This window comes from Psychrobacter sp. Cmf 22.2 (assembly GCF_001921745.1).
Lineage (GTDB): Bacteria > Pseudomonadota > Gammaproteobacteria > Pseudomonadales > Moraxellaceae > Psychrobacter.
On record NZ_MRYA01000002.1, the window covers coordinates 115,343 to 173,013 of the forward strand.

The 57,671-nt window shown below is 42.6% G+C and carries 45 protein-coding genes (2 of these 45 running past the window's edge); 24 read left to right on the forward strand and 21 right to left on the reverse strand.

What is annotated here, in order from left to right:
- The 6 genes from BTV98_RS04705 to BTV98_RS04730 all read right to left on the reverse strand — a co-directional run.
- Positions 1 to 41 carry the 5' portion of an ATP-binding cassette domain-containing protein gene (locus BTV98_RS04705; protein WP_058368797.1) on the reverse strand. The gene continues 610 nt to the left of window position 1, outside the view, so only the first 41 of its 651 coding nucleotides appear in the window; the start codon lies at positions 39 to 41; its stop codon lies off the left edge, out of view.
- A gap of 186 nt (positions 42 to 227) precedes the next feature.
- Entirely contained in the window at positions 228 to 2,000 is a 1,773-nt protein-coding gene (locus BTV98_RS04710; protein WP_075103047.1) for an ABC transporter permease, read from the reverse strand.
- Positions 1,997 to 3,316 (reverse strand): ABC transporter substrate-binding protein, encoded by a 1,320-nt coding sequence (locus BTV98_RS04715; protein WP_058368798.1) that lies wholly within the window; start codon positions 3,314 to 3,316, stop codon positions 1,997 to 1,999. Before BTV98_RS04715 ends, BTV98_RS04710 begins: the two co-directional genes overlap by 4 nt.
- A gap of 214 nt (positions 3,317 to 3,530) precedes the next feature.
- Positions 3,531 to 5,684: an FAD-dependent oxidoreductase gene (locus BTV98_RS04720; protein WP_058369015.1), complete on the reverse strand. Its 2,154-nt coding sequence runs from the start codon at positions 5,682 to 5,684 to the stop codon at positions 3,531 to 3,533.
- 228 nt (positions 5,685 to 5,912) lie between these two features.
- A complete protein-coding gene (locus tag BTV98_RS04725; RefSeq protein ID WP_058369014.1) occupies positions 5,913 to 7,109 on the reverse strand; it encodes an amino acid aminotransferase in 1,197 nt (398 codons plus the stop codon).
- Positions 7,110 to 7,309: 200 nt separating this feature from the next.
- On the reverse strand, positions 7,310 to 8,239 hold the full coding sequence (locus tag BTV98_RS04730) for a LysR family transcriptional regulator (RefSeq protein WP_058369013.1): 930 nt from the start codon (positions 8,237 to 8,239) through the stop codon (positions 7,310 to 7,312).
- Positions 8,240 to 8,386: 147 nt separating this feature from the next.
- Between BTV98_RS04730 and hppD the strand changes: the two genes are divergently transcribed.
- The 4 genes from hppD (at position 8,387) to BTV98_RS04750 (ending at position 12,491) form a co-directional block, all read left to right on the forward strand.
- Positions 8,387 to 9,487 (forward strand): 4-hydroxyphenylpyruvate dioxygenase, encoded by a 1,101-nt coding sequence (gene hppD / locus BTV98_RS04735; protein ID WP_058369012.1) that lies wholly within the window; start codon positions 8,387 to 8,389, stop codon positions 9,485 to 9,487.
- A 167-nt stretch (positions 9,488 to 9,654) separates the two neighbouring features.
- Positions 9,655 to 10,488: a phenylalanine 4-monooxygenase gene (gene phhA, locus BTV98_RS04740; RefSeq protein ID WP_058369011.1), complete on the forward strand. Its 834-nt coding sequence runs from the start codon at positions 9,655 to 9,657 to the stop codon at positions 10,486 to 10,488.
- Positions 10,489 to 10,642: 154 nt separating this feature from the next.
- Complete coding sequence (locus BTV98_RS04745) at positions 10,643 to 10,996, forward strand: 4a-hydroxytetrahydrobiopterin dehydratase (RefSeq protein WP_058369010.1); 354 nt, start codon at positions 10,643 to 10,645, stop codon at positions 10,994 to 10,996.
- 91 nt (positions 10,997 to 11,087) lie between these two features.
- Positions 11,088 to 12,491 (forward strand): Na+/H+ antiporter NhaC family protein, encoded by a 1,404-nt coding sequence (locus BTV98_RS04750; RefSeq protein WP_058369009.1) that lies wholly within the window; start codon positions 11,088 to 11,090, stop codon positions 12,489 to 12,491.
- A 117-nt stretch (positions 12,492 to 12,608) separates the two neighbouring features.
- On the opposite strand, the gene BTV98_RS04755 is transcribed toward BTV98_RS04750, so the two are convergent.
- Positions 12,609 to 13,286: a DUF421 domain-containing protein gene (locus tag BTV98_RS04755; protein WP_058369016.1), complete on the reverse strand. Its 678-nt coding sequence runs from the start codon at positions 13,284 to 13,286 to the stop codon at positions 12,609 to 12,611.
- Between the two features lie 419 nt (positions 13,287 to 13,705).
- Here BTV98_RS04755 and fahA point away from each other — a divergent pair, with 419 nt between their 5' ends.
- The 3 genes from fahA (at position 13,706) to BTV98_RS04770 (ending at position 16,857) form a co-directional block, all read left to right on the forward strand.
- Positions 13,706 to 14,998 (forward strand): fumarylacetoacetase, encoded by a 1,293-nt coding sequence (gene fahA, locus BTV98_RS04760; RefSeq protein ID WP_058369017.1) that lies wholly within the window; start codon positions 13,706 to 13,708, stop codon positions 14,996 to 14,998.
- Positions 14,999 to 15,134: 136 nt separating this feature from the next.
- A complete protein-coding gene (locus tag BTV98_RS04765) occupies positions 15,135 to 15,710 on the forward strand; it encodes a VOC family protein (protein WP_075103048.1) in 576 nt (191 codons plus the stop codon).
- Between the two features lie 79 nt (positions 15,711 to 15,789).
- Positions 15,790 to 16,857, forward strand: a complete 1,068-nt coding sequence (locus BTV98_RS04770) for a TRAP transporter substrate-binding protein (protein ID WP_058369019.1) — start codon at positions 15,790 to 15,792, stop codon at positions 16,855 to 16,857.
- Positions 16,858 to 16,925: 68 nt separating this feature from the next.
- On the opposite strand, the gene BTV98_RS04775 is transcribed toward BTV98_RS04770, so the two are convergent.
- Positions 16,926 to 17,771 carry an IclR family transcriptional regulator gene (locus tag BTV98_RS04775; protein WP_058369020.1) on the reverse strand — a complete coding sequence of 282 codons (846 nt, stop codon included), beginning with the start codon at positions 17,769 to 17,771 and terminating at the stop codon, positions 16,926 to 16,928.
- Between the two features lie 246 nt (positions 17,772 to 18,017).
- Here BTV98_RS04775 and maiA point away from each other — a divergent pair, with 246 nt between their 5' ends.
- The 7 genes from maiA to BTV98_RS04810 all read left to right on the forward strand — a co-directional run bounded on the left by maiA (position 18,018) and on the right by BTV98_RS04810 (position 27,373).
- Positions 18,018 to 18,659, forward strand: coding sequence for a maleylacetoacetate isomerase (gene maiA / locus BTV98_RS04780; protein ID WP_197409084.1), 642 nt, complete (start codon positions 18,018 to 18,020; stop codon positions 18,657 to 18,659).
- Between the two features lie 413 nt (positions 18,660 to 19,072).
- Positions 19,073 to 20,023, forward strand: coding sequence for a LysR substrate-binding domain-containing protein (locus BTV98_RS04785; protein WP_256713839.1), 951 nt, complete (start codon positions 19,073 to 19,075; stop codon positions 20,021 to 20,023).
- 329 nt (positions 20,024 to 20,352) lie between these two features.
- Positions 20,353 to 21,780 (forward strand): VOC family protein, encoded by a 1,428-nt coding sequence (locus BTV98_RS04790; RefSeq protein ID WP_075103049.1) that lies wholly within the window; start codon positions 20,353 to 20,355, stop codon positions 21,778 to 21,780.
- A 177-nt stretch (positions 21,781 to 21,957) separates the two neighbouring features.
- Positions 21,958 to 23,448, forward strand: coding sequence for an aldehyde dehydrogenase family protein (locus BTV98_RS04795; protein ID WP_058369023.1), 1,491 nt, complete (start codon positions 21,958 to 21,960; stop codon positions 23,446 to 23,448).
- A 139-nt stretch (positions 23,449 to 23,587) separates the two neighbouring features.
- A complete protein-coding gene (gene nhaC / locus BTV98_RS04800; RefSeq protein ID WP_058369024.1) occupies positions 23,588 to 25,051 on the forward strand; it encodes a Na+/H+ antiporter NhaC in 1,464 nt (487 codons plus the stop codon).
- Between the two features lie 17 nt (positions 25,052 to 25,068).
- A complete protein-coding gene (locus BTV98_RS04805; protein WP_075103050.1) occupies positions 25,069 to 26,355 on the forward strand; it encodes an FAD-binding oxidoreductase in 1,287 nt (428 codons plus the stop codon).
- A 160-nt stretch (positions 26,356 to 26,515) separates the two neighbouring features.
- A complete protein-coding gene (locus BTV98_RS04810) occupies positions 26,516 to 27,373 on the forward strand; it encodes a CoA ester lyase (RefSeq protein ID WP_256713840.1) in 858 nt (285 codons plus the stop codon).
- Positions 27,374 to 27,441: 68 nt separating this feature from the next.
- Here BTV98_RS04810 and BTV98_RS04815 read toward each other — a convergent pair whose 3' ends face one another.
- From BTV98_RS04815 to BTV98_RS04830, 4 genes are all read right to left on the reverse strand, one after another.
- The gene (locus BTV98_RS04815) at positions 27,442 to 28,026 is read right to left on the reverse strand and encodes a TetR/AcrR family transcriptional regulator (protein ID WP_075103051.1); all 585 of its coding nucleotides are present in this window, start codon (positions 28,024 to 28,026) and stop codon (positions 27,442 to 27,444) included.
- A 17-nt stretch (positions 28,027 to 28,043) separates the two neighbouring features.
- Entirely contained in the window at positions 28,044 to 28,904 is an 861-nt protein-coding gene (yghU, locus tag BTV98_RS04820) for a glutathione-dependent disulfide-bond oxidoreductase (RefSeq protein WP_256713856.1), read from the reverse strand.
- A gap of 172 nt (positions 28,905 to 29,076) precedes the next feature.
- Positions 29,077 to 29,769, reverse strand: a complete 693-nt coding sequence (locus BTV98_RS04825) for a glutathione S-transferase family protein (protein ID WP_058369148.1) — start codon at positions 29,767 to 29,769, stop codon at positions 29,077 to 29,079.
- Positions 29,770 to 29,919: 150 nt separating this feature from the next.
- On the reverse strand, positions 29,920 to 31,179 hold the full coding sequence (locus tag BTV98_RS04830; RefSeq protein ID WP_075103053.1) for a YbfB/YjiJ family MFS transporter: 1,260 nt from the start codon (positions 31,177 to 31,179) through the stop codon (positions 29,920 to 29,922).
- 401 nt (positions 31,180 to 31,580) lie between these two features.
- Between BTV98_RS04830 and BTV98_RS04835 the strand changes: the two genes are divergently transcribed.
- From BTV98_RS04835 to BTV98_RS04850, 4 genes are all read left to right on the forward strand, one after another.
- Complete coding sequence (locus BTV98_RS04835) at positions 31,581 to 32,432, forward strand: hypothetical protein (protein WP_058369150.1); 852 nt, start codon at positions 31,581 to 31,583, stop codon at positions 32,430 to 32,432.
- The gene (locus tag BTV98_RS04840; RefSeq protein ID WP_075103054.1) at positions 32,425 to 35,454 is read left to right on the forward strand and encodes a hypothetical protein; all 3,030 of its coding nucleotides are present in this window, start codon (positions 32,425 to 32,427) and stop codon (positions 35,452 to 35,454) included. The genes BTV98_RS04835 and BTV98_RS04840 overlap by 8 nt, the downstream gene beginning before the upstream one ends.
- A 35-nt stretch (positions 35,455 to 35,489) precedes the next feature.
- Positions 35,490 to 36,818 (forward strand): hypothetical protein, encoded by a 1,329-nt coding sequence (locus BTV98_RS04845; RefSeq protein WP_178379356.1) that lies wholly within the window; start codon positions 35,490 to 35,492, stop codon positions 36,816 to 36,818.
- Between the two features lie 71 nt (positions 36,819 to 36,889).
- The gene (locus tag BTV98_RS04850) at positions 36,890 to 37,450 is read left to right on the forward strand and encodes a hypothetical protein (protein ID WP_058369155.1); all 561 of its coding nucleotides are present in this window, start codon (positions 36,890 to 36,892) and stop codon (positions 37,448 to 37,450) included.
- A 131-nt stretch (positions 37,451 to 37,581) separates the two neighbouring features.
- On the opposite strand, the gene BTV98_RS04855 is transcribed toward BTV98_RS04850, so the two are convergent.
- Positions 37,582 to 38,781, reverse strand: a complete 1,200-nt coding sequence (locus BTV98_RS04855; RefSeq protein WP_075103056.1) for a sugar transporter — start codon at positions 38,779 to 38,781, stop codon at positions 37,582 to 37,584.
- 502 nt (positions 38,782 to 39,283) lie between these two features.
- On the opposite strand from BTV98_RS04855, the gene BTV98_RS04860 reads away from it, so the two are divergent.
- Positions 39,284 to 39,808 carry a hypothetical protein gene (locus tag BTV98_RS04860; RefSeq protein WP_058369157.1) on the forward strand — a complete coding sequence of 175 codons (525 nt, stop codon included), beginning with the start codon at positions 39,284 to 39,286 and terminating at the stop codon, positions 39,806 to 39,808.
- On the opposite strand, the gene BTV98_RS04865 is transcribed toward BTV98_RS04860, so the two are convergent.
- The 6 genes from BTV98_RS04865 to otsB form a co-directional block, all read right to left on the reverse strand.
- On the reverse strand, positions 39,803 to 40,474 hold the full coding sequence (locus tag BTV98_RS04865; RefSeq protein WP_058369168.1) for a glycosyltransferase family 2 protein: 672 nt from the start codon (positions 40,472 to 40,474) through the stop codon (positions 39,803 to 39,805). The genes BTV98_RS04860 and BTV98_RS04865 overlap by 6 nt on opposite strands.
- 63 nt (positions 40,475 to 40,537) lie before the next feature.
- On the reverse strand, positions 40,538 to 41,329 hold the full coding sequence (locus BTV98_RS04870) for a class I SAM-dependent methyltransferase (RefSeq protein ID WP_058369158.1): 792 nt from the start codon (positions 41,327 to 41,329) through the stop codon (positions 40,538 to 40,540).
- Positions 41,313 to 42,131 (reverse strand): PIG-L deacetylase family protein, encoded by an 819-nt coding sequence (locus tag BTV98_RS04875; protein ID WP_058369159.1) that lies wholly within the window; start codon positions 42,129 to 42,131, stop codon positions 41,313 to 41,315. Before BTV98_RS04875 ends, BTV98_RS04870 begins: the two co-directional genes overlap by 17 nt.
- On the reverse strand, positions 42,119 to 43,213 hold the full coding sequence (locus tag BTV98_RS04880; protein ID WP_143505650.1) for an acyl-CoA dehydrogenase family protein: 1,095 nt from the start codon (positions 43,211 to 43,213) through the stop codon (positions 42,119 to 42,121). The genes BTV98_RS04875 and BTV98_RS04880 overlap by 13 nt, the downstream gene beginning before the upstream one ends.
- A gap of 98 nt (positions 43,214 to 43,311) precedes the next feature.
- Positions 43,312 to 44,955, reverse strand: a complete 1,644-nt coding sequence (locus tag BTV98_RS04885) for a trehalose-6-phosphate synthase (RefSeq protein ID WP_058369160.1) — start codon at positions 44,953 to 44,955, stop codon at positions 43,312 to 43,314.
- A complete protein-coding gene (otsB, locus tag BTV98_RS04890) occupies positions 44,952 to 45,893 on the reverse strand; it encodes a trehalose-phosphatase (RefSeq protein ID WP_075103057.1) in 942 nt (313 codons plus the stop codon). The genes BTV98_RS04885 and otsB overlap by 4 nt, the downstream gene beginning before the upstream one ends.
- Positions 45,894 to 46,205: 312 nt before the next feature.
- Here otsB and BTV98_RS04895 point away from each other — a divergent pair, with 312 nt between their 5' ends.
- The 5 genes from BTV98_RS04895 to BTV98_RS04915 all read left to right on the forward strand — a co-directional run bounded on the left by BTV98_RS04895 (position 46,206) and on the right by BTV98_RS04915 (position 49,901).
- Complete coding sequence (locus BTV98_RS04895; protein ID WP_082638040.1) at positions 46,206 to 46,850, forward strand: glutathione S-transferase; 645 nt, start codon at positions 46,206 to 46,208, stop codon at positions 46,848 to 46,850.
- Between the two features lie 114 nt (positions 46,851 to 46,964).
- A complete protein-coding gene (locus BTV98_RS04900) occupies positions 46,965 to 47,675 on the forward strand; it encodes a hypothetical protein (RefSeq protein ID WP_075103058.1) in 711 nt (236 codons plus the stop codon).
- A 263-nt stretch (positions 47,676 to 47,938) separates the two neighbouring features.
- Positions 47,939 to 48,931, forward strand: coding sequence for a 23S rRNA pseudouridine(2604) synthase RluF (gene rluF / locus BTV98_RS04905; RefSeq protein WP_058369163.1), 993 nt, complete (start codon positions 47,939 to 47,941; stop codon positions 48,929 to 48,931).
- Between the two features lie 121 nt (positions 48,932 to 49,052).
- On the forward strand, positions 49,053 to 49,331 hold the full coding sequence (ppiC, locus tag BTV98_RS04910; RefSeq protein WP_058369164.1) for a peptidylprolyl isomerase PpiC: 279 nt from the start codon (positions 49,053 to 49,055) through the stop codon (positions 49,329 to 49,331).
- Between the two features lie 300 nt (positions 49,332 to 49,631).
- Complete coding sequence (locus tag BTV98_RS04915; protein WP_058369165.1) at positions 49,632 to 49,901, forward strand: type II toxin-antitoxin system HicB family antitoxin; 270 nt, start codon at positions 49,632 to 49,634, stop codon at positions 49,899 to 49,901.
- A 474-nt stretch (positions 49,902 to 50,375) separates the two neighbouring features.
- Here the strand turns inward: BTV98_RS04915 and BTV98_RS04920 are convergent, their stop codons facing one another.
- Entirely contained in the window at positions 50,376 to 56,210 is a 5,835-nt protein-coding gene (locus tag BTV98_RS04920; protein WP_075103059.1) for an RHS repeat-associated core domain-containing protein, read from the reverse strand.
- A 3-nt stretch (positions 56,211 to 56,213) separates the two neighbouring features.
- Positions 56,214 to 57,671 carry the 3' portion of a hypothetical protein gene (locus BTV98_RS04925; RefSeq protein WP_058369167.1) on the reverse strand. It continues 996 nt past the right edge of the window, so the window shows 1,458 of its 2,454 coding nt (coding positions 997-2,454); its start codon lies off the right edge, out of view; its stop codon occupies positions 56,214 to 56,216.

The window sequence follows — 57,671 nt, forward strand, 5'->3', positions numbered from 1 at the left end:
CGATATAACTGTAAGTCTTTTATCTGTAACGATGATTGCATCAAGGACCCTTTATGTACGTTTTTAACGACTGATATTTTCACAGCTACCTGACTCTTAATTTAGTATGGACGAACGTAGGCTGTGGCTTTAGCCCAGCATTTTGCTTTTGCAAAGATTTAAGCTGAGCTAAAGCCACAGCCTACGCCAACTGTTTCTTTAAAGTGGAGCGCTTATAGATGTTATTTCTAACGAGTGCCACTTTTAAAGAAATATTTGGGCAATACCCACGCCAATATAAAGCCAATTAACGGTAACGCCATTTGGATGATGGCGTACACCGCACTGGTGCGCCTACTGGCACCATTGGCGAGAGTCACCGCTTCTGTGGTGATGGTGGCTATACGTCCGCCGCCTGCTAACAACGTCGGCAAGTATTGACCAAAGCTAATCGCTAAACCAAGGGCGATAGCAATTAACAGAGGCGCAAACAGTTGTGGTAATTTCACCTGCAAAAATACTTTAGCAGGAGTTGCACCAAGGCTCGCGGCTACATGAGCAAAACGAGGGTCTAGACGCCTGTAGCTACTGGCAAGCGATAAAAACACATAAGGCAGTACAAAAAGCAGATGGGTAAACGCCACATTAAAAAACGCTGTTTGGTTATTCACCAACTGCTGTAGCCACACCAAACCAAATAAAAAGGCAATGCTGGGCACTAACAGTGGCAAATAAATAATAAAACTGGTCAATGTTGAAAGTGGTTTTTGACTTAATTGCTCAGCTTCTAGACATAACAAAGTCAGCACAATGGCAAATACGGTGCTTACGATACCGATAGCAAGAGTATTAAATAATGGCGTACCCATTTGCGTAAAAGCACTTTGAAAATGTAATAACACTAACTGCTCTGGCAATACGGCGGGAAAGCGCCAAAAACCAGCCACTGACCACATGACCAGACCAATGAGCGCCAGCAAAATAAAGCCTATCACCACAGTGGTAAGCGTGGCGGTGATTTTTTGCCAGAGTGCATCTGCATAGTGGCGCTTGCCATTTATCAACGTGCCATTAAAGCAAGCTTTTATCGCTCTCTCGCTACCAAGCCACAAGGCGATTAAACCACCCGTCAACGCCAGCTGTAATAACGCGCCCGCCGAGGCTTTTATACGTAAGTTCAAGTCAACATCGTTAAACCATTGCATGATAGTGACTGCCAGCGTGGGCGGCGTATTTGGACCTAATATCAATGGCATCTCTACGCTGGCACTGGCATAGGCCAGCACGGCTAAGATAGGCAAACGTAAAAAAGGATAGAGGACAGGGAGTACGGCTTTAAAAAAGGCAGTGATGGGATAATAACCGAGATTTAGCGCGACTTTATATTGCTGACGCAGCTTTTTACCCAGCTCTGGTTGTGCCAAAGCGCCTAGTGCCATAAGTAATAAAAACGGCAGCTCTTTTAACGTCAAACCTAAAATAATACTGATGCCGTACGGGTCATGTGGAAACATGCCGCCTGGCGCCAACTCCCAGCCACTTAGCCACGGTGAAATAAGGCGTGAAAACATACCAGAAGGCGCAATTAAAAAACCAACTGCGATGGCTGCCGCTGCATGAGGAATGACCAAGATTGGACTCAGTAAACGCTCAATACGAGTCAGCCAAATGCTATTAAAAAATGCTGCCAAGATCATTAAAGTCATGACAAAGGCGAATAGCGTGCTGATTAATCCAGTGGCGATGCTTAACGCTACCATTTGGGTAAGACCCGGCGTCTGCCAAAGATCGTTAAAACCTTGTAGACTAAGAGTCGTTTTCTCAAGTGCAGGGACCCAGCTAAAGGCAGGTAATAGCACGCTGAGTAAACCACCGAGCACGGGTAATATCAGCAGTAGCAATAAAAATTTTGGACTTAAAGATACAACGCCCGTAAAGATGCGCGTAGATAGGTCTGTCTGGTAAGGCGCTGTCGTTTTCGTATTTGTATCAGCCCTTTTGTTGTTAGAATCGTTACTCATGGGCTGACCCCATAACGCGCCTGCCAGCCTTGCATAATGGCATCAACCCAGCTTGGATGTGGTTCACTTACGGTACGTTTTATCGCATCAACCGGTAGGGCGCTCGGATGCGGTTTGTTAGTCTTGAATAATGCTTGTTGCTCAGGGTCGAGCGTCGATTGGATGAGTACGGTTTTATCACCCCACACAGAAGAGGTCTGCTTTTTAGCCTGTGCTTCTGGGCTTAGCAAGAAGTTTGCGACCAGCTGCGCGGCTTGTGGGTGGCTGGCGTTATAAGGAATGGCCACAAAATGAGTGTTACTTAAGCTGCCATCGCTCATGGCATAGCTACGAATGCTCTTGGGTAAATCATAACGCTGCACGGCCGCAGGAATTTCAGGCGCGGAAAAGCTAAAGGCTAAGCTAAGCTCGGTATCATCAACCAAACGCCGCATGTGCGCGCCCGTTTGCACAAATTGCTCACCCTTACGCCAGAGGGTTGGATGAAAGTTGTCTAAGAACTTCCATAGAGGGGCTAATACCATGTCTATATTTTGCTCTGTGGCTGGCAGGTTGAGCTGTGCTTTGATATTTTCGCCTGTTTTAGCATCTTGCTGCTCAAGTAGCATGACTAAAGCGTATTTTAAAAAGCTCATGCCTAAAAAGTCAGGCGGCTTTGGGTAGCTGAAACGCCCGGGGTTTTGCGCCGTCCAATTGACCAGCTCATTTAGGGTGGTTGGTGGCTTATTCGTCGATAAGCTGTCGTAATAAAAGGTCAGCGAGGCTTGTCCCCATGGCGCTTCCATGCCATTGGTTGGCACACCAAAATCAAAGTTTACGGCAGGATTATTATCTGGATCGGTCAGCGCGAAGTTAGGCAGCTTGTTCGCCCATTGTTTCAGTAATAATGAGTTCTCACTCATGGTGGCAAAGTTTGCGCCATTTATCCAGATGAGATCCACGCTGCCTTCATCATTATTATCGGCTGATTTTTCCGCGAGTACACGGCTGACGGCTTCACTGGTGTCGCTCAATTTGACATGAACCAAATTGATATTATATTTATCATCGACTTGCTCGGCGGCCCACTGTAGATAGGTATTGATCTGAGGGTCACCGCCCCATGCATAGAAGTAAACGTCTTGGTTTTTACCTTGCACCTCTATCTGCTGCCAAGATGATAAATTTTGATTAAGGTCATCGGTAGTGGATGAGGCAGTGCTGGCTGATATGCTGGAAGAAATAACCGTACAAACGCTAAGCGCTACAGCATAGGTGCTATAGCGGCTTAAGTTTTTTAATGTTGCCAAAGCTGGTAAAGATTTAATAACGTACATTTATGTTCTCGTTATAACCTGTGTTAAATGTCATTCAATCATAGATTCTGAAGCGTGTTGTTGGTACAAATTTTCTTCGCTTGCTGTGTGACTTCGTCACTCCAGAGGCTTCAAAAAATTTATCCCAACAGCACTTATTTCTAAAAAAATCGATCGTCTAAAAGACGATGAAATTAATGAATTGCAACAGCATCGAGTTTCACTGGAAGGTTAATTAACCTCGACGCCATGTATGGTATTTCTCAAGTAAGTTTAATACCGTTTCAGGCGCATGATTGCGTTTCCATTCACCAGCCGCGTATTTATTACCCTCCGCCCACGTTGGATACATATGAATGGTGCCGAGTATTTTATTCAGACCTAAACCATGTTTCATCGCCAGTATAAATTCTGGCATGATATCCCCAGCATGCTCAGCGACGATGGTCACGCCGAGTATTTTATCTTTGCCTTTTGGCGTAATGACTTTGATAAAGCCAGCGTTGGCGCTTTCTGTCACCGCACGATCTAAGTCTTTAAAGTCGTAGCGGGTAATTTCAAAATCGATGCCTTTTTCAATAGCCTCTTGCTCATTTAAGCCCACGCGTGCGACTTCTGGATCAATAAAAGTCGTCCACGGAATCACGCGGTAATCGACTTTAAACTTCTTTAGATGTCCAAACAAACCATTAACGGCGGCGTACCATGCCTGATGAGAGGCCACGTGAGTAAACTGATAAGGACCAACGACATCACCAGCCGCGTAAATATTGGGGTAGAGGGTTTCTAGATAGTCATCGGTCTCGATGGTACGTTCAGTTTCTATTTCTAAGCTTTCTAAGCCATAACCTTCTAAGCGCGCACGACGTCCAACGGCACAAATTAATTCGTCATATTCAATCACGATTTCTGTCTCATTGTGTTTCACCACAATATATTTTTTGTCGTCACGTATCTCGCAGCGTATCACTTGATGCGAGGTTAAGACATTCACGCCACTCTCAGTGAGTGCTTTTTGCACAAATTCTGAGACTTCCACGTCTTCTTTTTTCATAAGACGCGCGCCTCTTTCGATTTGGGTCACATTGGAGCCTAAGCGTGCAAAGGCTTGCGCCAGCTCAGAGCCGATAGGCCCGCCGCCAAGTACCACCAGCTTTTTCGGCGCTTCTTCTAATTCGGTAAACTTGTTCCATATAGTATCGCTGGTCACATAGCCAGTTTCTTCCAAACCTGGCAAGTCTGGTACAAATGGACGCGCGCCAGTCGCAATAACGATGGAGCGTGCGGTTAGTCGCTGCGTGCCGCCATCGTTTAGCGCAATCTCTACTGTCCACGGGTCGATGAACTTAGCGTAGCCTTTTAACACTTCGACACCCAAGTCCGTATAGCGCTCGACGCTGTCATTTGGAGCGATATCAGCGATGACTTTATGGATACGGCTCATGACGTTTTTAAATGAAAACGTTGGTGGTGTATTTTTTAAGCCGTAACGCTCAGCATGGCGCATCTGTTCGGCGACTTTCGCGCTTTTGATCAAGGCTTTACTGGGTACGCAGCCATAGTTTAAACAGTCGCCACCCATTTCGCCCGCTTCGATTAATGTCACTTTTGCACGGACGGTCACCGCGATATAGCTGGTGACCAGTCCGCCAGCACCAGCCCCGATCACGATCATATTACGGTCGAATTTTTTAGGTTTGTTATAGTTTTTATAGACGCGGCGTTTTTTTAGCATATTCAATATCCCTTTTGCGATAAGTGGGAAAAAGCCTAACAACGCAAATGAGACAATTAAATTAAACGATAAAATCCCTGACAAGCTGTCAATTTGCGCCAGTTGCGTACCAGCATTAACGAATACAAAAGTACCCGCGAGCATACCAATTTGGCTGACCCAATAATAAGTCCATGCTCTAATAGCAGTGACACCCATGAGTAAATTGATTAAAAAGAACGGAAATATCGGCACAAGGCGCAGGGTAAATAAGTAAAACCCGCCTTCTTTTTCCACGCCAGCATCAATGGCTGCTAAGCGTTCAGGAAAGCGCTGTTTGATGGTATCACGCAGTAAGTAACGTGAAGCCAAAAACGCTAAGGTTGCGCCAATACTAGAGGCAAATGAGGCGACCAATAAACCTTGCCATAAGCCAAATAATGCCCCAGCTGCCAAAGTCAAAATAGCTGCACCCGGTAAGGATAGGGCGGTGACGACGACGTAAAGTAAAAAGAACCCACCGATAATCAGCAGTGGCGATTGCGCTTTGTAGTCGTTAAATTGCGCCATCGACCCTTTTAAGCCGTCAAGCGTTAATAATTGATTTAGATCAAAATAAAAAAAGCTTGCCGCTAATATCAATATTAACAGTATTAAAAATATTCTTTTAATCATGAAAGGTCCGGCTTAGTGGTGGAGCAAAGTTAAATATCGAATTATTGACAGCAAGGTATAATCTAAGTGTTTTTGAGCGATTGCTCAATATCGTATAAGCGTAACATATTACGGCTTTCTAGTTATATAATTTTTTGGACTATCTTTGATTAATGTCAAAAAAAACTAATAAAAAAAGCTGAGCAAGCGCCCAGCTTTTAAATCTATTTATAACATTGGGTTAAAGCATTAATCTTTTAATACTTCTGCCATGGCATTGGCGACATAGTCGATATTATCGACATTTAAACCAGCGACGCACATACGCGAATTGGAAACCATGTAAATACCAAACTCGCTTTGCATGCGTTCCACTTGCTCAGGCGTCAATCCTGTAAAGCTAAACATGCCGTTTTGATTGGTCAGGTAATCAAAGTTACGATCAGAGATTTTGGCCTCTAGTACAGATTTAAGCTTCATACGCATGGCTTTGATACGGTCACGCATGCCATAAACTTCACCGATCCATTGCTCGTGCAAGGCTTCATCATTCATGATGATATCAACCACGCGTCCACCGTGTGATGGCGGGCTTGAGTAGATACGGCGCACCATAGAGGTCAGCTGACCAAAGACGCGCTCGGCTTCATCGGTAGTTGGACAAACCACTGATAGACCACCGACACGCTCGCCATATAGCGATAAGTTTTTGGAAAATGAGTTGCTGACAAACAGCGGTAGACCCATATCGACTGCCTTACGAATAGCATAAGCATCGCTGTCCATATCTTCGCCAAAACCTTGATAAGCGATATCCATGAATGGAATCAGCTCGCGCTCTTGAATGACGTTTAGCACTTGATCCCACTGCTCTTTGGTCAAGTCCACGCCCGTTGGGTTGTGGCAGCAAGGATGAAGTAAAAGAACATCGTCTTTGTTTAACGTCTCAAAGAACGCAATCATCTCATCGAATTTGATGCCGCCAGTGGTTTTATCGTAGTAGGGGTATTTGCCAACTTCAACATCACTGCCCTCAAAGATAGCAATGTGGTTGCCCCATGTTGGGTCGCTCACATAGCATTTAGATTGCGGGAACCATTCATGAATAAATTCAGCACCTACTTTCAATGCGCCAGAGCCACCAATAGTAGCGATGGTAGCGACAAGACCGTCTTTTAATACTTGTGCATCTTTACCGAATAACAGTTCCTGACAACCTTTACGGTGACCTGGCAGTCCTGCCATCGGTAAATAAGGACGCGGAGAGACAGGGTCTGCAATGCGCTGTTCGGCAGTTTTTACACATTCAAGTACCGGCATTTTACCGTCTTCGTCGTAGTACACACCCACGCCCAAGTTTACTTTATCGGGATTGCTGTCTTTTGCAAACTTGTCCATCAGCCCCAAGATTGGATCACCCGCGTAGTAGTCGATACGTTCAAACATTTTTTTTCCTTACAAGAATAAAATAAAGCACAAGAATAGACACGAAGCCGCCAAAAAGCATAAACCAGATTGACAATTAACTCAACGTTAGATTCAACCATATTGATTAATTAACTGATTAGATGAGCTATTTGATCATCTAAATATATTTTTAGCCAATTAAAGGGCTAATATCCATTTAAAAATAGCGTCTACTTACGCTAGCTCCCTTTATAATCGTTAAAATGGCTTGCAAAATAAGTCTGCAAAAACTCTTTAAAGGCGATACTGGCAGGCGATAGCGCTCGCGATGAACGCTGATATATAAAGAACCTACGCACTTTAACGGGCTGTGCAAGTGGGCGCATTTGTAGGCCATTGGCACTTACCCAATCAATGACTTCTGGCATATAAGGCAAGCATAAAGTAATACCAAAGCCCTGACGCGTCATCTCAAGCGCTGTCGACATAAAGTTTACTTTATAGCGCGCTTGCTGAATATGCGTGGCAACCGTCTCATCTAGCTCAGCGGTCACTTGCTCAATAAAAGGCCCTTGTAAGGTAATGAGTGGAGTATCTATTAAATCTTTCCATACCACCTCTTTTTTTTGAGCCAACGCATGATTATCTGGCATCACTATGCAAAATGGCAGCTCATACAACAAATCAGCACTAATATCATCCTCAGTTTCCATCAAACCAAGCTCCGTACCGACACCTAGATCTACCTCAATATCTTGAATGTGTTGCAGGACGTTTTCTGCAGAGCAATCCAATAAAGACACGCTGATATCAGGATAATCTTTGGCGAACTGAGCGATGACCGCAGGCATAGATGAGGCGGCGAACTGCGATACCGCTAGCCTGACTTGACCTTGCGCAAGACTCATCAGACTGCTCGCTTCATTTTCAAATAAATGCATCTCATTAAGTACCCGCCGCGCTTGCGGCAATAAATGTCTGCCTACGACCGACAAAGATAGCTGGCGAGTGGTACGATCAAACAACACGATTCCAAGGCTGGTTTCTAACTCTTTAATCAGTCCGCTGACCGCAGATTGGGTCAAATACATCTGGTCACTGGCACGTGTAAAACTGCCGCTGTCAGCGACTTTGATAAAAGCTGTGAGCTGACGAATACTGATATTCATAAGTAAACCTGATAAATAAATTAAAAAAAACAATTAGTCTTATAAATAAAGCTACTCTAAGATGAGTATATCGTCAATATATTGCATTGATATATACAACTTTTTATGTGAATTTTATACCACCGATTAACGTTAAGGATGATTACAATGGCAGATTTATTTGAAAACCCAGTAGGATTGCAAGGGTTTGATTTTGTCGAATTCGCCTCGCCACAACCTGAAGCGGTAGAAGCACTTTTTGAGCAACTTGGTTTTACCCATGTTGCCAATCACCGATCCAAAGATGTCTCTTTATACCGTCAAGGTGATATCAACCTCATCTTGAACCGCGAGCCAAGAAGCCCGGCCAGCTACTTCGTTGAAGAGCATGGAGCAGGAGCCTGTAGCATGGGCTTTCGTGTTAAAGATTCTGCAAAAGCTTACGAGCTTGCGATTGAAAATGGTGCCCAGCCAGTAGAGGTGCCGACAGGATTTATGGAGCTAAGACTTCCTGCCATCAAAGGTATCGGCGGCTCACTGATTTATCTGATTGACCGTTTTAAAGATGGTGAGTCTATCTACGACGTCGACTTTGAGTTCTTCCCAGATGTTGATAGACGCCCTGTTGGACACGGCTTTAAAGTCATCGACCACCTGACTCATAACGTCTACCGTGGTCGCATGGCTTATTGGGCAAACTTTTATGAGCGCATCTTTAACTTCCGTGAAATCCGCTATTTTGATATTAAGGGCGAATATACAGGGCTGACCAGTAAAGCCATGACCGCGCCCGATGGCAAAATCCGTATTCCATTAAATGAAGAGTCTAAGCAGGGCGGCGGACAAATCGAAGAGTATTTGATGCAGTTTAATGGCGAAGGTATTCAGCATATTGCCTTAGCCAGTGATGACTTATTTGCCAGTATCGATAAACTAAAAGCGGCGGGCATACCGCTTATGACCGCGCCAACGGCTACTTATTATGAAATGCTAAGCGAGCGTTTACCAAATCATGGCGAAAACGTCTCTGAATTGCAAACGCGTGGCATCTTATTAGATGGTACTACTGAAGGCGGCAAACCGCGTCTACTATTACAGATTTTCTCTGAAACTATCTTAGGTAGCCCAGTGTTTTTTGAGTTTATCCAACGTAAAGGCGATTACGATGAAGGCTTTGGCGAAGGTAACTTTAAAGCGCTGTTTGAATCAATAGAGCGCGATCAAGTGCGCCGCGGCGCTATTGGGCAGTCTGAGACAGAAACAGAGTAAATTTAACCATTAAGCAAACATGGTAGGACAAAAAGGAATTTGTCTTGCCACCATTAACGCTATATTACTAAAACACCGTACTAGCAAAGACACTGTATTAGCAAAGACACTGTGTTACCAAAGTACTGGTCTAAATAAAACGGACGAATAGCAAAAGGAATGCTGGCATGGAACGCCAAAACAAACAACCTTATCTCTCGCATCAACCTGATGCTCATGGTCATATTCACTATAGTGATGATGAGCATGCCATGTGGCAAGCGCTCCTTGAGCGTCAAGCCGAGCAAATACCCAATCGTGCTTGCACAGCATATCTAGATGGACTTAAAAAGCTCAATCTACCGTCGGATCGTATTCCACAATTACATGTTATTGATGAAGTGTTGCAAGCGGCCACAGGTTGGCAAACGGCCGCCGTACCAGCTTTAATTAGCTTTGGTAAGTTCTTCACACTCTTAGCCAACAAATCTTTCCCCGTTGCGACCTTTATCCGCCGTTTTGATGACATGGACTATATAGAAGAACCGGATATCTTTCACGAGATTGTCGGGCACTGTCCGCTACTGACTCATCCTGCATTTGCTACTTTTAATGAAACTTATGGCAAGCTTGGGCTTAATGCTAGTAAAGAAGAAAGGCTATTTTTAGCACGCCTTTATTGGTTTACTATTGAGTTTGGCTTGGTCGGGCACACGAGAGATACTCGCCGAATTTATGGTGGTGGCATCTTAAGCTCCCCTTATGAAACTATTTATGCCCTCAATGATGAGACTCAAAATCAATCAGATCATCAATCCCATCATCAGCCTGAGCATCGAGCTTTCGATTTACTAGATGTGTTACGTACCCCTTATCGTATCGATCATATTCAGCCTATCTACTATGTCATTGACGATTTGGATACGCTGTTTGACATCGTAAATAGCGATATTATGGGCGTGGTCAAGCAAGCGATGTCGCTTGGAATGTTTGAGCCAACCTATAAAGTCGAAACCAGTTAATTGCTTAATCAATTGACTGTTTAATCAACTGATCATTAAAGAAAGTGATAGCTTAATTAAGAACACTTAAACATTGTCTGCTTAAATAAACAATCACGTCAACATGGACGTACATTTAACAACAACTCAATAGTTAAAATAAAAGGAATTTACTATGACTGAGCATCTACAAGCCTTATCTCAAGCCAGCTGCGAAGCCTGCCGTGTCGGCGCCCCAAAAGTCGAAGATACTGAAGCACGCGAGCTGTTACAACAACTTCCTGATTGGTCGCTTATCGAAGTCAATGGTATCAATCAATTACAACGCCAATATAAATTCAAAAACTTCATTACTGCAATGGCGTTTGCCAATCAGCTGGCAGATATTGCGGAAGCCGAAGGGCATCATCCTGGCATATTGGTAGAGTGGGGCAAAGCCACGGTTACTTGGTGGTCGCACAGTATCAAAGGTCTGCATCGCAATGATTTTATCATGGCAGCAAAGACAGATAGCCTATACAGTAAGTAATGAGGGTAGCAATAATCAAAGCGACTCAGTAAACTTGCCATACTCAAAGCCAACCCTAAACCAACTTCAACTGGTCATCTAAGGATGTGTGATGCCGCCACAAATACTCACTCAGTTTTCACCTAGACTAGCATTTACTATTGCCACCACTGTCATCGCTATTATGGGTATTACCATGATAGGCTTTGGCTGGGTGCCTCATTTATCTCTAATCCTCGCTATCTGTGTGTTATTGGCTATTGGTCTATTCAAAGGTCTAAGCTTTGATGACATGCAAGGACAAATGGCCTCGGGCGTAATGCGCGGTATTGGTGCGATTTATCTGTTTTTCTTTATTGGTTTGATGGTCGCTGCACTCATGATGTCCGGCGCCATACCGACACTGATGTACTTTGGCTTTGAGCTGATCTCACCAGAGTTTTATTACATATCAGCCTTTGTACTTACCTCAATCATCGGTATTGCATTGGGCAGTAGTTTGACCACTGCGGCGACCTTGGGCGTGGCATTTATTGGAATGAGTAATGCGTTTGATGCCAATGTCGCTATTGCTGCTGGCGCCGTGGTATCAGGGGCGTTTTTTGGTGATAAGATGTCGCCATTATCTGATACTTGTACCATCGCTTCATCAGTGGTGGGGATCGATTTATTTGAGCATATTCGCAATATGATGTATACCACAGTACCTGCGTGGATACTGACGGTCATACTTTTTTGGTTCTTCTCAGGACAGACGGTCAGCGGGGACTTAAGTCAGGTAACGGTGTTACAAGGACAGCTGATCGACAGTGGTTTGGTGCATGGTTATGCAGTATTACCGTTTGTGGTACTTGTTGGATTAGCCGTGTTTCGGGTTAACGCCATTTATACCATTATTTGTACCATTATCGCAGCATTGATTGTCACCTATTTGCACAGTTCACCAAGCATTGGACAATTGGGTGGGTATTTCTTTGCCGGTTATGCGCCCGCTGAAACATTAGATCTTGGAGAAGTTGGCGGTATGCTCTCACGCGGCGGCGTACAAAGCATGTTCTTTACTCAAATGATTGTGATATTGGCTCTTAGTCTTGGTGGATTGCTGAGCGCTTTAGGTATCCTGCCAGCGCTGCTATCAGGTATCAAAGACACTTTGACCAGCTCGGGACGCGCAATATTTGCCGCAGCCATGTCAGCACTAAGTATCAACGTCCTCATCGGTGAGCAGTATTTGAGTATTCTGCTATCAGGTACAGCGTTTCGTCCGATATTTGAGCGCTTAAACTTACATCCAAAGAACTTATCTCGCACCATTGAAGATGCAGGGACGGTAATCAATCCACTCGTACCTTGGAGTGTGTGTGGCGTGTTTATCAGTCAAGCATTAGGCGTGCCAGTGCTGGATTATCTGCCTTATGCGTTTTTCTGTTACCTGTCGCTGCTATTGACATTGATATTTGGCTTTACAGGGCTGACGATTAGTCGTAAAGATGGGACCAAAGTTTCCACTCGTTAGTTAATTTAGGTTTTAGTGACGATTTTACATTTTTATAAATCTCGCATAAAGTAAAGCCGTTACGATTCATTCGTGACGGCTTTATTCATTTTGAGTCAATTAAAGATTAATTGTAGGCTATCTTACAATCTCGCTATCCAAGGCCTTCGCCCAACTTTCACATTCGCAGCGTACGCACTGCTGATCTGGTTCAGTAATATAATCGACATAACCGCAGTGCATACAAGCATAGCAATGCTTTGGATCTATCTCGTCAGCTACTTGATATTGCTTGGGAAAAAGAGGCAAACCATAACGTGTTTCAGCAGGCGGAAATAGCAATAAACTAAATGAGCCATCAGTTTCCAACAAGCCGACACGCACCTGACCTAAGTGCTCAACCCCTTGCTGGCGCATCTCAGCAAAAAACTCATCATGTGACATTTTGCCTCTTTTAATCTTATCCAGTACCAAAGCACCATCTTCGACGATATAAAGCGACTTTCCTTCCAAAAGATCTTCAAAAGGCTGATATTTCATCATCACCCAAGTACAGAGCCGGTACATGATAATCACAATACTCATGATGAGCAGTGCTTGAATGATGGGTAAGTCCTCGGTGAACATTGGATCACCAGCGATAGAACCTAGTGACAAAATAATGGTCAACTCAAAAATAGACAGCTGCCGGACACCGCGTTTACCAGTGAAACGTAAAAATACAATAATCATGCTAAACATTACTACTACGCGTATGACGATTTCGGCAGCAAACGCCCAAGTGGTGTCATGAATAAAGATGCTTGCCAGATCCATGTATGTTTATCCTTTCTTAGTGCGTAGTTATTGTTATTAGACCACGCTATCGTTATTACTATTGATCTTTGCTCAAAGTATGTACATTGCCTAAGTAGCTTAACGTCAAAAATAAAGCTTATAACAAGCCGCTACAGCATGTTTGAATAACTGCTGCATTATAAATCAATATGCTTATGGTCTTATAAAGTAAATCCAAATAAAGACTAAAAAAGAAAACATTCGGACATACATGAGTTTTTTACATCTGATTCAAAAATCAAGGAATAACTTGCAATGTTGATAAATTTAAATTACCTTATACGTAAAGTATTAACCTATACGTAATATCACGTTTGTTATGCATTAATATTTATTTTCTATCATAGAAATCTCTACAAAAATAGTTTCTAAACCAATTAGCTAGCAAGGAGCCAACCATGTCAACGATTGACAAAAACCTCTCTTCATTTCTCGATATCGCAAGCGACTCTGACTTTTCTATCCACAATTTACCTTATGGTATCTTTAGTGAAACTGCCGATGGCAAGCGCCGAGCTGGTGTCGCCATTGGTGAGCACGTTTTAGACTTAGCGGTACTTGAAGCCGAAGGTCTACTTAAATTAGAAGGTGGTAGCTATTTTGATCAGCCGACATTGAATGCTTTCATTGATTCTGGTCGAGATAATTGGACTAGCGCGCGTCGCACTATTCAGACACTGCTATCTGCCGATAGCGACACTCTACGTGATAATCAAGACTTGCAAGGTAAGGCGTTATTTAAGCAAGCCGATGTCACGATGCATCTGCCTGTTCACGTCCCTGGCTATACTGACTTTTATTCGTCTAAAGAGCATGCCACCAACGTTGGTACGCTATTTCGTGATCCTGCCAATGCGCTATTGCCGAACTGGACAGAGATGCCGGTCGGTTATAACGGACGTGCTAGTACGGTCTTTGTGACAGGTGCTACAGACATCATTCGTCCGTCAGGTCAGCTCAAGCCCAATCCAGATGAGCGTCCTATTTTTGCGCCTTGTAAGCGTCTTGACTTTGAGCTTGAAACCGCCTTTATCGTGGGGCAACCCAACAAAATCGGTGAGCCAATTTCTATCAAAAACGCATGGGATCATATTTTTGGTATGGTGCTGTTTAACGATTGGTCAGCCCGTGATATCCAAAAATGGGAGTACGTGCCTTTAGGCCCTTTTAACGCCAAGACTTTTGCTTCAGAGATATCTCCTTGGATTGTCACCTTAGATGCGCTAGAACCTTTTAAAACGTCAATTCCAACTCAGAATCCTGAGCCATTGACTTATCTACGTGAGACAAAATCCGATAACAGCTTTGACATTAATTTGTCAGTAGAGTTGCTTCCAGAAAATGCGGAGAGCGCTACCGTCATCTCTGAAACCAATTTTAAATACATGTACTGGTCGATGGCTCAGCAATTGACGCATCACACGATTACCGGCTGTAAAGTAGAAGTCGGCGATATGATGGGCTCAGGCACCATTTCAGGGCCAACGCCAGACTCTTATGGTTCAATGCTTGAGATTGCTTGGAACGCGACCAAACCTGTTGAGCTCAAAGGCGGGGGTACGCGCACCTTTATCGATGATGGCGATACCGTCATTATGAAAGGCTATAGCGAAAAAGATGGCATTCGTGTTGGGTTTGGTGAAGTGCGCGGTAAAGTATTGCCTGCTTTAAACTTTGATTTTGACGCGTAATTTTTACACAGAACAAGCGTAAAACAGTCGATTGGCATTATTAATATTGACAGCTATTCGACTTGGGTTAGATCCACACACAAACCCTACTGAGTTACTAAATTCAGGTTTTACGCATTATCAAAAGGATATTGATATGAGCTTTAAAATAGAAAAAATTCACCACGTGGCTTATCGCTGCAAAGATGCTAAAGAAACCGTAGAGTGGTACAAAAAACACTTAAACATGGACTTCATTTTAGCGTTTGCCGAAGACCATGTGCCTTCTACCAAAGCCTTTGATCCCTACATGCATGTCTTTTTAGATGCAGGTAACGGCAATGTATTGGCGTTTTTTGAATTACCGAATCAACCTGAAATGGGATCTGATCCTAATACGCCAGACTGGGTACAGCATCTAGCAATGAAAGTAAAAGACCGCGATGCTTTAATGGCTGCAAAAAAGCATTTAGAGGATGGTGGGATTGACGTCATTGGTGTGACCAACCATGGTATTTTCCATTCTATCTACTTCTTTGATCCTAATGGCCATCGTATGGAGCTGACTTATGATGATATTACTTCAGAAGAGAAAGTCTCAATGATTACCGAAGAGATCAAGCAAGATATGCTGGACGAATGGACGCGGACCAAACGCGCACCAGCTCATACGCATTTTTTGCATGCTGAAGAGTTAAAGGAAGCCAAAGAGCAGGTGCCTGTAGGGGAATAGGTATCGCTTCATGCTAAGCTTTAATAGGTTTTAATAAGCTTTAATAGTGAGAACTCAATCATCAAGAAAGGACTCTATGATGAAAACAAAACTATCTACTGGAATAGCGCTAGCTACTGTAATGGCAGTCTCTGGGCTGGGGCTATCTGCTTGTTCTAATAATGACCGAGCAGCAACAACTGACGGTGGCTCAGATGAAGTGACAACCCTCCGGTTTTCGCATTTTATGACTGCTAATGACAATATCAATACTGAAGGCTTTGAGCCATGGGCGCAAAAAATAGAAGAAGACTCGAATGGACGCCTAAAGATTGAGATTTATCCTTCCGCTACTCTAAGCAAACCAGGCGCCACTTATGATGCTGCGGTAAAAGGGACAGTGGATATTGGTATGCAAGTGCAAGGCTACACTGCTGGGCGCTTTCCTCTAACTCAAGTGGTAGAGCTACCGGGTATATCCAATACCGCAGAGCAACAGACCTGCATACTATATAAGCTCTATGACGATGGGGTTATTGCAGATGAATATGAGGACACCCATCTGCTCGCTTTAATGGGTTCAGGACAGGGGGCGCTGCATACTATTGATAAGCCCATTCGTACGCCAGCAGATATGAAGGGTATGCGAATTCGTCAACCATCTGTAGTTGCCAGCCACATTATTGAAGCTACTGGTGCAGCGCCCGTTGGGATGCCTGCCAGTGATACCTACACTTCGCTACAGCGCAGCGTCATTGATGGTCTGGCTTTTACTTGGCAACCTATACAAGCTTTTCGTCTCGATGAGCTACTGAGCGCGCACACCAATATACCTTTTTATAACTCTACCTTTGTAGTCACTATGAATAAGGATAAATACAATAGTCTGTCTGATGATCTCAAAAGAGTGATTGATGATAATTCAGGGCTAGTCATGTCAGATCGTATCGCTAAAATATTTGATAGAAGCAATGATGAAGCAATGGCTGCCGCTCGTGCCAAAGGTGATACGATGATCGATATTCCAGATCCTTTAAATGATCCTGACTGGCAAGGTCCGTTACTTGAGGGTACGCAGAGATATCTAGATGAATTAGCGGCCAAAGGCTTGGATGGTCAAACCGTCTATGAAAAAACCAAAGTAGCCAGCGCGGCCTGTAAGGTTTAAATTGTTTAATAGGTTAGATGAGTGTTTTGTGCAAAATGAACTAGTTAATAAGACAGCTAATAAAATAGCTAGGCAATTTGATAACGCTTAGCTATTGCTAATATTCTATCCTTGACTTGCTGATTATCTAATGGAAGTTGTTCAGCAGTACCGATAATAGTGAGCGCATATTCTAATAGCACATCGTTAGCAGACGGGTCGATATCGTTAATATCTTTAGGCTGCGGTAAAATGACGGGTATGCTAATGGCATTAATCCCCATTAGCATATCTCCAGCAACCGTGGCATAACCTTGCATACGGATATCGATTTGCAGTTCAGTAAACGCTTGCCATTTAGCAGATAAGTCAGCGTTGTCAGGCTTGGTAGTGGGAACGGTGGCCAAAATATCAATATCTCCTTGCCACTCTGCAAGTACTAAAGGTTTGATGATAGTCTCGGGCTGATAGCTGGCAAACAGTCTACCTGTCGCAGAAGACGCCAGCGGCATACGTGAGCCTATACGAGTAATGATACTGATCGGACTGTCCGGCTCAAAAGAATGAATGACGATGGGCCCTTCACTAAACCACTTGGCAATTTGCACCCCGCAATTAATGGCATTTTTAATTTCAGTAGCAGCATTAGTAAGTCGCTGCAAAATATTGTTTTGATCGAAACTGGTATGACCTAGTGCATTGACTCGGGCGCCTAATCCGTAGCGTCCATCGCTCAGCTTGCGCGCATAGTCTTTACGAATGAGACTAACCAAATAACGATGTACTTTTGCAGGGTGCATTTGCATCGCTTGAGCGATGTCTTTTAGCATCATAGGTTTATGGTAATCTATAAGTACATCTAGTACAGAGAGACCAATCTCAAGTGACTGTATGCCACCTTGGTTTTTATTTGCTGTTGTTTCTGTTGATGACATTGATAGTCCGGTTGAATAAAAAGAACAATTTGACGGTTATGTTTGATAGTTTGAATTTAGCAGGTTTATCACTGTGACTAATTATATAGATAATAATGAGTGTTTGATATATATAGAAAACCTCTCTTTAACTGTTAATATAATTATAAGTTTGGCCTAATTTTTTGAATGGAAACACGTATCGCTCAATATCTACAGCATCTATAGCTCAGCACTTACAATGACATAGGCAGGAGAATAACTATGATGACACTTTATGGCTACTTTCGTAGTGGCACGTCACACCGTACACGTATCGCGTTGAACCTAAAGGGTTTAGATTACGATGCGATCTCTATTAATTTGGCAAAGGATGAGCAGTCTGAGCCGTTATTTAAGGCCATCAATCCCCAAGGTTTAGTCCCTGCCTTGCAGACGGACGACTTACTGCTTTATCAAAGCCCCGCTATTTTAGAGTGGTTAGAAGAGGTTTATCCGCACAATCCGTTATTGCCCAAAGATGCTGCTGGCCGTATGCAAGTGCGAGCGCTAAGCGCGATGATTGGCTGTGACATTCATCCGATTAATAACCGCCGTATCTTGCAATATTTACGCAATGAGTTGTCAGTCGATGAAGATGAAGTGTTGGCATGGTGTCAGCGCTGGATAGAAGAAGGCTTTGCTGCGTTAGAGACGTTATTAGCAAAAGATGAGACGCGCGGCAAATTTTGCTACGGTAACAGTCCAACCTTCGCAGATTGCTATTTAATCCCGCAAGTCTATTCAGCTCGCCGCTTCAAAGTTGATTTGACGCCTTATCCAAATATTATGGCCATTGATGAGCATTGTCGTACGCTTCAAGCGTTTTTTGATGCAGATCCTATGAATCAGCCTGATGCACCGCATTAAAAATAACGCTTAAATGCGTTCACCGCTGATTTAACTATTAATTATTTCATTGTCATTCACTTCAAAAAGCCGATAGCTATTTTGTTATCGGCTTTTTGGCGTCGTTCTATGGTCGTTTTATGACTGGTAAAATGTTTGCAAAATAATCCTTTTTATTAAACCATCAAAGATAAAGGATTGCTTGGTTTAACATTCGTAACTGCTGTCTGGTACTCTAATTTGAGATATAATTCTAATACTTGTTAAACCAGTGTTTTTATTAGAGGCTTTGTAACATTTATCCCGGTCTCTTTGTATCTTTTTTATACTGCTGTGACTATAGTTTGCCAGCTTAGATATGCTAGTTGCAATTAACAGTGTCTATTTGTGAATGTTCCATATGCCCTAGGCTTTATACGAGATAAAAAATATAAATGATGAAAACGGAAACCAGCAAGCCCCTTGCGTTTAGAAGATACCCTTCAACCACCGCTCTGCAGTGTTTTGAGACGGCCGCGCGGCATCTGAGCTTTACCCATGCTGCACAAGAGATGCATATGACGCAAAGCGCCATCAGTAAGCAGGTTGCGCAGCTAGAGGAGATGTTAAACATTTCACTCTTTTATCGTACGCCGCACCGGATTTCATTGACACCAGCCGGCAAGACTTATTACCTTGAAGTGCTGGAGATTCTCAAGCATATTGAGGTGGCGACCACCAGTTTGATGTCACATAGTGACAATACAGAAGTGCTTAAGATTGCCTCACATCCAACGTTTTGTTCACGCTGGCTGATACCAGCGCTAAAAGGGTTCAGCCAGGAGCATCCGTTGATTAATCTAGATATAAAAGAGCAAGCTGGGCCGTTTTTTTCTGAAGATCAAAATGTCGATATTGCTTTTTTATATGGTGATGGTATTTGGGGCGGTATGGAGGCGATTAAGCTATTTGACGAGTATTGTGTGGCGGTCTGCCAGCCTGAATATTTGCGGGATAAAAACCCTTGTACGAGTAACGTAGATAATTGCACCTTGCTACAGTTGAGCTCACGTCCAAGTGCTTGGTATGAGTATTTTAAGCAACAAGGCATCAGTATTGACGGAACGTTTGTAGGCCCGCGCTTCGATACTTTTCATGCTTGTATTGCAGCGGCCTTACTCGGCTATGGTATCGCACTCGTACCACTGCGCTTGGTCGCTCCTGAGCTACAGTCTGGAGCGCTAGTGACAGCATGGAATTATGCGTCAAAAGGGCGAGGATCTTACTATATAACTTATCCTTTATCTTTGGGGAGATCGCACAAGGTAAAAGTCATTTTAGAATGGGTCTCAGCGTATCTTGAAACCTCTAATCAATATGAGGAGGCACTAGATTTTGTATTTTGACCGCTAAAACGGTTTTATATTTATCTTCATCGGCAAGCCTGTGCCGGACTTCATCTAAAGACCCTTCTGTATTCAAAACCTACTCTTTATCTAAAGCACATCTTAAAGCGCATCGCTGAACTTAGAATCAATTTTTAAATATATATTTCTTGGCAAAGAGAAGTAACTTCCTCTTTGCCAAGTCATTCATCAAATCTATCATTCTGTGGGCAATGACAAAAAGGAATGAGCGCACAACTATTATTCGTTTGCTGAGTCAGCAGGGTTTTGCTCAAATCAATGATAAGCGTCAAATAAAATTTCTGGGATTTTAACAAGGATGTCTATCTGTGAATCATACGTTTGTAAGTTGCGATGCTATTCGCCACAAGTTCTCTAAGGCGATGTCAGCCATGTACCAAGCCGAAGTCCCACTATACGGTGACTTGCTCGATTTGGTCGCTGAGGTGAATGCTGAGGTGTTAAGTCTACATCCTGATATTAAGGAGCAATTGGCGCACACCGGAGAGATTGATAGGCTCAGTATGGAGCGCCATGGGGCGATTAGATTGGGCACAGCGGACGAGCTTAGTATGATGCGCCGGCTTTTTGCTGTCATGGGTATGCATCCTGTCGGCTATTATGATTTGGCGCCCGCTGGCGTGCCCGTGCACTCTACGGCTTTTCGAGCGATTGATGCGCAAGCATTAAATCAAAGCCCTTTTCGTGTATTTACCTCTTTATTGCGCCTAGAGTTAATCGATGATGACGCACTAAAGCAAGAAGCGTCAAGCGCATTGGCCAACCGTAATATCTTTACCGATACTGTTGTCAGCCTGATTGAGCGCTTTGAAGCGCAGGGCGGTTTGACGGCTGAGGAAAGTGAGCAGTTTATAAAAGAGGCTTTAGAGACCTTTCGCTGGCATGATAAAACGCCCGTCTCAAAAGAGCTATATCAACGCTTATTAGCGCAGCACGGCCTCATTGCTGATGTCGTCGGTTTTAAAGGGCCGCATATCAATCATTTGACTCCTAGAACGCTGGATATAGATACCGTACAGCAAGGCATGCAGGCAAAAGGCATTCCGCCAAAAGCCATTATCGAGGGGCCACCAAAACGGGATTGTCCGATTTTATTAAGACAGACGAGCTTTAAGGCATTAGAGGAAGCGGTTCGTTTTAAAAACCCAAATGGTGAGTATGACGAAGGTCATCATACTGCACGGTTTGGTGAGATTGAGCAGCGCGGTGTGGCATTAACGCCAAAGGGTAGAGCGCTATATGACGAGCTGCTTGGTCAAGCACGCAATCAATTAGGCGTAACTCCGAACGCAGACAATGCCTCGGAGTATTATCAAATTTTAGAGAAGGCGTTTGACGCGTTCCCTGATGATTATCATGCCATGCATAATGAGGCGCTCGCTTACTTTTATTATCAACCAGGCGATAGTGCTGCAGATATAGACAGTGCTATGCTTCATTTAGAAACCGTTGATGTACAAACGGTTGATTCAAAACAAGCAATTAATACTTTGATTGAGAAAGGCGCTATCCGGATTGAGCCTATCGTCTATGAAGATTTTCTGCCTGTTAGTGCTGCTGGTATTTTTCAGTCAAATCTTCAACAAGACAAGCAGAGCAACTATGATGGTGATTCAAATCAGCATGAGTTTGAGCAAGCGCTTGGCGCTAGTATCTATGATGAGCTGGCTTTATATGAAAGTATACAAGCTCAAAGCTTGGAAAATTGCTTGATGTCTTTAGGCAATTATGTATAGAAAATTAGTTATGTACAAAAAGCTGTTATGTAAAAAACACACACATAGCCATTTTATTTATTCACCATTCCAAAATGGAATGACCATAAGAAATTTATTATTTTGCAAGTTAACGTGTTGCAAGGTAGCTTAAAGGTCTATTAAGGACGTTATAAATGAATATACAAAGGATTGAATATGATTGAGCAATACATGTCTGCCATGGGTGTCAAACAAGAACAATATCAACATGGCGATTTTGAAGTCAATACGCCTATAGACGGTACGGTTATTGGCAAGATAACCCTAGATAGCGTTGATGAAGTTAATAATAAAATCCAAAATGCCAAAAAAGCGTTTAAGGAATGGCGTACCGTGCCTGCACCCAAGCGTGGTGAGTTGATTCGTCTGCTGGGCGAAGTGCTGCGCGAGCATAAAGAAGATTTGGGCATGCTAGTATCGTTTGAAGCTGGCAAGATCAAAGAAGAGGGCCTAGGTGAAGTACAAGAGATGATCGATATCTGCGACTTCGCTGTCGGTGTTTCGCGTCAGCTCTATGGCTTGACGATTGCTTCAGAGCGCCCAGGTCACCACATGCGTGAAACGTGGCATCCGCTTGGTGTTATCGGTGTCATCTCTGCTTTTAACTTCCCTGTGGCAGTGTGGTCTTGGAATACCGCGCTGGCCATCGTCTGCGGTAACCCTGTGATTTGGAAACCATCAGAAAAAGCGCCTCTAGTAGCGTTAGCCTGTCAGGCCATGTTCGAAAAAGCATTGGCTAAGTTTGGTGAGGCACCAGAGCATCTATCACAAGTATTACTGGGTAAGACAGATGTCGGTAATGCCTTAGTTGAAAACAAAGACGTGGCTCTGGTAAGCGCGACTGGAAGCACGCGTATGGGTAGAGCTGTCGGGCCAAAAGTTGCCGATCGTTTCGGTAAATGTTTGCTTGAGCTTGGTGGTAATAACGCGATGATCTTGGCGCCAACAGCCGATTTAGATCTTGCCTTACGTGGCATTATATTCTCCGCAGTTGGGACGGCAGGTCAGCGTTGCACCACATTACGCCGTCTCTTCGTCCACGAATCTATTAAAGACGATATTTTACCACGCGTAAAATCAGCCTATGAGACTGTCAGTATTGGTCATCCATTAGAAGGCAATTTGGTCGGTCCACTGATTGATGAAGACAGCTTTAATAACATGCAAGCCGCGTTAGAAAAGGCTCGAGAAGCGGGCGGTACAGTCACAGGTGGCGAGCGCGTATTAGCAGATAAATACCCTGATGCCTATTATGTCACGCCTGCCATTGTAGAGTTTGATGAGCAAAATGACGTTGCTAGAAGCGAGACCTTTGCGCCGATTTTATATGTCATGACCTATAAAGACTTTGATGATGCCATTGAGATGCAAAACGATGTTCCGCAAGGGCTCTCGTCATGTATCTTTACCAATGACTTACGTGAAGCTGAAACTTTCCTCAGCGATCGTGGTAGTGATTGCGGCATCGCTAACGTCAATATCGGTACTAGCGGCGCTGAGATTGGCGGTGCGTTTGGCGGCGAAAAAGAAACTGGCGGTGGACGTGAGTCAGGATCAGACGCATGGAAAGCCTATATGCGTCGTCAAACCAACACCATCAACTATTCGACAGAGTTACCACTTGCCCAAGGTATTAGCTTTGGTTAATACCAAGCTGTTTGGGCATTTGATGTTTGGACACTAATTGCCAAGCGTACTCTACGTAGGCTTGGCAGACTAAGAATAATAAGCAACTAAGGATTGGTTGCAAGACCTATTGACGACTACTAAGGAAGGTAGATCTATCATGATAGATGACAAACCGCACGACCCCGCTAATGATGGCTATGGTCCATCTTCTAACTTTTTACTTGATATTGCCCCTCTAGTATTGACTGCCATGATTCTTATGGTGCAGTTTTTCGTATTTAAAGACTTTACCCCGCACATACCGCTAGCTTGCGGCATCTTGATCACTGGCTTGTTTATGAAGATGCGTGGCCGTGACTGGCAGGGTATGGAGGAGCGGTTTTTAAAGGTTATTAAGATAGGCTTACCGGCGATGATTATTCTCATGGGTGTCGGTATGCTCATTGGCTCATGGATTATTGCAGGAACCGTACCGACCATTCTTTATTACGGTTTTAGTATTTTTTCTCCTTCCTCTTTTTTATTTTCAGTCTGTATTATTTGTGCCATTATTTCTGTCGCCACCGGTACCTCGTGGGGCACAGTGGGTACGGTTGGTCTCGCGATGATGGGTATCGGTATGGGGCTTGGTATTCCAGCACATTTTACAGGCGGCGCTATCGTCTCCGGTGCTTTTTTTGGGGACAAAATGTCGCCATTGTCAGATACAACCAACTTAACACCAGCCGCGGCAGGTGTTGAGCTTTGGGATCATATTAGAGGTATGCTGCCAACGACCGTGCCAGCGATGGTTACTGCTTTAGCCATCTACGCTTGGATTGGTATGGGTTATGGTGATGACAGTATCGACTTGTCCTCTATTCAGGCTTTGCAAACAAGCTTGGCTGACAACTACAACTTAAGCATTATTACCTTATTGCCTGCCCTTGTAGTTGTTATCGCGGCTGTTATGAAAATGCCAGCGATACCGACGGTGTTAGGCGGTGTCGTCGTAGCATCGCTTATTGCGTTTTTTCTGCAAGGCGTTGGCGTTAGTGAGATTTTTAATGTTTTACAGAATGGCTATGTCAGTGAGACGGGCTTTGATGTAGTAGATCAACTGCTATCAAAAGGCGGGGTGATGTCGATGACATGGGTCATTACCTTGACCATTTTCGCACTCGCTTTTGTCGGCTCACTTGAACATTACGGCACACTCAAAGCCATCATGGCAAAGATTAACCATTTCGTGAAGTCGCGTTTAGGTCTGATTTTTACGACTTATGGTAGTGTTTTGAGCGTAGGGACACTTATCGGAGACGTTTATACCACTTTGGTATTACCAGGACGTTTATTAAAAGAGAAGTATAAAGAGATGGGCTATAAGCGCACGACGCTAACACGCTCTATCGAAGACAGTGGTACGTTATTGTCACCGCTTATCCCTTGGAACATGGGTGGTAGCTTTGTTGCCGCCACACTTGGTATTGCGACATTGACTTATGCGCCTTTTGCGTTTGCATGTTGGTTATCGCCTTTATTTGGCTTGTTATGGGCGTTCCTTAATAAGTTTATACCGCGTGAAGAGCCTACTGTAGAAAAGCTTGACACGACTACTTCAGCCTTAACCAATGAGGTCTGATACAAAGGGAGTATGAGATGTTGCAAGAGCAATGTTTATGGAACATGACTGCGCCCAATATTGACACCTACCGCCAGTTGAGTAGCGATACCCAAGCGACCATTTGTATCATTGGGGGCGGTTATACAGGGTTATCGGCTGCGATTCATTTAGCCGAAAAAGGTGTCAAAGTTATCTTGTTAGAAAGTAAAACAATCGGTAGTGGCGGTTCAGGAAAAAGCGTAGGGCTAGTCAATGCAGGGACTTGGGCGCGCCCTGATGACTTAAATATTGCGCTAGGCGAAGAGGCAGGTGAGCGTCTAACAGAAGCGCTAGGACAAGCGCCAAGCTTAGTATTTGACTTAATCAAACGTTATAGTATCGATGCGCAGGCCACGCAAGCCGGTAATATCCACATGGCTCATAATGCCAAAGGTGAAGTCGATGTCGATATCAGATACGAGCAACTAAGCCGTCGGGGTGCGAATGTTGAGGTGTTGACCGGAAGCAAATGTCATGAATACTGCGGTACCAAGAGTATCAATAAAGCACTACTAGATCATCGTGCTGGTACCATAAACCCGCTGGCTTATGTCAGAGGACTGGCAAAAGTAGCGACCAGTCTTGGTGTCACCATCTACGAGCATTCAGCTGTTGAAGCATTAGAGAAAGTAGATGGTTATTGGTACACAAGGACTGCTAAAGCTCGCGTAAAGTCTGAGCGCGTTATTATTGCGACGAATGCCTATACCGAAGGCGAATGGACAGAAATTACCAAGACGTTTTATCTGGTTTATTACTATCAGATTGCGTCTGAGCCGCTCAGCGGAGAGGCTGCAGATCGTATTTTGCCTTATAAGACAGGTGCATGGGATACACGCTTAGCGTTATCTAGCTTTCGCCGTGACAAGGATGATCGTTTATTATTAGGAACGGTCGGTGGTACCCAGCTTAAGCCAAAATCCTTTTACCAATCATGGGCCAACGCTGTACAAAAGAGCTATTATCCAGATTTGCCAGCATTTAAATGGCAATATGAATGGTGTGGTAGCTTTGGCTTTACGCAAGATCATATTTTTCGAGTAATGGAGCCTGATGAAGGCTTATTGACAGCGACGGCTTATAACGGGCGCGGTATTACTACTGGTACCATGATGGGTAAATGCTTTGCAGATTATATACTGACCGGTAATAGAGACAGTATTCCACTACCATTTAAAAGCTTAGAAGAAGCAAAAATCTCCTTTGTAGGACTCAAGTCTGGATTTACTGAAGTAGGATTGACGCTGTATCATGCAGGACAATGTCTAAAAATTATTAGATAAATAGCTAAGCATCTTTAAAAGTCATACAAATCAGCAAAGATATTGCTTAGTAACGATATTACTATTATGGTTAAAGCCAGACAGCATTTATGTTGTCTGGCTTTTTTCTTCTATTTTCATCATTCATAAGACAATTATATTTAAAAAAATGGACACTAACATGCAAGCACCTAGCAATAAAAATCTCACTCATATGGCTAATGTGGCAAACATCAAGACATGGTTGTTTGTACCCGCGACTCGAATAGATAGAGTAAGCAAAGCCTTTGCTAGTAGTGCAGATGCAGTGATTGTTGATTTAGAAGATGCGGTGGCTTTAGAGGATAAGGCACAAGCGCGCAAAGCATTACAAGGATATTATGATAGTGCAGACTATCAACCAGTTTGGGTGCGCATTAATCAAGCGAGTAGTATTGATTTTGCCAAAGATATAACAGCATGCGAGCAGATGCCAAATCTTGCTGGCATCATACTGCCTAAAGCTGAGCAGGCCACAGATATCGAATATATTCATCATTTAACCGGACTGTCTGTCATTGCATTAATAGAAAACGCCATCGGTTTGCATCGAGTCGATGCTATGGCAAAAGCATCAGGACTGCTCGCGTTTAGCTATGGATTTTTGGATTTGTGCAATGATCTAGGCGCCCAGGTAGGGACGCCTGCGGCAGATATCGTCGCCAATCAGATTCGCTATCAATTAATCCTTACTTCAAAAATCAATCAGCTATTACCGCCTATTGATACGGTATATCCTGATTTTAATGACGCCAAAGGATTAGGCGCGCGCGTGCAGCTGTGGTCGCAGATGGGTATGTCAGGCATGCTGTGTATTCATCCCAAGCAAGTGGCTGTGGTACAAAACGCGCTTAAACCGACAGCTGCTGAAATTGAGTTCGCTAGGCGTGTGGTAGAAGAATATGAGCGCAGTGGACAAGCAGTGTTTAAAGTAGATGGCGAGATGGTCGATGCGCCAGTGATTCAGCGTTGTATGCGGCTGTTAAGTACAAATACATAGGCAAAAAAGTACATAGGTGAAAAAAAGCTGGTTTATAAAAAACAGGCACTTTTATAAAACAGGCATTCTTATAACAGTGTCTCAAAGATACCATCAATGTACTGATCAACCGCAGCAGTATCGTGACTCACTTGCGCGTAAGTTCTTAAGCCTATGAGCTGAATTTGGAAGTAGCGCGCCAGTTCAGCAGGGTCTTTATCAGAGCTAATCTCACCATTATCGATGGCTTGTTCAAAGGCCTTCACAAAAGAGGCTTCCACCCGTTCTAAGATGCTAGTGGCATAGCTTAGCAGTTCTGGACTGTCGCTTTGCGTCAGCTCACCAATGGTTTTGACGACCATGCACATGCCGCTAGGAGCAGTACCTTTACTGCAAATAGTCACCTTACGGATGAACCGCTCTAAGCCTGCGACGACGGTTTCTTCTTGGGCAATACTATTGGCAAGATTTACAGCTCCTTCGTCTGCATAACGATTGAGAGCCTCTTTAAACAAATTGTCTTTATTACCAAAAGCAGCATAAATACTCCCAGGGCGCATATCCACCACATCTTGCAAGTTTCTCATAGAGGTAGCATGATAGCCTTTTTCCCAGTAAAGATTTTTGGCTTTTTCGATGACCTCGTCACGATTAAACTTTGCTTGTGCACTCATCATTTTCACCTTAACAGTCATTTAGGCTTCAATAATAACACTTTATCGATATCTGCTGCACTATGACGATTTTCTAATTGCTCCCAGACTTCACCCGATGTACGGTTAACGATACGGCCACGTTGTACGGCTGGACGTGCTAATATGCCTCTAGCCCAGCGCTGTACATGGGTATAATCATCGACTTGTAAAAAGTCCTTGGCCTCATACTGATTGCCTAAGACTAAGTTACCATACCAAGGCCAAGTGGCAATGTCAGCAATACTATACTCATCACCCGCGATAAATTCATTTTTCGCCAATTGCTTATCGAGCACATCCAACTGGCGCTTAGTCTCCATTGTAAAGCGGTTGATGGCATATTCAAACTTTTCGGGAGCATAAGCATAAAAATGTCCGAACCCGCCACCTAAGTAGGGCGCGGAACCATGTAACCAGAATAACCAATTAAAGACTTGGGTACGTTTGCTGCCTTTTTCAGGCAGTAGTGCCTCAAATTTTTCAGCAAGATAAACTAAAATAGAAGCAGACTCAAATACAATTTCAGGCTCAGCGCTGGAGTAGTCAATGAGGGCGGGAATTTTAGAGTTGGGATTGATATCGACAAAGCCTGATGAGAACTGATCGCCTTCGCCAATATTAATCATATGAGCGTCATACTCTGCGTCTTTACCTAAGGCTAGTAACTCTTCTAGCATGATGGTGACTTTTTGACCATTGGGCGTGCCCATTGAGTACAGCTGCAAAGCATGTTTGCCTACTGGTAATGCTTTTTCATGGGTAGCGCCTGAAACGGGGCGATTCACACTGGCCCATTTACCGCCACTCTCTGTATCATGCGTCCAGACTTTTGGGGGTACGTATTGGTTTTCCATTATTATTCCTATTTTTGTTATGGCTACTTTTATGACTACTATTACGGTCAAGGTTTTATAAAATAAACACAGCGAGACTAGTACATATTTTTTGCGGCATCGAGCGGCTAGGCATAGTAAATAAGAAAAATTTGTACCAGTCTCGCGTATTCTTCCAGTGTATCTATTTTATTTATTAACTATTATATTCAGTGTTTTTCGCAAAGTTTTGTGGATACAGCGCACGAGCAGCGGCGTCATCAAAATCAGATTTGAACTGAACGTCTTTAGCGATATTGCGCGCTTTATCTACCGCAGGACGAGCGTTTATACGAGCAAACCAGCGTTTGAGGTTAGGATAATTGTTTAATCCTTCTTCGCCCAATACAAACGTTGCCTTATCGACCCAGCCCCACGCGGAGATATCGGCAATAGAGTAATCGTTACCAACCAGGTATTCACGGCCTTCCATGTGCTTATCTAACACCTCATAATGACGCTCTGCTTCACGAAGATAGCGATTGATCGCATAAGGAACTTTTTCTGGTGCTTTATGTCTAAAATGCACAGATTGACCAGAAAACGGGCCCAAGCCTGTCGCGATAAACATGAGCCACGACAGCATCTCGCCTTTATCTTCTGGCTGACCTGCAAGCTTGCCTGTTTTTTCAGCCAAGTACATCAAAATAGCCGTCGAATCAAAGACACGGTTTCCATCATCTTCGATAGCTGGGGTTTTACCATTTGGGTTAATGGCGCGGTACTCAGGCGTGTGCTGCTCACCTTTCATCGTATCTATTGGTATTAATTCGTACGCTAAACCTGTCTCCATCAGATAAAGAGCCACTTTCATAGGGTTTGGAGTTTGGTGGAAATAAAACTTAAGCATCGTAATGTCCTAAAAGCGTGAAGGGTTTGGTGAGTCTTAGGTCACTATAAACATAAATGAACGACCGTTCAAGTATGATTTAACAAATATAGTTTGAGCAATCGTTCATGTTATGCATGTTAACTATAAAAAGACCTCTTACAAAATAGGCTAAGCAGATTTTTGCGGACGCAATAACAAAGCAAGTCCAATGGCGACAAAGGCGGCAATGCCAGACACCATATAGCTAATGCTAAAGTCTCCCGTGAGCTCTGCAAGATAACCTGCCGCTACTGGCCCAAGCGCCTGTCCACCCGAAAAGGCAAAAGTCAGCGCCGCAAGTGCACTTGCCGCCGCTGCAGGGCCAAAATAATCGCCAGCAGAGGCTGCCATAATGACAGGAACGCTCCAAACCACTAAGCCAAACAAAATAATGGACAAATACAGTCCTAAATGCCAATCAGTCAACCCCACCAGAAGATAAGCGAGGGCAAGGAAGAAAAACGCCAGCGCAAGCCCAAGGCGTCTGCCGATATGGTCAGAGATCCAGCCAAAAAGCATGCCTGAAAAGACACTTAGTAGACCAATCCATGCCCAAATACCACCCGCAGTCGCTTCACTCAGTTGATATGATCCAACCATGCTGGTCACGATAAAGGTCACGTAAACCATATAAGTGGCGCCATAAATGGCAAAAATAATGCCCAAATGTACCAGCAGTTTGACGTTACTACGCTCTAGCTTTTTCTTATTTTTTACAGGTAAAGTTGGGGTACGTCCAAAAGGGTTTCGATTAACATCGTCTGGATGATTGCGGATCAAAGTAAAGGTAAGCCAAGCCACTATGACATTAATAATGGCAAAAATCAGCCAACCCGTTTGCCAAGACATCAAGCTTGAGAATGGCAAAAGCTTTGGAACGACGAAGCCTGATAAAATAATACCAAATCCAGGGCCAGCCATGACCAGTCCCAAAGCGAGCCCACGATGTGAGGGGAAAAACCAATGCGACATGACGCTCATCATCGGTAACACCACGCCGCCGCTACCAATACCAGTCAATACGTAGAGCGCGCAAAGTAGGGGAAAGCTTGAAGTAAAAGCCATACCGAGCATAGAGGCTGCAATTAAGAGCAGACTGGCAGTACCAGTAACTCGAGTACCAAATCGAGGTATGATTAGCGGACTTAGAAGGACCGCAACGAGATATCCTATCAAGTTAGTGAATCCCAGTATTCCACTTTGAGTGTAGTTGAGTCCCAAAGAAGCCGACATCGATGGCAATAGCATACCAAATGCAAATCGCCCTAAACCGAGTCCACAAAACATCGCCACAGAGCCTGTCGCAGCCACAATCCAAGCGTAATGTAAGCTGCCTAGTCTGAGGGGAGGTGTATGAGCTTTATCTGGTTGAATAATGTCCTCAGGCATCACGAATCTCCAACAAGTTGAAGAATTCGAAAGTTCGTGATGCCCATTATAATTGTATTTAGATCGAAGAAAAATACTTCCCTGATTTGAATCTTATTCATATAGCTTTCGCTCCTTGCTTAGCTATTTGTGTCAGTCTTTAATCAACTGTTGCATAATTATGTCCAATAGAAATGAGTATAACTTTACCTGAACGTTCGTTCAATAGGTGTTTAAGCAAAACTAGTAATTAAGCAAAACTAGTATTTGAGTAAATAGCTGAAATGATTATAAAGTTTGGCTTTGAATGCTAAGTTACAAAAGCATAGAGCAAACATAAGATTATTTTAAACCTTGCATTGATTGGGACTTTTGCATACATTAAGCCTTGGTTCACATCTTAAACAACACAAAAGTATGCCATGAGTGCCAATAGCCTGCGTAATATTCTAGATAATATCCATAACGACAAACCTATTAATCTGATCCGTCTACAAACGCTCATAAAAGGTTTGAATTTGGACTATCGCTTTGAGCTCACAAATATCAAAGCAGATAAAGTAAAAGGGAATAGCTACCGAGTCACTCATATTGAAGATGAATTATTAGTAGAACTGACTAGGTTCATTGATCAAGCAGGTGCTGATCGCGTTAGCGCTGCACAGCAAAATCTCAGTCATCAGCATAAGGTGATGGGCTCTTATTTGATGATGATAAAGCCCAGCTCTCAAGACACAGCAGGCAACACCTCAGCATATCCCATCGTGGTGTTGTTTGACGAGCATGGTCAAGCTAGCTTCCCTCCAAATTCTATTATTAACAGCGCTCAACGGCTACAAGCTACTGATGTGCTATTGATAGAAAACAGACAGTTGTTTCTGCAATGGCAAAAAACAGTGGGTTTTTTGCAGTCTTATTGCCAATTTGACAGTAGAAGCTATGATATCGTTTTTGCTGCTGGTAATGAGATTAGCAATGTACTGCATAAAGATTTTTTGGCAAGCTACCAAAAGCTGTATTTCTGTTTTGATATCGACTTGGGCGGCGTGACTATAGCTAAAAACATCATTAATCTACTACCCAATATAAATTATGAATTTTTAATGCCGAGTGATATTCAAGATAGAGTCGGTCAAGTAGTACGCCGAGTTTCGGCTGATGATGTCGCTAGAGTTAGAAGTCTTACGGCAGACCATCAGGGTTTAACTCAAGTTTGCCAAGTACTTAGCCGAAATTTTAAAGCCATAGAACAGGAAAGCTTTTTGTATGAATGACATGCTTGTAGACGTTGCCCTAAATTTTGTCCTAAAGCGGATTGTATTCGTTAACTCTGCTAGTCATGCTTATTCAGAGATTATGCTTGATGAGCATTTAGCCTTATTTGGTGCTAATAATGCTGGCAAGACAGCAAGCTTGGCTGCTACTAAGCTTATGCTGTATCCGGAAACTGACTTTAGCTCTTGTGATAAAAAATTCCAATTCAAAGGTAAAGCAGGCACTTACTCTAAAGAAGACTCCTACGAGTTTTACTTTCCGTCGGATAAGTCATTTTTGGCGATGGAAATAGAAAACGATTTGGGCACATCTTGCGTAGTGCTGTATCGAGCAGGCAGCTATCGTTATTATCGAGTGTTTTTACCGCTGCCCTATGAGTTAGTGCGGCCGCTATTTTGGAACAGTGATACCCATAACTTCGCTGAAGACATTAGTATCAACAAGCTGTTGGCATTTAATAAAAAGCATAATGGCATCCATGTCAATGATGACAAGCGACTCGTGGAGCTGATGTACCACAACTTTGCCCGTGATGACAGCCGCTATTGTATCGTGCCCTTGTCAGATAATAATAGAAATGCAGTAAAAGCCTTTAGTAACATCTATCAAATGGCGTTTGATGCGGGTACAGGAGATAGTGAGTCACTCGCGGATGCTATCGCCACTTTAGTTGAGATGAAGCGCAGTCGCCCTCAAGAGAAGATGAGTGCCGACCTTGCCAGCATAGAAGCAGACTACTATCAACTCATACAAAAGGGTGAAGAGCTACAAATACTCAATAATAATAAAGAACGTTACGCACACATCAAAAGCAGCTTTGAGCATCTAAACGCAAAAATTATGGAGATTGGTAAACAACACGCCATATTATCTCGTCAATTAACCAAGCAAAAAAGCACGTATACCAGCAGTCATCAACAAGCCAGCCAAGATCTAAGTGAGGCGCAATCAGCCCATCAAGTATTAAGTAATCAGTACAATGATCTCGATAAAAAACAGAATCAGCTGGCAGGTGTTATTACTCAGCTAAAAAACACTCTCGATGCAACCAATCAACAAATAGTGACTGCCCAGCAGGTGATGTCCGAACATGATAGTACAAATGCTGATGAGCTATATAAGTCATTAAATGTTGATCATCAACAGCTTGCGGCGGAACAAGCAGCTCTTAGTGATAGCGAACAAACAGCGCAGATGCTTACGCAAATGGTCAGTCAGCAAAACAATCATCGTCAGCAACTAGATAAAAAGAAAACTCAAGCACAGAATATTCATAGCCTATTATTAAGCCAAGTAGCACCGCACACAGCAGATGTGTTAGTGAGTTTAAATGCTGATTTTGCCGATGTAGCAATGAATCTGACAGATGCTCATCATCGTGTTTTAGATGATTTTGCCAACTTTTTTACCACTGATAGTGATTTACTTGCGTTTGAAGATTTGGTTTTGCCAAATACGCAAACACAAGCTTTCAATGCCGAAGAGCAGGCGACACAACTACGCCAAGACATTGAAGAGCTGGAAAAGAAGATCAAAAATATTGATAAGAAAATTAAAGAAATCAATCTCACTATGGCTGATAGTAGTGGAGAGTCACGGCGTAAGCGTTTAACAGAGATTGCAGGCAAGATTGCCACTTTGGATACACATCTTAATGCTCTAAAACGCTTTGATATTGCTATGGAGGACTTGAGTAAATATAGAGCTGAACTTACAGACAAACAACAGTCTCAGCAAGCCATCAGTGATGAATTAAAAGAATTAGAGCTGCAGAAAAGACAAACAAGCCAACGCTTAAATCAAGCTCAGTCCAAAAAACAACAACTGGAAGAGAATAGTAGCAAGTTTGAGTTTTATGACACTGGCTTAAAGCAGATTTCAAAGGCAACTAATCATCAGTATTATAGTGAAGAAGACATTGAAAATTACGAAGTAGAGTATGTGCAAACACACAATGGTAATCAATTAGAATTAGATGTTGCCCAAATTAATAAACTAATAGCACAAGCAGGAGACTTGGTCACAGAGCAAGCCTATCTTAAATCGGAAGTGATAGATTTTACAAAAGAAGTTCCAAACGAGAGGGTAGATACCTTTAAAGAAATCCAGAATTTGGTACAGATGGGTCAAATAGTTGATGCCTATAACACCAGCTTTACCACCTTGGCGTACCAGCAAAACGTCCAAACACAGCAGATTGCCGAACACAATAATATTATTAGTAATCAGCTCAAAGAGATAAGCGACGCACATCAATTACTAACGGACAGCATCGCTACTATCAACAAAGAGCTTAACACCCACAAGATATCTAACCTTGACCAAGTGCGGCTAAAGCTACACCGCCATGCAGACTTCAATCATGTCTATAAGCTGTATCAAAGCTATGACGTTACCCAAACCAAGCTTATGGGACGAGAATTTTATCAGTCGCTCATTAGCTATGTCGATAAGCATGCTAGTAAGCGTACAGGTCTGCTAAAAATGCGAGACATCATTAGCAAAATCAGCTTTGAATACCAAAAGTCCGATGGCACGATCACTGATAAGTCACAGTCGGGCGGTACAACCAGCACCATAACGGCTTCGATCATTGCCATCTTGCTTGGGCGCATATTCATGCCCAATAGCTCGTTTAAAATGCCCATCATTATTGATGAGATTGGTGATCTTGATGACACCAATACCAAAACCATTATTGAGTGTATTGGTCAACATGGATTTTCTGCATTTTGTGCGACGCCCACACAGCGCACCTCTGTATGTCAGTCGGTCAAACGCTGGATACACGTGGATTATAATGTGCTTGAGCATGTACCGCAGGTGGCGGATTGCGTACTCAATATCATGCCTGAAGCGATTAACTTTTGGGGTACTCAAGAGGATAGTAGCTCTGAGCTTGGTTTGGATGATGAATCAGTCTCCAATCATGACAGTTCAAGCTCTGACAGTTCTAACAAAGAAAGTGACCTAGCCATTCATAGGACTCGGACCTCTATTGATAGCCATGAGGTAAGCTGATATTAATCAATCGCGATGTGCTTATTAGTGCGGTATTGAAGTTCAAAAATGATTTCTTTAAATTTATTGATTACATCAATAGCCAAGGCGGTGCGCTTGAGTTTCCAGAAGCTTTCTATGTGCGATTTTATAATCAGAGAGTACTCGGTCAAGACGACGCTTCTTTAAAGAATATATTAAGCCTACAGAGTTTGCTAGAAGGGGGAATATTTACCCATCGTGATAAGCTAAAAGGCTCGTTGGTACTCTCAAAAGTCGTTTATGATTTGCTAGTGTTTTTGGATGTATCGCGTAATAAAGAGCTAAGCCTTGCTAAGTTTGAGTCGCTACGCACACAAATGCTAGGCGTTACGGAAAAAATCATGAGCAGTGAGATAGGCTCTGATACTTATAATGAAAACTTGCAGCTGTTTTGGGAGTTAATCAGCCAGATTTTGACCACGGTCAAAGAAAATATTCGTGTACTTCATCATAAGGTTGATGAAGTTGCGGAGCAATATAAGTCATTAGATTCGGGTGAGCATCACCACAATGTTAATGAGCTCTACTTATTGGCTCAAAAGCTACAAGACCGTTATGTACAGCCCTGCTTAGAATTTATCAACCCTGACTTGCAACTGGTCAATAGTCAAAACTTTGTACAAACTGTGGATAATTTGATTAATCATTATCGTCAAGACGGTAACGAATCTTTTGCTATTGCCATCCAATACAAATTAACCGCTATTACCTCATATTATAAAGATATTCGAGAGTTGTCAGACCGATTGCTGGCATATCTTTATAATTTTTCAGAGGAGCGGCGTTATTTTATGGCGATTGAGCAGCGCTTCAATGAGCTGATGGAGACATTTGTGGCTTTCCGTCATGGTGGACGTAAGCACATTTATCTAACGCCTGATGTAGAGGATATCGCTGCAATGCGATGCTTCGATGGATTAGGTGCTCATAAACAGAGTTTCTCTGCACGATTTGATAGAAATCCAGATAAAAGTGTTTTGCAGTTTAAACATTATTATGAGCAAATCCAGCAACAGCCATTAAAACCGAAGCTGGATATCATTCATGCGCCAACACCGCCAAATAATGAATTGCAAAAACGTAAAAACCAAATTATGCAGTTGACCATGTATCTGCCTACTGCTGTAAATATTGACGATATCCATGACTTGATAGACGCTCATTTACGTCAGTCATTGGACGACTTTTCTCTACTCGATACTTTATATGGGTTAGAGTTCTTCTTGCCTTTATTGAATAAAAGCTGTGTTCGGCAAAGCAGACAAAGGCAACGGCTGGAGGATGATAACTATTACTTAGATTATATAAGCCTCCAATATAAACCCCCAAAATCTCAAAAATAAACTTCCAAAACCTCACAAAATAAAATTTAAAGATGCTATGTCGCAGATAACAATACAATAAGGTGCAAGCGATGGTTGATATGTATAAAAGTGTTGAGATATATAATCACCTAATGAATGGTCGCATTATCAATCGAGAACGTCTTGGCTCTCATGGTGAGTTTGAAACTGAGGCTTTGTTTTCTGAAATCATGGACAATCTGGGTGATTACAAAAACCAATATGCGATGAGCGGCTTTAGTTTGATTGCCAATGCCGACTATGTCTATATCATCAAAGGTCAGGCGCATGATATGGCTAAGACTGATATCGCGATGAAAGCTTATTGCTTGCTTCTGCTATTAGGTAAATACATCACTTCACACAATTATCGTTTAGAGAAGCTCAGTGTCGCCAATGGTGGCCTTAGCCTAGCAGAGTTTAATAAGATACAAGCAATGCCAGAGACCAAAGAGATCTTGGAACGTGCCAATATGGGTGAGGATTTATTTAAGAGTATTAAGTCTATTTTGGTTGAGCGTCACATTATGTATGTACACCCAATTACACAGAATTACTTGTTATCAAACTCAGGTAAGGCATTTTTTGAAGAGCTAATGGCTGACTTTTCTGCTGAAATTGAGCTGAGTTAAGTGAATGGTGTAAAGTCTCATGTGTGAAAGTGTGACGCTTTTTAATTTAACTATAAAAAATGCCAGCCCATCTAAGTGGCTGGCATTTTGACTGCTGTAATTTAACTTCAGCTACAACTTTGGGCTTTTAGCTAACCGAGTCTTCTACTTAACTCAGGAAAGCATTTTATCATAAATAGCATCAGTAGCAATGCCATAACAGCGATAGCTGCCCCAACATACCCCACGCTTGACAATGATAAATGCGTCACCGCATAACCTCCAAATAGCGCACCTGTACCAATCCCTAAATTGATAATACCTGAGAACATCGACATCAGCATGTCTTGCGCATTGAAATCGACCATGATGACTTTAGCCTGCATGGAGATAATCAGTAGCATAAGTGCAGATCCCCAGAGTAAGGCATTCAGACTGAGTGCCCATATAGACGTTACGACAAACGAAAGGGTAAGCATCGACAGTAGCATCAGTATCGTCGATATCAGCATCAATCTGGTATTGAACCTATCACCCCAACGACTGAATATCACACTGCCTGCAATCCCTGCGACACCGAACAGTAGCAGGACGAAAGTAGCCGAGTTTTCACTGACTGAGCCGACCTGACGCATAAAAGGCTCGATATAAGAGTAGGCGGTATAATGCGCTGTAAAGACCAGTAGGATGAGCAAATACAGGCAGACCAATAATGGGTTTTTCAGCAACTCTGGGATTTTCCTAAATGAGCCTTCAAACATACTCGGCAATGTTGGCAACAGTCTCATTTGCAGCACAAATACGATAAAGGCAATACCGCCAATACCGCCAAACGTCGCGCGCCAGCCAAACCATTGACCGACCAATCGCCCTAAAGGCACACCTAGCACCATTGCTAATGAGGTACCGGTTGCAAGCACGCTAAGTGCCAGCGCCTTTTTGCCTTCTGGTGCCACACGTATGGCAATCGCTGCCGTGATGGACCAGAATATCGCATGCGATAGCGCAATACCTACGCGACTAATGAGCAGTACATCAAAGCTCCACGCAAATACGGATAACACATGACTGGCAATAAATACTGCAAACAATGCTAGGAGTAAGCTTTTACGCTCAAATCGACTGGTCAGTAGCATCAGCGGCAATGACATAGCAGCGACGATCCAAGCATACAGCGTCAGCATCCAGCCCGTCTCAGCTGTGGTGATAGAAAAGTCTTGGGCAATGTCGCTTAAGAGCGCGACGGGTACAAATTCTGTAGTATTCATAATAAAGGCGCTGACGCCCATCAAGAATACTTGAAAATACTGAGTCCGGCGAGCATTTGAGCTCGCCTCAAGGTTGTGTTTCATAAGATCCAATACAAGAAAATGCTAGGGCGCGTCCTCACTCGATAAATAAGAACAATGAGGACACGCTCTAATACAATAAGAAGGTTAGCCAATAGTAGGGTCAAACACCTTTGGCGATATAAGAATGGAGAGGCAAGATACCAAGTCAAAGGCATTAGTGAAAGGGCTTTTTTGCTAATGATTGTTAATAAGTGGTTTAGCGTTATATGTTACGGACTAACAATAATTCTAAAAAAGAAGCACACATATCAGTATTTATTTCTTAGCAGTTGATGTGCTATCATCATTCAACAAATTATCGTGGGTTTAACAGCTTTGTCCTTGCCAATTGCTATTGCAAATTATCATAATTGCAATCAGTGGTGATGTACAAACCTTGCAACTTCCAGCACGATATAAAACAATCCTGGTAAAGCGCATGAGCCTGTACTCCGACATCCTCATTTGTGCCTGATTTTATACTTTTTTGTCGGAGTTATAGGAATCTAAGGTGTTCAATATCATGAGCCATTCAACCAGCCCATCCAAATATACTCGCCGTTATCATCCGCGTCATTCTTTAGCACAATATGCTATCACTCAAATAGACACGCTTGAACTGCGTGCGCAAGACATTGTAAAAACTATGGGTTACCCTCTAAAGCACACCATACCCGCCTGTGAGCGCCTGCGTCATGTCTTATCAAATAAACATCTCGGGCTTGATGGTAGCTATATAGATAAATATTTTACAGCCGATGAGTTTTTAGCCAAGCTATTTACGGTACTTGAGTTGCCTTATGAGCCATTTGCAGAAGATATCGCGCAGATAAAATATGAATTAGCGTATAGCACCAATCATTTACCTAAACATCGCCTACAAGCAGAGGTAGATTTTGCTTGTGATGAGGCAGATTGGATGTCTCATGGTGCAGCCTCACGTTTGGCTCAGTTACGGCTGCCATCAGCGTTTGCCACATTGGATGAGGCAGAGCGTCAAGCAGTTATCAAAGAAAGTATTTGTGAGCATTATCAATCTTTACTATAAATTGCTTTGTTCCAAATCCGATAAAAACGCGGCAAAACCGTCATTTACTCGGCCATCTATACGGCTACTGGTGATGACACGCACGCGATTGCTCCAAGTGATAGCATAACCTTGGGTCTCAAATTTTTTGACCAAATCCACATCTTCATGACATGGTAGGAGACTAAAGCCACCAACGTCAAGATAAGCTTGACTGCTAAAACTCAGATTTGCTCCATGGATATGCTGATGTCCCATCTTGTCTTGATAGTGAGCAATATAATCGCGCCGCGTTTGTGGTGACAAGTTGGTCCAGTCATCGACACTTACCACACCGCAAATCATATCAGTCGACTGTTGGGTTAGGTGAGCGACTTGCTGCACCAGCCAATCTGTAGTCACAACTGTGTCAGCGTCTGTACAAGCAATCCACGTCGCCCCCTGTGCAATCGCATGTCGAATACCCATATCTCGCGCCCGTCCCACACAGCGATACTCACAGCTTATATGATTAACAGCTACCTGTTTGACAAGAGAGAAAGTGCCATCGGTGCAGCTATCAAGCACGACAAGCGGATATGCGGTAATGGTCGAGGGGAGTCGTTCAATGGCAGTTTGCACAGATTCTAGGCAAGCGCTAATAGTCGATGCCTCATTGTGAGCGGGAATCACTATACCGATATTTATATCGTCCATAAATCTCTCATTGTTTGGCGACTGGCCTTACTCCGTCATACTTCATTATATTCGTCATATCAGGTTTTCTTGCATGGCGACCGAGCGTGGAGAGCGCTGCCAAACGTCTAATAAAAAATCACGATCTACAATTTGGCTTTGATGAGTAAACGTTGATTGATGCGTCTCTTTATCATTTATCGTATGAAAGGTTTGGTGCAGACGTTGATGCACCGTCTCACCCGTCATCACAAAGCCATCAATACTATATCGCCAATGGCAGAACAATATAGTACCGCCTATTGCAAGGTTTTGCTGAGACCAAGCGATAACCTTGTCGATATCAGTGGGTGATAAATAATACAAAATCTCACTAATGACAATTAAATCAAAAGGGGGGTTATGCGCGTCCGAAACCTCTGTTTCTGATGAAGGATAGGCTGCTGACAGCGCATCTTGTAAATCTAATAACGTATTAGGAATAATCCCTTGAATCACCTTAGCATGAGCGTGATTCGTCAAGCGTTGTTTGGCAAGTGCTACTGCCTGATGATTGCCATCTACGCATGTCAAAGTCTGACAACGTTGGGCCAATAACTCGCTAAATACGCCATTGCCAGAACCCAACTCAATAGCATTGCTATATTTCTCCTGCGGTAGTAACGCTAGACAGATATCACGTTTTCTTTTTTCATACCAGCGGGTCTGATACTCCCATGGATCAGTGTTGTCGTTATATAAGGCATCAAAATACGTTTCTGAGTAGGCATCAGTACGATTGTCAATATGAGTAAAACTGTCCAAAGTTGTTTTGGCGAAACAATCAGCAACGTCGGCTGATGACATCGATTTAGGTGAGTGGCTCATATAGATAAACTTCCCAAGGTTGGCTAATTCTAGCAATGGTTTGAGCAGATAAAATAGGGGGGTTGCCCGTACTTTCATCAACGGTAATTTGACTGTCAAAACAGGCAATTGCTTGACTTTTAAGCTGTAATTGCTCAGCGTTCAAATCGACTCTAACGGCATGATGCCAAGGAATGCGAGTGTCGGCAGGCTTAGCCCAGTGCCATGCCCAAATCAATACCTGATAACACGCTAGATGCCGCTGCTTAGCAAATGCGGTGACCACACGCCCTGTCGCCTCATGATCTGGGTGGCCGTCGTGCATAAAAGGCGTCACCAAAATATCATCAGGCTGGATAATAGCGGCCAGTTTTTGCTCAAACTGCTCTTGTTCGGCAAACACATCGCCATCCGTCAAATTTAGCGCAACGATGGTCACTTGGTGGGCAATGCCCAATACTTCTAACGCCGCTAGGCTTTCTTTTGGACGGATAATATCAAGCTGCTGCGGAGGATAAATCTGTGAGTCTGGGTGGCTTTGCGTGCCATTGGTCACGTGAATCAGAATAATAGGATTGCCATTAACCGCTACTTGCTGTAGCAAACCACTAGAGCCCAATATTTCATCATCAGGATGCGGGGCAAAAATGCACACCCGCTGCTTTGGTGAAAAACGCTTGGCAATATCTAACCGAGGTAGGTTTTGTAGCCCTTGCCAGTTTTTCCAACTCTCTATACTGGTGCCATCGCCTGCTATCATACGATCGCCAACGATTGGATGATGACTCTCAGACGTAGCCATAGTAGAAATTACAGTTGCCATATATTTACCTGCCCGTCTGTTAAATCACTGGTTGCGCTAGATAGCTCGCCAATTTTTTGTAAATCAAACGCGCCATGACTTTGGCGGATAAACACGCTTAGATCTGCTGTTAATCTTGCAAAATGCGCGTTACCACAAAATGGTGCCGCGCCCAATGCTTGTCCAGCACTCTCTATTACTTGCCGAGCGACTTGCTCGACATGCGCCCTTAACTCGCGAATAGCCAACTCATGGGACAGCGTGGGCTGGGTATCTATAAGTTGAGCGACATGATGAAAATACTGCTGAGTCACACTTAATGCTGTACTGACTTGCCCCAAATACATGGCTTTATAGTCGTTTGGCTTTTTTTGATAAGACTGCATTAAATAAGTGGCTATACATGAGGCTGCGCCATACCAGCAAGCAGCAACTCCTGCCGCTCCATGCCAAAATCCTACGCGCTCTAGGTACGCATCGGCTTCCCCAGCAGTATCGGCCGTTACCTGATCGAACGTTATAGTGGCAGTATCAGTGGCTTGCATACCTACTGCTTGCCATGCACTATTATCAATCGCAATGCCATCTTGCTGCATATCCACGACCAGCAGTTGTGAGCGTCCATGCTTATCTCGATAAGTCATTACGCCATAGTTGACAATATTCGCGCCTGAACACCACGCTTTTGTGCCACTTATTTTGCCTTGCTGATAGTGTATGGGATCAGGGTGACCCTCTGAGGCCCAAACTGCACATAGCCCTTTTATTGCTTTGTCATAACCCAATTCGTGCAAGATACTTAGGGCATCTAAGTGCGACTCAAACCACTTTACAATCGTTAAGTCGATACTGGCAACATACGCCAGCACTTGCCAACGAACTAATGTACGTAAGTTGGTTTCATCATTACTGGTAATACCGCTGGCAGGATGCGGGATTTTGTCATCATAAGTGATTAAGATATTTAATATGTCACGGCGCAATTCGTCCGTTATGATAGGCGAATCAATCGCTTTATCATCAGTACCCGTTAAATCAGTACTCATCACGTCTTTTATAGCGACTTTAATGTCCTGCAATAAAGTAACTTTTGCATCCAGCATAAGGGTTCCCTAATTATTGTTATAAATCAATTACTGAGATTAGGCCCAAAGACTAGCTATGGGTTAAATGTCATTAGTCATAAACTACCGACAAAATATCATCGGTATAAATCCTCTAAGAAGTCTTGCTGCCAAGCTTGTAAATCGTACTGCCAAAGACCTTGCAATAACGTCTGATAACGAGACTTGCGCTCTTTTAGTGGCATCGTTAGAGCAGTTTTTAGACCTTCTATAATGCTCTTTGGATTGTGCGGGTCGATGATGACAGCTGCCTGCATTTGCTCGGCCGCTCCTGCATAATTAGAGAGTAGCAGCACCCCAGGATTATCTGGATTTTGTGCGGCAATATATTCTTTGGCGACTAGGTTCATACCGTCTTTGAGCGAATTTACCCAGCCAATATCACTGTACCAAAACGCTGCCATCAATTCTCCATGACTTAACACGTTTTCACTATAAGTAATCGCCTGCCAACTATTTGTAGAGTCAAAAGTAGCGAGATTACATGCCTTTACATCGTCAATTTTAAAAGCATCTGATTGCACCCCAATCGGTGAAAATTGTTGATTTACCTCATTGACAGTCTGTCTAACATCGTCATAAAGCTGCTGATAAACGGGCAGATCTAAGCGACTAGGACAAGCAATTTGTATCAATTTTAGCTGATTTTGATAGGCGGGATACTGCTGCAAAAACTGGCGATAGGCCGAAAAACGCTCTAACAATCCTTTGGAATAATCAATTCTATCTACCGCGATTATCTGTTGAACGGCTGATTTTATATCAGTCTTCTCTGGCATTTGTCTTTTATATTGCGAAGATAAATATGAAGATGAGTTGATGACTTGCTGTTGTATTTTGGCGACATCTATACCGATTGGATAAGCATCAATCATTATGCGATGCGGGGCATCTAAGTCTAGGTTGAGTACCAACTGCATACCAGCCGATCGATTGGACTTCGTAAGTTTTTGTGCTGTATGTGAAGATTTATTTGAAGGCTTTTTGAGCATATTATCAGTTTTTAATATGCTGCCAGTTTTTGACATACTACCGGTTAAGTGACGGGTGTTTAGATAGCTGTCCTTTAAATAATGGTTAAAAACCGCCAGACAATTGGCTTTATCTTGCTCAGTTTGTGTACCGAATACATCGTAATGAGCAAGGTGCTTAATCAATTCAGGACTTTGATCAAGCTTTTGCCAAAATGTGAGGGGAGCAAACGGGATGTGCAAAAACAAGCCGATACGGTTATTTAAGCCCAGCTGCCTACAATAATATGCCACACTTAAAAAGTGATAATCATGTACCCAAATGACATCATCAGGTTGAATGATCTTTTTTAATTGTTTGGCAAAAAGTTGGTTGACCGCTTGATAGCCTGCATAATCTTCTGGCGCTTGATTAATCAGATGGGCTTGCTCGTGCAACAGCAACCACAATACATTATTAGCAAATCCGCAATAAAAATGCTGATACTGTCTAGACGTTAGGGCAGTGGTCATATAAGTGATGTTCTTATTCGCCACTTGTACATCGGCATCGGTTGCAGCATCTTGTTCGTTACTGCGAAATTCATTGTCAGCGCCGTCGTCACAAGCGTCTACAATATCACCATTCCAGCCCATCCAAATGCCTGAGTTTCCTATTAGCATGTCATGAAGGGCGACAGCAAGTCCGCCTGCCATTGGGTTGTTATCAGGCATCTTAACCCGATTAGATAAGACGATTAAGCGGCTCATATAAGACATCTCGTTGTTTTTTTAGTAATAAAGTCATTAGGAGCGGTTGACTCAGATAAAAGAGTGGCCCTGTTTTGACAAAAAGCCAAAAAGCTACGAAGGAGAGCGGTCACCTCAGTAATGTCATGTATGTAGTAATGAGCACAAGTGGCTTCACTACCTACTTTAATGCCCATACCTTTTATTGGCTGACCAAGCTGGGTCATAGATGTATTGTCGCTTAGGGCATCCTCTTGTTGTATGGCGCTAAATCCTGTCTCATCAGTGATATCATCACCGATAAAGATAGGACAAAGATTATGATCGGTTTGTATTTTCTTTAATAAGGTCAAAATAGCTGCGCCTTTATCCGCCCCTTTTGGTACCGCCTCCCAAACATATTTGCCTTGTTTCAATGTCCAATTGCCATGATTTTTTACCGTTTTTGCCATAATGGCATACGCTGTGTCAGCTAAGTCAGGATTTTGGCGATAGTGCAGAGCGACGGAATAAGGCTTATCTTCTATGGTAAAGTCTTTATAAGGTTTGCAGGATTGGGTAATGGCCAATTTGATAGCGCTAAGTTCAGTGTTATCAAATTGCAAAGTATCTGAATTGTCGTAGTTTGTACTTTGAGCTTCATTACGATCAAATTCTATTTCGAGACCATGAGTGGCTGCAATCGGTACTTGTATAGGAGATAGCATTTGCTTTGCTTCAGCCAAGCTACGTCCCGTCACAACACCTATCTCAACACCGCAGCTTTGTATGTCTTTTATGAGGGACAAGGTTGTATCAGGAATGCTGCTGTCTTTTGGATCCAGCGTAAAATCAGCAAGCGTGCCATCGATATCTAAAAACAAGCAATAATCCTGCTGAATAGTCAGATAATCAGCAAAATCTCTTGGTTCGATATACACCGGTGGTATATTTAAACGAGGGTTTTTTGCTAAAGTCACACTTTTCCCCTTTTAGTTGATAAGTCATCATATTAGATCGTTGTAATTTGACTTTACTTAATTTTGTTACGAGATAGGCTTTTATCTCTAAAAGTGAATATATCTTTAAGTATGTGTTTATAAAATAATAATTGATGAAGTCTGGTGATAAGTCTGCCACAAACCGACTCACACTGCGACACAGCGAATGTGTCATTTAGTATGAATTTTTTTAGTGTAAAACTTTTAATGTATCAAACAATGTGGTTGATGATAAGATAATAGACTTCATCTTTAAGCTCATTCATCCAGATTCAATTGCGAAAAATATTTATGACTTCCTCACTTCATCGCCTGTACTCTTTTCGTCGCTGTCCTTATGCCATGCGTGCTAGGCTTGGTATCTTATTTGCTGAGTTGCAAGTGGAGCTGCGAGAGATAATATTAAAAAATAAACCGCCACAGATGCTAGCGATTAGCCCGAAGGGAACCGTGCCTGTTTTACAGCTTATAGATGGTGAAGTCATTGAAGAGAGTCGAGAGATCATGATATGGGCGCTTAAGCAAAACGATCCGCAAGGGCTACTTGATGCAGAAGTTATTCACCAAGCAAATGCCTTGATTGACGAAAATGACAATGAATTTAAACATTGGCTGGATCGTTATAAATATGCTGATCGTCACCCTGAGATGACCCAAGAGGCATATCGACAACGGGGTGAGGCGTTTTTACAAGTTTTAGAGAAGCAGTTAGCCAAAAACCATTATTTAATGGGAGAGAGTATAAGCATTGCCGATATAGGTATCATGCCTTTTGTCCGTCAATTCGCTCATGTGGATCGCGAGGTTTTTTATAGTCTGCCTTATCCGAACTTACAGCGCTGGCTACAGCATTGGTTGGTGCACCCAGTATTTACACAAGCGATGACGAAGTATCAGCCTTGGCAAGAAGGGGATGATGTAGTGGTCTTTCCATGACCAGTAATACTCCTTTATAAAGGCAAGATAAAGGCAAGCGCTAGCGTTATGAAGGAACATTTATACAAAACTATTGATATAATGCTCATTGTTATGAAATAAAGAAATCAAATTATGGAACAAAGACAAGACGCTGTAGAACACAAACCCGTATTTATGCCTAGAGTCAACAGTGACAATCTGGTAAAAACGGATATGGTTAGGTTTGAGCGGCATGTGGGGTTTGCCAGTCGGCAAAAGAAAAAATCCATCAACGATATGCATCAAGTCATTCGTAAGAAATATGGATTCAACCACGTCTTAGAGCTATCTAGTAAGTCTGGCAATAAGCTCAGTTTTTTGCTCAGTCCACTTAGCTTAAAGCTCACTGACGAGCATAATGGCGCACAGCACAGTGTTGAAAACATCTTTCAGGCGAGCAAGGTGTTTGAACATGGCGGTCCCTATAGTGACTTGCTGACAGTGCCACCAAGACAGGCCAAAAAAGACGAGCGCTTGCAATCCTCTGGTGAGCTCATTGGTTACAATGATTTTGGTATGGAGTGGCATTTAGAGCCATTAACCGCGTTTTATGATTGGCTGTATGTCAATGCGTTAAAGCAAAACACTCAGTTACACGAAGAAGTCATGCAATATCAAGCCTTTACAGATATTGAATTTAATCCCAAGAAGTCTATCCATTGTCCAGCTTATTCGCTAGCAATGTTTGTGGCGCTTAATAAACGCGATTTGCTTAATAATGTTGAAGACCCAGGAACGTTTTATGACTTACATACTGAGTTTAAATTGAGTAATACAGCCCATCTATTAGAGGGGGGGTTTTGAATAGTTTGCCTAGAGATTGGCTTCGTTTGTCCGTCCCACGTCTTTCAATTTGTATAGTTTTTTTGCACTTTTAGCAACCTTAAAAAGCTGTTTTGACACAACTTCGATTTGTACGATTATGCATCTATTTCTAGATTGCCCTCTCCTTTAAAATGGGTACTGAATTTCCTATATAATGTGAGCCATCTCGCTGACGATAATCCATTCAATTTAGTCTTTTTCTTAGCAAAAAAAGGCTTTTTACTAGGTGAAAATGGTACTTTATGTTTAATACTTCCTCGACTCGTTTAAATAAATACATCAGCGAAAGCGGTATTTGCTCCAGGCGAGACGCTGACCGCTTTATTGAACAAGGCAATGTCTACGTCAATGGTAAGCGTGCTCAAGTAGGCGATCAGGTGGTTGCTGGCGATACGGTAAAAGTCAATGGACAGCTCATTGAGCCGCGAGAGGCAGATGATTTTGTTTTTATTGTATTGAATAAGCCAGTGGGCATTGTGAGCACTACTGAAAGCTCCGAGAAAAATAACATTGTCGATTTTGTTAGACACGGGGTGCGTATTTTTCCGATTGGTCGTTTGGATAAAGATTCCCAAGGTTTAATCTTTTTGACCAACAATGGCGACCTAGTGAACAAGGTCTTACGTGCTGGTAATAATCATGAAAAAGAGTATTTGGTGACGGTTAATAAACCGATAACGGATAGTTTTATTGAGGGTTTAGCAAGCGGTGTGCCTATTTTGGGCACGATGACCAAAAAATGCCCAGTGACTAAGGTGGCTCCCACCGTATTTAACATCACGCTAGTACAGGGGTTAAACCGTCAAATTCGCCGGATGTGTGAGCATTTTGGTTATGAAGTCGTGAAGCTTGAGCGTACGCGGATTATGAATGTGACTCTTAAGGGTCTTCCAGTTGGAGATTGGCGAGATTTAACCCCAAAAGAGTTGTCTGTTTTACTTAACTCTATAGAAGATTCTTCTTCGCAAGACAAAAATGCGGCTAAGAAATCTCGTAATACACCAAAAAAAAATGCTCGTACTAATAGCTCGTCAAAATCAAAAGCGTCTTCTAAATCAGCAGGCGCGGCAAAGGGGAGTAGTAAACATCCTAAAGATGGTGCTAGGAAACCAGCAGGTTCTAAAGGTGGGCGTCCTTCTGGTCATAATAAGAAGACTGGTGGCAATGGCAAACCTGCTACAAACGGTAAGCGTCCTGCAAAAGGCCGAGGCTCTAAGCGGTCTTCAAAACGATAGCTCAATGTGTAATGGTCAGATAATGACTTTTGATGAAGTAGAGCGTACAGGTGAGTTTAGCGACCAAGGTAAGTAGTGATATAATACCCCGATAATTAATATTTTATAAAGGCTTTACATTATGGCTCGTACCGCTAGCGCATTGCATATTTTAGTAAAAGATAAAGAGCTGGCGGAGGATATTATCGCTAAGCTTAAAAAAGGTGCCCATTTTGATGTGCTGGCTAAGAAACACTCAACCTGCCCGTCAGCTAAAAAGGGCGGTAACTTAGGTGAGTTTAAAAAAGGTCAAATGGTGCCAGCATTTGATAAAGTCTGCTTCAACGGCGAACTATTTACTCCGCATTTAGTAAAAACTAAATTTGGTTGGCATGTCGTTAAAGTGCTTTATAGGACGTAAGCGTTAGGCTTTTTTCTTTCGTAATACAGATAATAGGTCATACCTAAAAAGCCAGATAACTTGAGCTGTCTGGCTTTTCTTATGGTTAATACTTATCTACCTGCCAAAAACTATGCTCACATATACAGGTACTTCAATCGGACAAGGATAGTTATAGAATATTGGAAAACTTTAGTAAATAATAAGCTTGATCAGCGGTATCTATATTTTATACCGTTCAAATTATTTTAAAACAGCTGGGTTGACCATCTGACTTGCTTATTTTCCAATACATAAACTTAAAATTATTAGGAGTTGAGGATGAAATATCCGATAGCAATCCAAAAAGGCGATAACAATACTGCGTATGGTATTATTATCCCAGATATAGCAGGCTGCTATTCCGCTAGTGATGAGTATGAAAATATTTTGAAAAATGCTAAAGAAGCTATTGTGCTTCATATAAGTGGCATGATAGAAGATGGCGAACCAATTCCTATGCCTACTGATAGTAATAATTATAAAGATGACCCGGGTTTTGAAGGTATGTCTTGGGCAACGGTCGATGTTCAAATAGATGAGCTTTACTGATAAAGTTGAATAATAACCAATGAGTGCAATAGATGAGAATTGAACTCATACTAGTTGATACAGTCATATTGCTATAAGCCATTGCTAAATTGAATAGATCAGTACTCATAATGTAAATAGCATTTAGATAAATTGCTTATTTAAATGCCATTTATGCCAGACAAGTTGTGAAAGAGCATTTATACAAGAGTATTGATATAAGGTACATCGCTATGGAACATGGAATGAGCAGACGCTATTAGAACTAAAAGTAAAAATAGATGTCATAAGCTACGCTGAAGTCCATTTGAGGATGGTCTGTTAACCTTACCAATTATGATAAGTATTAGGTATTTTGACAAAACAGAACTGTTAAAAGATTGATGGACGTGATTTTTCGAATTTATGTTGCTGAATGCTTTGACTATAAGCATGAATAGATATGGATAAAGAGACTAAGCCTTGACTATACTGAGACATCAATGTATCGATCTTTTACCTACCCCGGCGTGGAAGCATAGCTGGTCTAAGTGGCCTTACTGTTCTTCCCTTACGTATCCAAACCGTCGGATTTTCAATATAGTGTGGATTAGGACTTTTAGGCGCAAGTATAGTGTGGCGTGGTACAGGAATAGGAACAAAAGATCGCCCAAATTGACGTGCAAGTCTTCTATATTCTTCAATACTTTCTATTGGTGTATTTATATTTTCTAAAGGACCGCCACTAGTACTTGTGCCACCAAATCGGTAAATATATTCTGTTTCCACTACACTTCTCATCCTTGGTTCAACAAACTCTAGAGCGTAGAACTCATATATATTTCTACTCGGATTCGCGATACCGTATCTACTCCTACCTTTTACATTGTGGTCTTTAATACGGCTAAGAACTGTTTTCGCTGCCCAGTATTCAGGATTCTTTCCAGGCCCTGATACTCCAATATATAATTTATGATTAATCGTATTGTACCGTAGATAGACTAAGGTTCTACCTTGTACAGAAGTGGATTCAATAGCTTGGGCGAAGTTGGTAATATTATAACCAGTTCGAGTAATATTGCTTCCAATGTCTATTGCATTACATTTAGGGGTATCATTATGATTTTTTGTACCTGATTCTACCTCAAATAATGGTTCATATTTCTCATAAAAATAATTATCGTTTATCCAAACTTTATATGTTCCATACATTTGTGACGGGTGAGGAGGTTTGTTTATATTTCGTGTTCTGGATCTAAAATTTAAAGGATCACTTTTTTGTCGTTTTTCCAAATCTCGTTGTGCAATTTGTAAATATTCTTCACTCGCTTCGTTGGTTTGTTCACTGCGATTTTCTGGAGAGTTTTGAAACTCAGGTCTTGAGTCTGTACCATTGGGATCACTAAACATTAGCGGTTTATTAATTGCATAGCTATATAAATTAGTCCCATCAACCATTCCTTCTGGATCACGCTGCACAAATCGACCAACCTTAGGGTTATACTGCCGCGCCCGATAGTCATAAGTTTCAAGCTCAACATCAAACCTTCGTGCCGTGTAACGCCAAGGGTTATAAATGTCATTAACCGGTAATTCAATTAACTCGCCAAAGGCCGTATAGCGATAACCTCCAAATGAATCACCGTTAGCATCAGTTAGCAGACGAATCGACCCTACTAAGTCCGCATGATACCAATGCTCAGCACCTTCAGCTGCAATATGTAGAGGGCTATCTATACCATCATCATAAACATATTGTGCAAAGAGGTTGCCATCTCGATACTCAGTAATAACGTCATCTCCATCAGAAACTAACTGGGTAACATGACCACCGAGTTGCTCAAGAATACGCCGCCCAAGCGCATCGTGCCAGAAGACAGCAATTTCATTGATACATTCTTTATCTGCACATACTTGCACTAGTCTGTTGAGCGAATCGTAAGTAGAGAAACGCTGTTGGTCATCCTTAAGGTTGCCGTTGTCATCATAGGTGTAGCTTGTGTTACCGCGAGACGGGTATTGATCCAATTGATTGGAATTATAATTGATGATATTGCCATCAGACGTTCTTTCAATATCACGATTACCGACTAGATCATAATCATAGGTTTTCGGTACTTGAGGCAGCTCTAACGCACCTATCAAAGTTGTGATAGTGGATTGGCGATTGGGTAGCGGGTTTGCTAGTTCCGTATTTGATATTCCAAAATTAGAGAAGTCAAAGGATTCAGCGGTATCTGGCTTAAATTCATGCGCGAGTCGGTAAATTGAATCATAAGCAAAGCGTTCCGTACGGGGGCCAGCTGTCAGCACATCATTTCGTATACGTACATTATTAGCGGCATCGTAAAGGTATTGGATTATTAAATGCGTTGCATTCGGTCCACTGTGAGCTATCTCAATCAAGCGCCCACCACCATCATGTCGATAGCTTGTGCTGGCACCGTTAGCAAAAATGCATTGATCAGGTTGTAGACCCGCGTAAATCATTTGAGCGATTGGACGACTATCAATCGATGCTGAGTCGCCAGGATAATTAATCCCATTTGCGATGTTTTGTGTGTTTGTCCTTCTGTTTAAGTCATCCCGATCTATGTGTAGACTGCGCCCACTAGGGTAAGTCAAATCTGTAAGAGCACCGACATCATTGAACTTTCTAGTGGTGGTGAAAGGAGTTTTAAGCGGGGCCTCATTTACAATATATGTAATAGTCTCTTGCAATTGCCAGCTCAGTGAATTATATCGGAAAGAACAAATAGCAAAATCATTCTCGGCTATTATTAGGCGATCAAGACCATCATACTTATAGCGTTCAAAAGTTGCTCCAGCAACTACGAGATCAGTAGATAAATTAATTGTATTTACATCTATGCGTATCGTACGGTTTAACGCATCAAGTGTAAAAAAGCGCTGTAAGCCATTATTGTCCTGCGTACGAATGACATTACTATTTTTATCGTAGTCAGTCAGCATCTTACTGTCATTCGGGTAAATGATGGCCCGACGGCGATCGAGCGCATCATACTCATATCTGGTTTTACGACCTAGTGCATCAATTACTGATATCAAGTTATTGTTAAGATCATATTCTTGTTTCGTCATCACTGGTATTGCTGCTGGTGTGACTGGTCCTATGCCAGTATCGGTTAGAAAATTAGTGGATTTAATCAGCCGGTTATAAACGTCAAAAGTTGATTTCGTCTGATTTCCTAGTGGATCAATCAGTCGTACCATATTGTCACGGCTATCGTAAAATAGGCGAGTGGTATTTCCTAGACTGTCTGTTTGATTTGTCATACGATCAAGTTCATTGAATGTTGAACTGCTTGCAAAAAATCGTTTACTAATTTCTGTGTCGTCTTCTGCAAGCACACTGCCAATCTGATCTGTGCGAATGACATTATTATGCTCATCATATTGAGTGAGAGTTTGATTGCCTAGTGAGTCGGTAACAAGAGTAGGGCGATCGAGGTTATCATATGCAAAATGCACTTCACGCCCAAGCGGATCAACAGTTTTTACAACTCTGCTATTAGCGTCATATACTGTTTCAGTTTCGACTAAACCATCTGGATTGGGTGAATCTAACATTATGGTATCAAGCTGACTTAATAAAAATGGGCCTAATGGTTCTTCAAAGCGATCTACGCCATTACGAATGGCACGATTAAGCTCATCGTATTCGGTCTCACTACGAGATAATAAAAAGTAACCGTTGAAACGCTTTTCGAAGAATCTTACGCAGGTAACATTACTGGCTTTGTCGTAGTCAGTTCGTGTGATGTGACCCAAAGCATCTACTGTGGCGATAGCACGGCCAAATACATCAAATTCGAATGTCGTTGGGTTACCAAGAGCATCAAATGAACGATGCACTCGTCCATCGCCGTCATATTCTATCCGTGTTGTGGCTGCATCTTCCGACCCTGCTCCAGTCGTTTGAGAGGCTGGTAATTGTCGTTCGTTATAACAAGTACGGACTTGATTGCCCTTAGGTGAAATGGTCAGGATTCGTTGACCAGCACTGTCATAAACATGTTTGGTGGCTAGATGTGTGTCTAAATCAATACCTCCTGTTGTGGTCTTAACTAAGTTAAACTCTTCATCATAGCAAAAGGTGACAACGCTTGACCCACCTAGCTCTGCTTGCCCAAATTCATCTTTTAAATCTATATCTAATCTTTCTAGCTTACCGGTTCTATCATAAAACTTTTGGGCTCTGAAATTAAATGGGGCTGTGGATATTGTTTCGATAACTTGGTCGAGCTCGTTATATGAAGTGTGAGTCACAAATCGTCCGTCAGATGCAGCTACTGATTTTGGCGCATGAACAGCAGTTATACGACCAAGCTCATCTACCTCATTACGCACCGTAATCTCAAAACCGCCGACATCGACAACAATCTGCCGCAAATGTCCAAAAGACAGATCGTCTTGATCTTCAAAAAAGCTCCATTGTGTAACAACGCCGACTGGATTTATTGAGCGTAGTAATCGGCCTTTTGAATCATAATCGGTAAATAGTTCAACAACGATTGGTTGTGGTTGACCATTGTGCAAGTGCGGCTGAGGGTATTCAACTTTTGAAAGAAGTTTGGTGAGGCCAGTGTAGGAATACTTAGTGAGCGTATCGTCATACGATTGAAATTCGTTTGCATCAGGGTCAGCACTTTCGGTATATCGGGGGTCAGAAATAGTGAGTAGCTGACCAAATTCATCCTCATAAGTCATTTTGACAATGATATCTTGGCTTCGATCTATAGTTGCAGGGAAGTGACCATTAAGGATGTCAGGGAAGTTACCCCATATACCTTGCGGTAGAGTAAAACTATTAAAATTTGCATAGCCGCCACGGCGAGTTTTGGCAAGTATACGACTAAAAGCTTGCCGCTCTTTCCATGTTAATTGCTCTGTTGGAATATCTCCATTTTCCATCAACGGATGATGACGGGTAAAATAATCCCGTCCGAACATATGCTGGGTCAAAACACCTTCAGGACTCAGTGATGAAACGACATTGCCATCTCGATCATAACGGTACTGTTCGATTAGTTTTCGCAGTAGCCCATTCTCAATGACACACTGTTCTCGCTGCAATAAGTTTCCAAACTTATTATATATGTGACATATAGATTGGCCATTTCTTTCAATCAGGGTGGTTTTATTCGTTGGTCGCTGTTCTGCTGGATAATCAGCATCAAAAACTTGATCGATGATTTCATATGTAAATTGATATTGACCGCCGCCTTGACGTTGCCGAGTGACACGGTTGTAATTCTGTAGCTCAGGAGAACTACCGTATTCTGTTTCAAGATATATCTGGCCGGCTGCATCAATTATTCGAGTTAAGTTATGTTGCAAATCTCCAGTTTGGAATGTAGAACTATATTCATAGCAAACTGTTGGGCCGCACTTGTAGCGGTCTGTTAAAGGTGAAGTAACTGCAATTAAGTCGCCGATAGAGTCGTAAGTATAATGCCATTGTCGATTGGTATAATCGCTGATATAGCAAATACGGTTTTGCGTGTCGTAAGCAAATTGAACATATCTTCCCGAATGGTTTATTTCAATATCTTTTAATTGGTCGGTAGCCGGATCATAACTGAGCGTTAAATGATTTCCAAAACGGTCTTCTATTTTTGCCAACCGGTGTAAAAAACTGTGTTTTGGATCAACTTCAAATATTTGCCGCACACCATTTGGCTGACGAAGCACATAGGAGCCATTTTCTGCGAAGAAAACGCCATGGCTTCCATCCGGTGGCATCCAGTAATCAAATTCATTATTCATTGTCTCGCCGAAACGGGGATGTTTTATATACGCTTCTTCACGAAAATCACCTGTAGATAGGAAGATAGAGGATGAGCCTTCCCTTAGCCAAACGTGAAAGTTATGTGTCCAGTTATAACCAAGTGGCCCATTAAATATGGTCTGATTTCGATAGCGGCGGCTAAAAACAAAATCAATACCTGCGCCATTGATACGTATGTCATCTACATTGTGAATGAACTGACCTTTATACATCATGACTGGATCAGCACCGACATCGGCCAAGTTATCCTTATGTTGGTCTGCGCGAACAGGCTGTTTCTTTTCTGTGATTGGAATCAGCTTTTCTAATATTTCAATTTCCAATGCAGGATTGCTCGACTGACTCATCTCACCTGCAATGAAGTTCGCGACATCAACAGGGTCTCTTCCTTCTTTCTGAGCCGCAGCAAGCTCTTCTGCTAAGGCTGGAAAACACTCTAATATTGCATCGATATAGCGAGCTTGATAGTCTTCATTTTCATCTTCATTATTAGTTTGGTCATTAAGATTTTCTAATTTAGAACAGTTAGATGTATTCATAATCTACTGCTCCTTGCTGTTTGGCCTGCCGCTTTTATCATCTGGTATAGATATACCCAAAAGTAAGCGTCTCGCGTTTGATGCTTCTTCTACACCTAGGCCTGTTTTTCGAGAGAATCGCGCCAAGTCGATGGATAAAGCCTGATCAACTGTTAGACTAGCTCCTAAAGTCTTTATTACTCTTTCCGGTAGTCCCTTAATCTTAGATATAGGGGTTTTGAGATATTCCCTTGGCAAAATGTCTTTAATCTGATTTTTAAAATAGTCACTTTCTAAAAACCCTACTTTGTCGTCTGATGAATGGCGGCTTATACTATTGTGACTTCTCGTTAGTGCGGACTGTACTTTTGAGAGAAATTCTTTTGCAAGTGGTGCTCTATTTTGACGAATTGCACTTTTAGTCATTAATGCTTTGTTAATTCTGATCGTTGGTTCATCGACTATGAGTTCAATAATATCAGGATCTTCTTCCCGTGCAGGTGGAGGAGTAAGAGGTGGTGGGATAATCTCTATACATTTTCCTGATTTGAAACAAGTACAAAGTTTACGACTAGTAATAAATAGGCTTCCTATATCTGCATGAGACTCTGCGTGACTGGTTTTTGGAAGCTCTGATCTCATAAATACTCGGAAAATAGCATCTTGAAAAATTGCTTGATCCCCAGCAGCTCCACCACCCACAGAACTACTACCTCTACCACTACAAAGTTTTGCAGACACTACAAGTGTTCCCGCTATAACACTATAATTCAAAGCTGTAACATTTTCGCTATGACCAGAAATTAAGGCAACTCCTGGATGCCCTTCTTGCCACCCAGAATCAATATCCTCACCTTCTTTTATTTTTCGTTCTTGCCTTTGATCGACAATAAAATCCTCTGGTAAAGGCCTTATAAAACTAAGATCTTCACATTTACCATCACCTGCGCCATTCCCTAAAGCGTCTGATCCACTTCCGCCGGGCACTCGCATAGTAGGAACGTGAAAATCAAAATGAGTTTCGTAATACTCCTCTGGAGGTTCGACAATTACTGCGTTTTCTGGATAATGTCCGGTTTCAAGTGCGGCTTCTATACAAAGCCCTTTAATTCCTTTCGGCCTAGAAACAATTAAAAAGTATTCCTGCATTCCTTCTATCGCTCGAAGACCTTGAACAAAGGTCCGATAATCTGTTGGTTGCAGTACATGAGGACGCGCTAGACTGAGAAACGAGGCTCTGTTGGTGCCGGCATGATAGCCCGTTAATAGGTTGTACATTTGACTGAGTTGTGTTGTTGCGCCTTGTGTTTCTCGTCGCTCACGCGATGCATCTGTTTGCACACTCCATTGGTCCTGATCCGTTTCTGTATTGGTTTGCTTAGTTGAAACAGACGCATTTACACCAATAGGAAATTCTGGAATTGGTATAACGGCCTTCACTCCAGCCTTAAAGCTAACACTGTTTTCAGTGCTTTCAGTATG

What these genes read in the sequence shown, in the direction of transcription:
- hppD (WP_058369012.1), top strand. Translation starts at nt 8,387, where the DNA reads ATGGCAGATTTATTTGAAAACCCAGTAGGATTGCAAGGGTTTGATTTT.
- BTV98_RS04810 (WP_256713840.1), top strand. Translation starts at nt 26,516, where the DNA reads ATGCAAGCACCTAGCAATAAAAATCTCACTCATATGGCTAATGTGGCA.
- phhA (WP_058369011.1), top strand. Translation starts at nt 9,655, where the DNA reads ATGGAACGCCAAAACAAACAACCTTATCTCTCGCATCAACCTGATGCT.
- BTV98_RS04840 (WP_075103054.1), top strand. Translation starts at nt 32,425, where the DNA reads ATGAATGACATGCTTGTAGACGTTGCCCTAAATTTTGTCCTAAAGCGG.
- BTV98_RS04900 (WP_075103058.1), top strand. Translation starts at nt 46,965, where the DNA reads ATGGAACAAAGACAAGACGCTGTAGAACACAAACCCGTATTTATGCCT.
- BTV98_RS04835 (WP_058369150.1), top strand. Translation starts at nt 31,581, where the DNA reads ATGAGTGCCAATAGCCTGCGTAATATTCTAGATAATATCCATAACGAC.
- BTV98_RS04730 (WP_058369013.1), bottom strand. Translation starts at nt 8,239, where the DNA reads ATGAATATCAGTATTCGTCAGCTCACAGCTTTTATCAAAGTCGCTGAC.
- BTV98_RS04750 (WP_058369009.1), top strand. Translation starts at nt 11,088, where the DNA reads ATGCCGCCACAAATACTCACTCAGTTTTCACCTAGACTAGCATTTACT.
- BTV98_RS04825 (WP_058369148.1), bottom strand. Translation starts at nt 29,769, where the DNA reads ATGCTTAAGTTTTATTTCCACCAAACTCCAAACCCTATGAAAGTGGCT.
- BTV98_RS04770 (WP_058369019.1), top strand. Translation starts at nt 15,790, where the DNA reads ATGAAAACAAAACTATCTACTGGAATAGCGCTAGCTACTGTAATGGCA.
- BTV98_RS04745 (WP_058369010.1), top strand. Translation starts at nt 10,643, where the DNA reads ATGACTGAGCATCTACAAGCCTTATCTCAAGCCAGCTGCGAAGCCTGC.
- BTV98_RS04870 (WP_058369158.1), bottom strand. Translation starts at nt 41,329, where the DNA reads ATGAGCCACTCACCTAAATCGATGTCATCAGCCGACGTTGCTGATTGT.
- maiA (WP_197409084.1), top strand. Translation starts at nt 18,018, where the DNA reads ATGACACTTTATGGCTACTTTCGTAGTGGCACGTCACACCGTACACGT.
- BTV98_RS04785 (WP_256713839.1), top strand. Translation starts at nt 19,073, where the DNA reads ATGATGAAAACGGAAACCAGCAAGCCCCTTGCGTTTAGAAGATACCCT.
- rluF (WP_058369163.1), top strand. Translation starts at nt 47,939, where the DNA reads ATGTTTAATACTTCCTCGACTCGTTTAAATAAATACATCAGCGAAAGC.
- BTV98_RS04720 (WP_058369015.1), bottom strand. Translation starts at nt 5,684, where the DNA reads ATGATTAAAAGAATATTTTTAATACTGTTAATATTGATATTAGCGGCA.
- BTV98_RS04860 (WP_058369157.1), top strand. Translation starts at nt 39,284, where the DNA reads ATGAGCCATTCAACCAGCCCATCCAAATATACTCGCCGTTATCATCCG.
- BTV98_RS04765 (WP_075103048.1), top strand. Translation starts at nt 15,135, where the DNA reads ATGAGCTTTAAAATAGAAAAAATTCACCACGTGGCTTATCGCTGCAAA.
- BTV98_RS04920 (WP_075103059.1), bottom strand. Translation starts at nt 56,210, where the DNA reads ATGAATACATCTAACTGTTCTAAATTAGAAAATCTTAATGACCAAACT.
- BTV98_RS04795 (WP_058369023.1), top strand. Translation starts at nt 21,958, where the DNA reads ATGATTGAGCAATACATGTCTGCCATGGGTGTCAAACAAGAACAATAT.
- BTV98_RS04805 (WP_075103050.1), top strand. Translation starts at nt 25,069, where the DNA reads ATGTTGCAAGAGCAATGTTTATGGAACATGACTGCGCCCAATATTGAC.
- BTV98_RS04830 (WP_075103053.1), bottom strand. Translation starts at nt 31,179, where the DNA reads ATGCCTGAGGACATTATTCAACCAGATAAAGCTCATACACCTCCCCTC.
- BTV98_RS04715 (WP_058368798.1), bottom strand. Translation starts at nt 3,316, where the DNA reads ATGTACGTTATTAAATCTTTACCAGCTTTGGCAACATTAAAAAACTTA.
- BTV98_RS04895 (WP_082638040.1), top strand. Translation starts at nt 46,206, where the DNA reads ATGACTTCCTCACTTCATCGCCTGTACTCTTTTCGTCGCTGTCCTTAT.
- BTV98_RS04885 (WP_058369160.1), bottom strand. Translation starts at nt 44,955, where the DNA reads ATGAGCCGCTTAATCGTCTTATCTAATCGGGTTAAGATGCCTGATAAC.
- BTV98_RS04710 (WP_075103047.1), bottom strand. Translation starts at nt 2,000, where the DNA reads ATGAGTAACGATTCTAACAACAAAAGGGCTGATACAAATACGAAAACG.
- ppiC (WP_058369164.1), top strand. Translation starts at nt 49,053, where the DNA reads ATGGCTCGTACCGCTAGCGCATTGCATATTTTAGTAAAAGATAAAGAG.
- BTV98_RS04815 (WP_075103051.1), bottom strand. Translation starts at nt 28,026, where the DNA reads ATGAGTGCACAAGCAAAGTTTAATCGTGACGAGGTCATCGAAAAAGCC.
- BTV98_RS04775 (WP_058369020.1), bottom strand. Translation starts at nt 17,771, where the DNA reads ATGTCATCAACAGAAACAACAGCAAATAAAAACCAAGGTGGCATACAG.
- BTV98_RS04850 (WP_058369155.1), top strand. Translation starts at nt 36,890, where the DNA reads ATGGTTGATATGTATAAAAGTGTTGAGATATATAATCACCTAATGAAT.
- BTV98_RS04855 (WP_075103056.1), bottom strand. Translation starts at nt 38,781, where the DNA reads ATGAAACACAACCTTGAGGCGAGCTCAAATGCTCGCCGGACTCAGTAT.
- BTV98_RS04915 (WP_058369165.1), top strand. Translation starts at nt 49,632, where the DNA reads ATGAAATATCCGATAGCAATCCAAAAAGGCGATAACAATACTGCGTAT.
- nhaC (WP_058369024.1), top strand. Translation starts at nt 23,588, where the DNA reads ATGATAGATGACAAACCGCACGACCCCGCTAATGATGGCTATGGTCCA.
- BTV98_RS04755 (WP_058369016.1), bottom strand. Translation starts at nt 13,286, where the DNA reads ATGGATCTGGCAAGCATCTTTATTCATGACACCACTTGGGCGTTTGCT.
- fahA (WP_058369017.1), top strand. Translation starts at nt 13,706, where the DNA reads ATGTCAACGATTGACAAAAACCTCTCTTCATTTCTCGATATCGCAAGC.
- BTV98_RS04875 (WP_058369159.1), bottom strand. Translation starts at nt 42,131, where the DNA reads ATGGCAACTGTAATTTCTACTATGGCTACGTCTGAGAGTCATCATCCA.
- BTV98_RS04725 (WP_058369014.1), bottom strand. Translation starts at nt 7,109, where the DNA reads ATGTTTGAACGTATCGACTACTACGCGGGTGATCCAATCTTGGGGCTG.
- BTV98_RS04880 (WP_143505650.1), bottom strand. Translation starts at nt 43,213, where the DNA reads ATGCTGGATGCAAAAGTTACTTTATTGCAGGACATTAAAGTCGCTATA.